The 56,702-nt window shown below is 70.0% G+C and carries 47 protein-coding genes and 1 pseudogene (1 of these 48 running past the window's edge); 26 read left to right on the forward strand and 22 right to left on the reverse strand.

The window, feature by feature from the left end; translation table 11 throughout:
- The 3 genes from PLC66_RS12280 to PLC66_RS12290 all read left to right on the forward strand — a co-directional run.
- Window positions 1-447: LysR substrate-binding domain-containing protein (locus tag PLC66_RS12280; RefSeq protein ID WP_324540781.1), on the forward strand; the 447-nt coding region annotated here is incomplete at its 5' end.
- Between the two features lie 357 nt (window positions 448-804).
- On the forward strand, window positions 805-2,019 hold the full coding sequence (locus PLC66_RS12285) for an FAD-dependent monooxygenase (protein ID WP_324540783.1): 1,215 nt from the start codon (window positions 805-807) through the stop codon (window positions 2,017-2,019).
- A gap of 129 nt (window positions 2,020-2,148) precedes the next feature.
- Entirely contained in the window at window positions 2,149-2,820 is a 672-nt protein-coding gene (locus PLC66_RS12290; RefSeq protein ID WP_324540785.1) for an MFS transporter, read from the forward strand.
- Window positions 2,821-2,896: 76 nt separating this feature from the next.
- Here PLC66_RS12290 and PLC66_RS12295 read toward each other — a convergent pair whose 3' ends face one another.
- From PLC66_RS12295 to PLC66_RS12320, 6 genes are all read right to left on the reverse strand, one after another.
- Window positions 2,897-3,307, reverse strand: coding sequence for an acyl-CoA thioesterase (locus PLC66_RS12295; protein WP_324540787.1), 411 nt, complete (start codon window positions 3,305-3,307; stop codon window positions 2,897-2,899).
- A gap of 82 nt (window positions 3,308-3,389) precedes the next feature.
- Complete coding sequence (locus PLC66_RS12300; protein WP_324540789.1) at window positions 3,390-6,092, reverse strand: CoA-binding protein; 2,703 nt, start codon at window positions 6,090-6,092, stop codon at window positions 3,390-3,392.
- 32 nt (window positions 6,093-6,124) lie between these two features.
- Window positions 6,125-7,414 carry an ATP citrate lyase citrate-binding domain-containing protein gene (locus tag PLC66_RS12305; protein WP_324540791.1) on the reverse strand — a complete coding sequence of 430 codons (1,290 nt, stop codon included), beginning with the start codon at window positions 7,412-7,414 and terminating at the stop codon, window positions 6,125-6,127.
- Between the two features lie 31 nt (window positions 7,415-7,445).
- A complete protein-coding gene (locus tag PLC66_RS12310; RefSeq protein WP_324540793.1) occupies window positions 7,446-8,489 on the reverse strand; it encodes a porin in 1,044 nt (347 codons plus the stop codon).
- A 152-nt stretch (window positions 8,490-8,641) separates the two neighbouring features.
- Window positions 8,642-10,168 carry a sensor histidine kinase gene (locus tag PLC66_RS12315; protein ID WP_324540795.1) on the reverse strand — a complete coding sequence of 509 codons (1,527 nt, stop codon included), beginning with the start codon at window positions 10,166-10,168 and terminating at the stop codon, window positions 8,642-8,644.
- A gap of 1 nt (window position 10,169) precedes the next feature.
- Window positions 10,170-10,859, reverse strand: coding sequence for a response regulator (locus PLC66_RS12320; RefSeq protein WP_324540797.1), 690 nt, complete (start codon window positions 10,857-10,859; stop codon window positions 10,170-10,172).
- Window positions 10,860-10,960: 101 nt separating this feature from the next.
- Between PLC66_RS12320 and PLC66_RS12325 the strand changes: the two genes are divergently transcribed.
- Together PLC66_RS12325 and PLC66_RS12330 are read left to right on the forward strand one after the other, a co-directional pair.
- Entirely contained in the window at window positions 10,961-12,118 is a 1,158-nt protein-coding gene (locus tag PLC66_RS12325) for an ABC transporter substrate-binding protein (protein WP_324540799.1), read from the forward strand.
- Window positions 12,119-12,130: 12 nt separating this feature from the next.
- Window positions 12,131-13,177 carry an AbrB family transcriptional regulator gene (locus PLC66_RS12330; protein ID WP_324540801.1) on the forward strand — a complete coding sequence of 349 codons (1,047 nt, stop codon included), beginning with the start codon at window positions 12,131-12,133 and terminating at the stop codon, window positions 13,175-13,177.
- A gap of 51 nt (window positions 13,178-13,228) precedes the next feature.
- On the opposite strand, the gene PLC66_RS12335 is transcribed toward PLC66_RS12330, so the two are convergent.
- From PLC66_RS12335 to PLC66_RS12350, 4 genes are all read right to left on the reverse strand, one after another.
- On the reverse strand, window positions 13,229-14,305 hold the full coding sequence (locus tag PLC66_RS12335; RefSeq protein ID WP_324540803.1) for an alkene reductase: 1,077 nt from the start codon (window positions 14,303-14,305) through the stop codon (window positions 13,229-13,231).
- 164 nt (window positions 14,306-14,469) lie between these two features.
- Window positions 14,470-15,738 carry a polysaccharide pyruvyl transferase family protein gene (locus tag PLC66_RS12340; RefSeq protein WP_324540806.1) on the reverse strand — a complete coding sequence of 423 codons (1,269 nt, stop codon included), beginning with the start codon at window positions 15,736-15,738 and terminating at the stop codon, window positions 14,470-14,472.
- 20 nt (window positions 15,739-15,758) lie between these two features.
- Window positions 15,759-16,559, reverse strand: a complete 801-nt coding sequence (locus tag PLC66_RS12345; RefSeq protein WP_324540807.1) for an ABC transporter permease — start codon at window positions 16,557-16,559, stop codon at window positions 15,759-15,761.
- Window positions 16,553-17,179, reverse strand: coding sequence for an ABC transporter ATP-binding protein (locus PLC66_RS12350; protein ID WP_324540809.1), 627 nt, complete (start codon window positions 17,177-17,179; stop codon window positions 16,553-16,555). Before PLC66_RS12350 ends, PLC66_RS12345 begins: the two co-directional genes overlap by 7 nt.
- Before the next feature lie 216 nt (window positions 17,180-17,395).
- Here PLC66_RS12350 and PLC66_RS12355 point away from each other — a divergent pair, with 216 nt between their 5' ends.
- A complete protein-coding gene (locus PLC66_RS12355; protein WP_324540811.1) occupies window positions 17,396-17,767 on the forward strand; it encodes a hypothetical protein in 372 nt (123 codons plus the stop codon).
- 24 nt (window positions 17,768-17,791) lie between these two features.
- Here the strand turns inward: PLC66_RS12355 and mscK are convergent, their stop codons facing one another.
- Complete coding sequence (gene mscK / locus PLC66_RS12360) at window positions 17,792-21,163, reverse strand: mechanosensitive channel MscK (RefSeq protein ID WP_324540813.1); 3,372 nt, start codon at window positions 21,161-21,163, stop codon at window positions 17,792-17,794.
- Between the two features lie 104 nt (window positions 21,164-21,267).
- Here mscK and PLC66_RS12365 point away from each other — a divergent pair, with 104 nt between their 5' ends.
- Window positions 21,268-22,131, forward strand: coding sequence for a hypothetical protein (locus PLC66_RS12365; RefSeq protein ID WP_324540815.1), 864 nt, complete (start codon window positions 21,268-21,270; stop codon window positions 22,129-22,131).
- A gap of 36 nt (window positions 22,132-22,167) precedes the next feature.
- On the opposite strand, the gene PLC66_RS12370 is transcribed toward PLC66_RS12365, so the two are convergent.
- The 3 genes from PLC66_RS12370 to PLC66_RS12380 are packed head-to-tail and all read right to left on the reverse strand — an operon-like array spanning window position 22,168 to window position 26,161.
- Entirely contained in the window at window positions 22,168-23,520 is a 1,353-nt protein-coding gene (locus PLC66_RS12370) for a tetratricopeptide repeat-containing protein (RefSeq protein ID WP_324540817.1), read from the reverse strand.
- Between the two features lie 51 nt (window positions 23,521-23,571).
- Window positions 23,572-25,191, reverse strand: a complete 1,620-nt coding sequence (locus PLC66_RS12375) for a trypsin-like peptidase domain-containing protein (RefSeq protein WP_324540819.1) — start codon at window positions 25,189-25,191, stop codon at window positions 23,572-23,574.
- A 10-nt stretch (window positions 25,192-25,201) separates the two neighbouring features.
- Window positions 25,202-26,161 carry an esterase/lipase family protein gene (locus PLC66_RS12380; protein WP_324540821.1) on the reverse strand — a complete coding sequence of 320 codons (960 nt, stop codon included), beginning with the start codon at window positions 26,159-26,161 and terminating at the stop codon, window positions 25,202-25,204.
- A 192-nt stretch (window positions 26,162-26,353) separates the two neighbouring features.
- Here PLC66_RS12380 and PLC66_RS12385 point away from each other — a divergent pair, with 192 nt between their 5' ends.
- Complete coding sequence (locus PLC66_RS12385; RefSeq protein ID WP_324540822.1) at window positions 26,354-27,559, forward strand: YbfB/YjiJ family MFS transporter; 1,206 nt, start codon at window positions 26,354-26,356, stop codon at window positions 27,557-27,559.
- 10 nt (window positions 27,560-27,569) lie between these two features.
- Here PLC66_RS12385 and nudC read toward each other — a convergent pair whose 3' ends face one another.
- Both nudC and PLC66_RS12395 read right to left on the reverse strand, forming a co-directional pair.
- Window positions 27,570-28,421: an NAD(+) diphosphatase gene (gene nudC / locus PLC66_RS12390; protein WP_324540824.1), complete on the reverse strand. Its 852-nt coding sequence runs from the start codon at window positions 28,419-28,421 to the stop codon at window positions 27,570-27,572.
- Entirely contained in the window at window positions 28,421-29,533 is a 1,113-nt protein-coding gene (locus PLC66_RS12395) for an NADH:flavin oxidoreductase/NADH oxidase (protein WP_324540826.1), read from the reverse strand. The genes nudC and PLC66_RS12395 overlap by 1 nt, the downstream gene beginning before the upstream one ends.
- 183 nt (window positions 29,534-29,716) lie before the next feature.
- Between PLC66_RS12395 and PLC66_RS12400 the strand changes: the two genes are divergently transcribed.
- The 12 genes and pseudogenes from PLC66_RS12400 (at window position 29,717) to PLC66_RS12450 (ending at window position 43,875) form a co-directional block, all read left to right on the forward strand.
- Window positions 29,717-32,287 (forward strand): TRAP transporter fused permease subunit, encoded by a 2,571-nt coding sequence (locus PLC66_RS12400; RefSeq protein WP_324540828.1) that lies wholly within the window; start codon window positions 29,717-29,719, stop codon window positions 32,285-32,287.
- Between the two features lie 181 nt (window positions 32,288-32,468).
- Window positions 32,469-34,706 carry an NADP-dependent isocitrate dehydrogenase gene (locus PLC66_RS12405; protein WP_324540830.1) on the forward strand — a complete coding sequence of 746 codons (2,238 nt, stop codon included), beginning with the start codon at window positions 32,469-32,471 and terminating at the stop codon, window positions 34,704-34,706.
- Window positions 34,707-34,810: 104 nt separating this feature from the next.
- Entirely contained in the window at window positions 34,811-36,106 is a 1,296-nt protein-coding gene (locus PLC66_RS12410; RefSeq protein WP_324540832.1) for a spore maturation protein, read from the forward strand.
- Between the two features lie 161 nt (window positions 36,107-36,267).
- The gene (locus tag PLC66_RS12415; RefSeq protein WP_324540833.1) at window positions 36,268-37,251 is read left to right on the forward strand and encodes a sensor domain-containing diguanylate cyclase; all 984 of its coding nucleotides are present in this window, start codon (window positions 36,268-36,270) and stop codon (window positions 37,249-37,251) included.
- A 157-nt stretch (window positions 37,252-37,408) separates the two neighbouring features.
- Window positions 37,409-38,512 (forward strand): annotated as a pseudogene (locus tag PLC66_RS22895) (PAS domain-containing protein); the annotation flags it as partial.
- A 381-nt stretch (window positions 38,513-38,893) separates the two neighbouring features.
- The gene (locus PLC66_RS22900; protein ID WP_503012201.1) at window positions 38,894-39,172 is read left to right on the forward strand and encodes a methyl-accepting chemotaxis protein; all 279 of its coding nucleotides are present in this window, start codon (window positions 38,894-38,896) and stop codon (window positions 39,170-39,172) included.
- A 93-nt stretch (window positions 39,173-39,265) separates the two neighbouring features.
- Complete coding sequence (locus PLC66_RS12425) at window positions 39,266-39,844, forward strand: NnrU family protein (protein WP_324540837.1); 579 nt, start codon at window positions 39,266-39,268, stop codon at window positions 39,842-39,844.
- Between the two features lie 88 nt (window positions 39,845-39,932).
- Complete coding sequence (locus PLC66_RS12430) at window positions 39,933-40,316, forward strand: DUF6152 family protein (RefSeq protein WP_324540839.1); 384 nt, start codon at window positions 39,933-39,935, stop codon at window positions 40,314-40,316.
- Between the two features lie 27 nt (window positions 40,317-40,343).
- Window positions 40,344-40,814: a hypothetical protein gene (locus tag PLC66_RS12435; RefSeq protein ID WP_324540841.1), complete on the forward strand. Its 471-nt coding sequence runs from the start codon at window positions 40,344-40,346 to the stop codon at window positions 40,812-40,814.
- Window positions 40,815-40,901: 87 nt separating this feature from the next.
- The gene (locus tag PLC66_RS12440; protein WP_324540843.1) at window positions 40,902-42,092 is read left to right on the forward strand and encodes a hypothetical protein; all 1,191 of its coding nucleotides are present in this window, start codon (window positions 40,902-40,904) and stop codon (window positions 42,090-42,092) included.
- A gap of 82 nt (window positions 42,093-42,174) precedes the next feature.
- The gene (locus tag PLC66_RS12445; protein ID WP_324540845.1) at window positions 42,175-42,405 is read left to right on the forward strand and encodes a hypothetical protein; all 231 of its coding nucleotides are present in this window, start codon (window positions 42,175-42,177) and stop codon (window positions 42,403-42,405) included.
- A 144-nt stretch (window positions 42,406-42,549) separates the two neighbouring features.
- Window positions 42,550-43,875 (forward strand): SIR2 family NAD-dependent protein deacylase, encoded by a 1,326-nt coding sequence (locus PLC66_RS12450; protein ID WP_324540847.1) that lies wholly within the window; start codon window positions 42,550-42,552, stop codon window positions 43,873-43,875.
- Window positions 43,876-43,908: 33 nt separating this feature from the next.
- Here PLC66_RS12450 and PLC66_RS12455 read toward each other — a convergent pair whose 3' ends face one another.
- The 4 genes from PLC66_RS12455 to PLC66_RS12470 all read right to left on the reverse strand — a co-directional run bounded on the left by PLC66_RS12455 (window position 43,909) and on the right by PLC66_RS12470 (window position 47,105).
- The gene (locus PLC66_RS12455) at window positions 43,909-44,328 is read right to left on the reverse strand and encodes a hypothetical protein (protein WP_324540849.1); all 420 of its coding nucleotides are present in this window, start codon (window positions 44,326-44,328) and stop codon (window positions 43,909-43,911) included.
- Between the two features lie 101 nt (window positions 44,329-44,429).
- On the reverse strand, window positions 44,430-45,446 hold the full coding sequence (locus PLC66_RS12460; protein ID WP_324540851.1) for a class I SAM-dependent rRNA methyltransferase: 1,017 nt from the start codon (window positions 45,444-45,446) through the stop codon (window positions 44,430-44,432).
- Window positions 45,447-45,491: 45 nt separating this feature from the next.
- Window positions 45,492-45,983, reverse strand: coding sequence for an AAA family ATPase (locus PLC66_RS12465; protein WP_324540853.1), 492 nt, complete (start codon window positions 45,981-45,983; stop codon window positions 45,492-45,494).
- Between the two features lie 21 nt (window positions 45,984-46,004).
- Entirely contained in the window at window positions 46,005-47,105 is a 1,101-nt protein-coding gene (locus PLC66_RS12470; RefSeq protein WP_324540854.1) for an extracellular catalytic domain type 2 short-chain-length polyhydroxyalkanoate depolymerase, read from the reverse strand.
- A 180-nt stretch (window positions 47,106-47,285) separates the two neighbouring features.
- Between PLC66_RS12470 and PLC66_RS12475 the strand changes: the two genes are divergently transcribed.
- The 3 genes from PLC66_RS12475 to PLC66_RS12485 all read left to right on the forward strand — a co-directional run bounded on the left by PLC66_RS12475 (window position 47,286) and on the right by PLC66_RS12485 (window position 51,662).
- Window positions 47,286-48,680, forward strand: coding sequence for a CHASE3 domain-containing protein (locus PLC66_RS12475; RefSeq protein ID WP_324540879.1), 1,395 nt, complete (start codon window positions 47,286-47,288; stop codon window positions 48,678-48,680).
- Window positions 48,658-49,296 carry a response regulator gene (locus PLC66_RS12480; protein WP_324540856.1) on the forward strand — a complete coding sequence of 213 codons (639 nt, stop codon included), beginning with the start codon at window positions 48,658-48,660 and terminating at the stop codon, window positions 49,294-49,296. The genes PLC66_RS12475 and PLC66_RS12480 overlap by 23 nt, the downstream gene beginning before the upstream one ends.
- A gap of 143 nt (window positions 49,297-49,439) precedes the next feature.
- Window positions 49,440-51,662, forward strand: coding sequence for an EAL domain-containing protein (locus PLC66_RS12485; protein WP_324540858.1), 2,223 nt, complete (start codon window positions 49,440-49,442; stop codon window positions 51,660-51,662).
- Window positions 51,663-51,692: 30 nt separating this feature from the next.
- Here PLC66_RS12485 and PLC66_RS12490 read toward each other — a convergent pair whose 3' ends face one another.
- Together PLC66_RS12490 and PLC66_RS12495 are read right to left on the reverse strand one after the other, a co-directional pair.
- The gene (locus PLC66_RS12490) at window positions 51,693-52,337 is read right to left on the reverse strand and encodes a potassium channel family protein (protein ID WP_324540860.1); all 645 of its coding nucleotides are present in this window, start codon (window positions 52,335-52,337) and stop codon (window positions 51,693-51,695) included.
- The gene (locus PLC66_RS12495; RefSeq protein ID WP_324540862.1) at window positions 52,334-53,821 is read right to left on the reverse strand and encodes a TrkH family potassium uptake protein; all 1,488 of its coding nucleotides are present in this window, start codon (window positions 53,819-53,821) and stop codon (window positions 52,334-52,336) included. Before PLC66_RS12495 ends, PLC66_RS12490 begins: the two co-directional genes overlap by 4 nt.
- 267 nt (window positions 53,822-54,088) lie before the next feature.
- Between PLC66_RS12495 and PLC66_RS12500 the strand changes: the two genes are divergently transcribed.
- From PLC66_RS12500 to PLC66_RS12510, 3 genes are all read left to right on the forward strand, one after another.
- On the forward strand, window positions 54,089-55,453 hold the full coding sequence (locus PLC66_RS12500) for an NTP/NDP exchange transporter (RefSeq protein ID WP_324540864.1): 1,365 nt from the start codon (window positions 54,089-54,091) through the stop codon (window positions 55,451-55,453).
- Complete coding sequence (locus tag PLC66_RS12505; RefSeq protein ID WP_324540866.1) at window positions 55,450-56,394, forward strand: aldo/keto reductase; 945 nt, start codon at window positions 55,450-55,452, stop codon at window positions 56,392-56,394. Before PLC66_RS12500 ends, PLC66_RS12505 begins: the two co-directional genes overlap by 4 nt.
- A gap of 190 nt (window positions 56,395-56,584) precedes the next feature.
- Window positions 56,585-56,702: the 5' portion of a hypothetical protein gene (locus tag PLC66_RS12510; protein WP_324540868.1), read on the forward strand. Its footprint extends 71 nt past the window's final position; 118 of the gene's 189 nt are visible here — the first part of the coding sequence; its start codon is at window positions 56,585-56,587; its stop codon lies beyond the right edge, outside the window.

Raw genomic sequence — 56,702 nt, forward strand, 5'->3', positions numbered from 1 at the left:
GGCTTCTTCCGGCGCCAACTCCTCAAGCAGGGCTATGTCTGCGTTTTCCGCTTAGGTCACCGGCTGGCCGGGCGGCCGATGTCGCTTGAGGACTACCTCGAGGCGGAGCATGCCGTCGTCAGCGCCGAGGGGACGGGGCACGCGCGTATCGACGAGATCATCGAGAAGCGGGGCTTGAAGCGGAAAGTGAGGCTCAGGGTACCCAGCTATGCGAGCCTGGAGCACCTGCTGCAGAGCACCGATCTGGTCGCGACCGTCCCTGAAGTGCTCGTCCACCCCAAGGTTTATCCCTTGGCCCGCGCATATTCGAAGCATCCGGTCGAGCTACCGCGGCTGTCGATCAACCAGTTCTGGCATGCACGCTTTCATCGTGATCCGGCGAACAAGTGGTTGCGCAACCTGATCGCCGACCAGTGTGAGCTGCCCGAGATCGACAGCATCGCCTGAGCACTCCGCCCGGCCATTGACAGGCCGAGCTGGCCCGCGCAGACGGCGCGGGCGGAGCGTCACGTGCGCCGCGGCCCGGCCGGGCGCAAACGCCGTGTCGCGGGCCCTACTATTACTTCCAGTCATACCCAGTATCTCAATCAGTCCATTGAGTCATGTTTGTCGGCTCACTAAGCTGCGTTTGTCGGTTTTGTGCGCGAATCTCGAGAGTTTATCTGCCTTAAGGCTCCAGGAACTGGGCGGTGAAGGCGTCGAGTTCGACTCAATTCTTGCGATGACGAACTGCTGCGCGCAACGGGCCGCCGAATTCCGGATGCCCGTTGCGCACGGTGACCCACCACAGGAAGGAGAACTGGAATGACTACAAGAGACTGGAAGATTGCGATCGTCGGTGCAGGTATCGGTGGCCTGACCCTCGCCCTTGCCCTGCGCCAGCATGGCATCGACGTTGAACTCCATGAACAGGCGCCGGAGTTGAGGGAGGTCGGTGCGGCCGTGGCGCTGTCGGCAAATGCGACACGCTTCTATGACCGGATCGGCCTGCGCAGCCAGTTCGACGAGGTGTGCTTCTCCATCTCGACCCTGATCTACCGCGATGGACGCGACGGCCGTGTCATCGGCCGCCACAGTGGCGAGCCGGACTACGAGGGCCAGTTCGGCGCCTGCTACTGGGGCATTCATCGTGCCGACCTGCAGGCCATCCTATCGCGCGCCGTCGGCATGGAGCACATTCACCTCGGCAAGCGCGTCAGCGACCTCAAGGACAACGGCAACGAGGTCGTGCTCGAGTTCGATGACGGCAGCACCGCGCGCGCCGACCTGGTGATCGGCGGCGACGGTGCGCGTTCCGTCGTGCGCCGCTGGATGCTCGGTTATGACGATGCGCTCTACTCGGGCTGCTCGGGCTTCCGTGGCATCGTCCCGCCCGAGATGCTCGACCTGCTGCCCGACCCCGAAGCCATCCAGTTCTGGATCGGCCCGGGCGCCCACCTGCTGCATTACCCGATCGGCAACGGCGACCAGAACTTCCTGCTGGTCGAGCGCAGTCCCTCGCCGTGGCCGGTGCGCGAGTGGGTGACCGGTGCCGAGCAGGGCGAACAGCTGCAGCGCTTCGCCGACTGGCATCCGGCGGTAGTACAGATGATCAGCGCCGTGCCCACCAGCCAGCGCTGGGCGCTGTTCCATCGGCCGCCGCTGGGGCGCTGGACGCGCGGCCGGGTGACCCTGCTCGGCGACGCCGCGCACGCGCTGGTGCCGCACCATGGCCAGGGCGCCAACCAGTCCATCGAGGACGCGGTGGTGCTGGCGGCGCAACTCGCCGAAAAGGGCCCGGCACGCTTCGCGCAGGCGCTGGAGGATTACGAGCACCTGCGCCGCGGCCGTACCCGCAAGGTCCAGTTCGCCTCGATCTCGACCGCCGATGTCCTGCACCTGCCCGACGGCCCCGCCGCCGACCTGCGCAATGCCCGCTTCGCGGATCGCGAGGAGATGATGAACCACCTCGGCTGGATCCACGACTTCGATCCGGCCACCCAGATTCCGAGCGAGCGCCAGGGCGGTACCTGGCTCTAAGCGATAGGTCGCGTTCGCGCGCCCGCCAGGGGCCGGCGCGTGGACGCGATGCATGCGCGACCACGGGCGTCGTCCACCGTGACGTCGCGCCCGGCCCGACAGACGAGTGGCCCACGAGGGATCGACAAAATGCGTCAGTTAGATGTTCACAAGATCGCCGACGAGGCGAAGTTCAATGGTTTTCATGGCGTCATCCTGGCGTGGTGCGCCCTGATCATCATCTTTGACGGCTACGACCTTGCCGTCGCAGGCATTGCGATGCCGGCAATCATGCAGGAGATGGGCGTCAGCGCCACCCAGGCCGGATTCATGGCGAGCTCGGCGTTGTTCGGCATGATGTTCGGCGCCATCTTCCTGGGCACGCTTGCCGACCGCATCAGGATCAAGCGGGTGCTGATCGGCATGTACCTGCTCGCCGCAGCCTCGATCAGCCTGCTCGGCCAGCCGATGCCGACCCCACTGCTGTTCATCGTCGTCGGCCTGGCAGGGGCCAGCACCATCGGCACCCAGATCGTGACCAATGCCTATGCGGCGCAGTTCTACCCGCTGGCGATCCGCTCCACCGGCCTGGGCTGGGCGCTCGGCATCGGTCGCACCGGTGCCATCCTCGCGCCGATCCTGATTGGCGTCCTCGTCGGCATGTCCCTGCCTCTGGAGCTGAACTTCGTGGCGATCGCGCTGCCTGCGCTGTTTGCGGCACTGGCTATCGCACTGGTCGATAACAGGGTGTCCGCCTACGAGCACCGCGAAGACGTCTCTGCCATTCTTCCGGATAACCAGGAAGCGCTCAGGAAGGCCTGACGGCGATCGAGCGGGGTGCGTCAGGCCCGCGTCCCGCGCGCAGGCCGCGGGGTCGAGCGATCGTGCCCTTGCTTGCTCAGGCGTCTGCCGCGGACGGGGATCCAGGATTGATCACCCGCGGCCGCCCGCCCTGGTCGAGGGCGACGAAGACGAAGCTGGCGTCGGTGACCTTGACCTGTTCCTCGCCGTCGCGCGAGCGGCGCCAGGCCTCGACCTCGATCGTCATCGAGCTGCGGCCGACGCGCACGATCTCGGCGTGGAGGCTGACCTCGTCGCCGATGAACACCGGGCGCAGGAAGGTGATGCGGTCCACCGAGACGGTGGCGCAGCGGCTGCGCGCGCGGCGCGCGGCGACGTTGCCGGCGGCGAGGTCCATCTGCGCCATCAGCCAGCCGCCGAAGATGTCGCCGGCGGGGTTGGCGTCGGCGGGCATGGCGATGGTGCGGATCGCGGGTTCGCCGCGCGGCGTGGCGGTCGAATCGTTCATGGTGAGGTTCCGGTGGGGGTGGGGGAAGCGCTGCCCGCGGCCCGCCGGGGGCGGCGACCTGCCCGCCCCCGGGTGAACCGCGTCAGCTGACGTGACGGCATTTCGACGCCGGCGTGCGCGTATCCATGTTGCGCCCGCGGTTCAGGTGGTCGTCGATCTCGGCCGCGCAGCCCAGCATGCGGGCGTGCAGGAACAAGGTGAACGCGGCGTCTTCCAGGCGCGCTTCGTCGATGCGGCCCTCGCGCCACGGCTGCCAGGTCAGGCGCAGCAGCAGGGCGGCGATCACCGCGTCGATGTTCACGCAATACACCGTGCGCGACACCCCGGCCTCGTGCAGCGCCTGCACCAGGGCGTGGTAGAAGTCGTGGAACACGTTGGCCTCGCCGCGCGTGGCCATCAGCTCGCGGATAAAGGCTTCGCGCGGGTCGATGTTCACGGGCCGGTCCTTGAACACCGGGTGGTTCACGCCCGGGATCTTGCGGATGTCCTCGCTGCCGGTCTGCTTGCGTTCGGCCTTGTAGCGCGCGTAGTCCTCGGCGCAGCGGCGCGCCAGCGCGGCGACGTCGAGGCCGTGGGCAGCCGCCGGGTCGTCGAGGCCGCTGTCGCGGAACTGCTCGATGAGGAATTGCACGCCCTCGAAACCGTTGCCGCCGTGGGCGTAGCCGGTGTGGGTGAGGAAGCCGATGACCGCCTTGTTGAGCTGCACGCGCTGCGGCGTTTCCGGGCCGTCGGCCGAGACCGCGCCCTTGGCGCCCTGGGCGGAGATGGTGCCGGGGCCGTTGGTGAGCAGGATGCCGACCAGGGTCTGGTAGGCGAACAGGTCGGCCGGCTGCGGCGCGCGGCCGAGCAGGGCCTGGCAGGCGAGCGCGGTGAGCGAACCGCCACCGAGCATCTCGGCCTCGTCGATGCCGCAGAAGCGGCCGGCCTCGTGCTGCGCGGCCGGGGCCGAGGCGCCGATCAGGGTGCCGACCAGCTGCATCCACCATGGCAGGCTTTCGGCGGTCAGGCGCGACACGCGCTTGCGCATCAGCGGCCCCCAGGCGAGTGTGGTGGTGATCGCGGCGAGCACCGCATCGGCACTCAGGGGCACGCCGGTGTGCTGCAGCAGGCGCACCGCTACCGAGCGCGCATTGCGCGCCGCCAGGCCGGCGAGCATCGCCTCGGCGCGGGCGTCGGGCGCCGGCGCGCGCACCAGCGCGACCAGCTCGGCGTCGTCGGCCAGGGTGCGGCAGTCGAAGTCCTCGTCGAGCGCGTCGCGCAGGCCGGCGGCGTGCAGGCGCTCGATCAGTGCGGCGGCGATCGTGCGTGCGCGCTCGGCGCGGCGCGGGCCGACGATTGCCATGGCGGCGGCGAGCACTGCGTTGGGCGCATTGCCGGCGGCGCGCGCGGCCTCGGCCGCAGCGAGCGCGGGGTCGCCATGCAGGTTGAGGTGGGCGCCGACCGCCACCGCGATCAGCTTGCGGTCGTTGTCGCCACCGGCCTCACGCAGCAGGGCCAGGCCGAGGTTGGCCTCGAGCGGGCGGCGCGCGGCCTCGAGCACGCTCACGCCGTGCAGGCTGGAGACCTGGGTCGCGGGGTCCATCTGCGAGGCGCCCGAGGCGTCCTTCATGGACTCGCGTGGGAATACCGCGCCGACCTGTTCGGCCAGCCGCGCGATCTGGCTGCGATAGGGCTCGATCGCCGGCACCACCGGCAGGTCGAGCTGCGGCGGCAGGGCAATGCCGAGGTTGGCGCCGAACCAGGGCTTGAGCTCCATCGTGCCTTCGGGCTCGAAGTCGGGCAGGGTGGCGTTGGCGCGCATCACCGCAGTGAGGGCGGCGGGGATATGGGCGATGTTGGTGACCACCGCGCCCTTCGCCGAGAACACCGGCTTGTCCGGCGTGTACAGGCCGTCAACGCCGAACTTGTCCATGAACCAGCGTTCCTTGGCGGCGGCATCGTCCTCGCCACCGGCCATCGCACCGGCATGGCCCACGGCGCGCGTCAGTCGCGACTTCCAGCGTCCGACCACGCAGGCCACCACCGGCTTGGTGAACTCGGCGTCGCGCTCGTAGTAGCCACCGGGCTCGCAATACAGCACTGCGGCCTTGCTGCGCGCGTCGTTGGCCAGCGCGAAGGCGAACTCTGGCGCGGCGTAGTGGATGTAGACGTCCTTGCCGCTGGAGACCAGCGTGGTCGTACCCCAGCCCGCCATGCGCAGGTACTGGGCGATGGTGGTGGTGAAGCCGCCCGAGTTCGACAGCACCGCGATCGAGCCACGGCGCAGCGTGTCCGACGGGTTGTCACCGCCCAGCGCGCCGCCGATGCGCACCTGGTTCCACGAATCGGCCACCCCCAGGCAGTTGGCGCCGAAGATGTCGATGCCGTGCTGCTGGCCCATGGCGCGGATCTCGCGCGCGTCATGCACCGAGATCTTCTCGGTGATGATGAAGACCTTCTTCAGCTCCGGATTGACCCGGATCAGCTCGGCCACGCCGTCGCGTGCCGCCGACGGCGGTAGATAGACCACGCCGCAGTTGAAGCGATGGCCATCGTCGAGGCCCTCGCGCACGCTGTTGTACACCGGGATGTTGCCGAGTGCGGTCTCCAGCACCTGGCCGCGGCGGCCGGGCGAGGTGCCGAACACCACGTTGCCGCCCGACCAGGCGTGGCCGACCGGGGTGACCTCGCTCGACTCGCCGCCGAGGATGTTGAGCACGCACACCCGGTCGTGCCGGGTCGCGATCTGGGCCAGCGAACTGATGCCCACGTAATACTTGAAATCACCAACGCCTTGTTGGTACATGGCTGTCTCCTTGGAATCGGGGGTGTCGGGGCTCAGGCTGCGGTGGCTGCGGGGGCGAGCCCGAGGCGCGTGGCGACGGCGTCGCGGCCGCCGGCCTTCATCCATTCATTGGCCTCGCGGGCGTAGTCCACCACCTCGCTCATCGCCGAATCGAAGCCGAACAGGCGGTAGGGCAGGCCGAGCGCCTCGCAGGTGTCGCGCAGCACGCCCATGCCGCGCACCAGGTTCGGCCCGCCACGGCCGGCGACGACATAGAGCGGCGTCGGCCCATGGCTGCCGAAGTGCTCGCGCAAGGCGTCGGCCATGGCGCGGAAGGTCTCGTGGATGTCGGTGTTGTTGGACTTGCCGCCGATGATGAAGAGCACGTTGGACTGGCGCAGCCAGTGCTTGAAGCAGATCGAGGCGACCGACTTCATCTTCTCGTAGGGTGGGTTGCCGCCGAAGTCGGACGAGATGATGGCGTCGTCGCCGAGCATCTCGGTGACCAGCGAGTTGGCGCCGCCGCCGAAGGTGGGGGCGAGGATGGTGCCGCCGGCGTTGATCACGTAGACGTCGCTCTGGCCCTGGTGGGTGCGCAGCTGGTTGATCTCCTGCTCGAAGTCCGAGTAATCCACCGCGAACAGGTGGGCGGGCAGGTTCAGCCGGTGCCAGCGCGGGTCGTCGCGGTCGAAGCCGCACTTGAAGTCGCAGGCCACCGGCGTGAGCCGCCCGCGGCGGTCGGGGCGCATGCGGATCGGGTTGAGCTCGAGGGTGGTCATGCCGAAGTCGTGGTACAGCTCCCACAGTCGCGGCAGGTGCTGCACCAGCGGCGAGATGATCTGCTTGGGCGCGCCGATGTCGGCGAGGGCGTTGGCAACGACGAAGGCCTTCAGGCCGGTGAGCGGGTCGAAGGGCACGCGTGCGACCTGCGACTTGTCCAGTTCCTCGATGTCGACACCGCCGCGGTGGGTCAGGGTCATGGTCGGGGCGCGGAACTCGGTCGAGTCGGTGATCGAGAAATAGACCTCGTGCTCGGCCGGCACCGCGCCCTCGAAGGTGACGCCGTTGGCTTTCGCCACCTGGTGGCCGTGGCGGTGCTCGACAAAGTACAGGCGCTCCTTCTCGGCCAGCGCGGTGCGCAGGTCCTTGGCGCGGCCGATGAGGCCGGCCTTGCCCTTCTTGCCGACGCCGCCCTTGAACAGCGGCTTGACGAAGACCGAGCCGTGACGCTCGATCAGCGTCTTGATCTGCTCCTCGCTGGCGTCCGGGCCCAGGACTTCCGCGGTGGGGAAGTCGGCGAACTGCAGCAGGCGGGCGCCGTACAGCATTCCCGTGATGTTCATGTGGGGTTCTCCCGTGTGCGGTGGTTGAAGGTCAGAAGCGGTGGCGCATGCCGGCCATCATCACCCGGTGCTTGTCGCCGGCAGCCGGCGTGATGTTGCCGATCGAATAGTTGGCGCCGTCCTCGTTGGAGAGCTGCGAGTAGCCGGCGTACAGCGTGGTGCGCTTGGACAGCGCATGCAGGTAGTAGGCCGACCAGCCGCTGGCGTCCTCGCCGGCGACGCCGTCCGATTCGTCGCGATCGGCGTAGCTGAGCGCGACCGTGTTCGCAGGGTTCACGCGGATCGCGGCGCTCACCGACCAGGTGCGGGCCTTGCCATTGCCGACGGTGCCGCTTTCCTTGTCCTGCGACCAGGCGAAATAGGGCTTCACGATGCCGAAGTCGTAGGCCAGGCCGACGCCGCTGGTGCGCACCTTGCCGCCGCTGGCGTCGCGCTGCACGCTCTGCGTGGTGAGCGCGCCGGAGAAGGCGCCGTTGCCGTAGAGCAGGCTGAGGCCGTGGCCGTCGCCCTCCTTGCGCGCGGTGGACGTGGTGGCGACCTTCTCGCCGAACCAGTAGCCGGCATCGAGTTCGAAGCCGGCGAGCTTGGGCGAGCGGTACTTCACCATGTTGTCGAAGCGCACCTCGTAGGCCGGCCTCACGGCGCCGGTCTTGCGCAGCAGCAGGCCGGCGCTGCGGTCGGCGTTGCCGGTGGCGTCGAAGGGGTCGAGGGCGACGAAGGCGGGCGAATACTGGCGGCCCAGGGTCAGGCGGCCGAGGCTGCTCTCGAGGCCGACGAAGGACTGGCGGCCGAACAGGCGCCCGCCCTGCTCGGCGAGGCCGGTCGAGGGGTCGAAGCCGCTCTCGAGCACGAACAAGGCTTTTATGCCGTGGCCGAGTTCTTCGGTGCCACGAAAGCCGAGGCGCGAGCCGTTGAGCTCGCCGTGGTGGACGCCCTGGTAGCGCTGGTCGCCCGAGCGCTCATAGCTGAGGTTGAGGTCGATGAGGCCGTAGATGGTAACGTTGGACTGGGCGAGCGCGAGCGACGGGGCGGCGACGGCGGCGGCCAGCAGGACCGACTTGGAAAGGCGTTGCATGGAAGTCTCCTCGATCTTGTGGATGGGCGCGCCAAACACGTCGGCGCGGCCTGCATTGCAGCGCCGTCGCCTTTCGATCGCCTTTCAGTGCTGTCGGTCCGCGAGGAGGAGGGACCGATGAAGGTGCCGGTGGCGGGGTGCCCGCCTCCGCCTCAGGGTGCCGGGGTGCCGCCCAGCGGCAGCTCGACTTCCACGCACAGGCCGCGTCCGCGTTCGCCGTCGCGCAGCGTGACGCGGCCATCGTGCGCGAGCGCGATCTCGCGCACGATGGCCAGCCCGAGGCCGCTGCCATCGCTGTCGCCGTGGCCGAGGATGCGGTAGAAGCGCTGGAACACGCGTTCGCGCTCGGCCTCGGGAATGCCCGGCCCCTGGTCGCACACGCTGACCACCGCCTCGCCGTCGAAGGCGGCGACGGCGACGGTGACCGCGGAGTCGGGCGGGCTGTAGCGGATCGCGTTGTCGACCAGGTTGGAGACCATCTCGCGCAGCATCGGCGCGTTGCCCTCGATCATCAGCGCGTGGCCGATGCCTTCGTAGGCGAGGTCGATGTTGCGCTTGAGGGCGAGCGGAGCAAGCTCCATCGCCACGTCCTTGACCAGGCCGGCGAGGTCGAGCGGCGCGCGCTCGTCGATGAGGCCGTTCACCGCCTCGGCGCGCGACAGGGTGAGCATCTGGTTGGCCAGCCGGCGTGCAGCGCGGGTGCTGCGCAGCAGGCTGGCGAAAGTGTTGAGCATCTCTTCCGGGTCGGTCTGGCGCAGGCCGTACTCGGCCTGGGTGGTGAGGACCGCGAGCGGGGTGCGGATCTGGTGCGCGGCGTCGGCGAGGAAGCGCCGGCGCGCGGCCAGCATGGCCGACAGGCGCTGCATGTGGTGGTTGATGGCGTCGATCAGTGGCGCGACTTCGCTCGGCACGTGGTCGGCCCGCACCGGGGTGAGGTCTTCCTCGTCGCGGTCGCGGATGTGGTCGCGCAGCGCCACCAGCGGACGGAAGGCGGTGCCCAGTGCGAGCAGCAGCAGCACCGCGCCGACGGCGACCAGGGCCGACTGCCGTTGCAGGCTGGCGAGGAAGAGCTCGCGGGCGAGCGTCTCGCGCGCGCCGGTGGTCTCGGCGAACACGATCAGCACGGCGTCGCCGCCTTCCAGTGCGGGGTCGTACAGGCGCTTGTACATGGCGGCCATGCGCACCGTCTCGCCGCGATAGGCGAGATCAAAGATCCTCACCATGCCCTCGCCGGCGGGCAACGTGGGCGGGCGCAGGTCGGCATAGCCGGTGACGAGCACGCCCGCGGGGTCGAACACGGCATGGAAGATGCGCTCGGCGGCGCTGTCCTCGAAGCCTTCGAAGGCGGCGTAGGGAATGTCGACCTGGATCTCGCCCTCGAGCGAGTGGGTGCGCTCGCCGATCGCCCGCACCGAGGCGGTCAGCGTGCGGTCGTAGGCCTGGTTCACCGCGTCCAGTGCGCCGCGGTAGCTGAACCAGGCATTGACGACCAGCATGATCGCGAGCGGTGGCAGCAGCCAGCCGAGGACGCGACGGCGCAGGCTGCCACCGTGGCGGCGCAGCGCGGCGGGTTCGACGTCCGCGGCCGGTGCCGCGGCGGCTGCCCCAGCCTCGCCGTCGCCTTGGGCGGCGGCGCCATCCGCGCGTCCGCCCTGCTCGGCCCCGGGGGCTGCGCGCATGTCAGGGCGCCGGCCGTTCGGCGAGCAGGTAGCCGAGCCCGCGCAGGGTGTTGATGACGACGTCGGCACCTTCGAGCTTCTTGCGCAGGCGCGAGACGTAGATCTCGATGGCCTCCACGCGGGCGTCGGCGTCGAACTCGAACACTTTCTGGAACAGGGCCTCGCGCGCCACCGGGCGGCCGACGCGCGACAGCAGCACCTCGAGCACCGCCAGCTCGCGCGGGGTCAGCGCCAGCACCTGGCCGTCCACCGTCGCCATGCGGCTGGTGGTGTCGAACTCGAGCCGGCCCAGCCGCACCCGCGGCACCTGGTTGCCGGCGCGGCGCAGCAAGGCCTTGATGCGGGCCTCGAGTTCGGCGAGCTCGAAGGGTTTCGTCAGATAATCGTCGGCGCCGAGGTTGAGGCCCTCGACGCGTTCCCCGGTGCTGCCGCGTGCGGTCAGTACCAGTACGGGCGTGGGGGCGCCGTGGTCCGGGTTGCTCTCGCGCTTGCGCAGCCGGCGCAGCACTTCGAGGCCGTCCAGGCCGGGCAGCGACAGGTCGAGGATGACCACATCGTAGTGCTCGGTGCGCAGCGCCTGGTCGGCATGGTCGCCGCGGCCGAGCACGTCGAGCACGAAACCGGCCTGGCGCAGCGCGCGCGCGACCCACTCGGCGAGTTCGGCATGGTCTTCGACCAGCAACAGGCGCATGGGCAGTCCCGGTGAAAGTGAATCGAAAGGCTTGTGGGCGATTATCGGCGCAAAGCCGGGTGGCGTCCAAGTGGCCGACCGGTGTGCAATGGGAGCGGAATGTGAGAACGGACGGGGCCAGGATCGACGACGACCGTGTGCCGGCGCACGGCGGGGGCGTGCGCCGGCCGCTGCGCGGGCTGCGGGCGCTGGCCACTGCGGCGGCGATGCTGTTCGCCGCAGTGGCTGGCGCCGAGCCCGCCGTGGACCGGTTCGAGCAGGCACGCCGCGAGGGTCGGGTGGTGGTGTATGCGGCGACCGACCAGGACGTCATCCAGCCCATCCTCGATGACTTCGAGGCCTTGCACCCGGGGATTCGTGTCGAGTATCGCGACATGAACTCGAGCGAGCTTTACGAGCTGGTTGTCAACGAGCGCGCCGCCGGCCGGCCGGGGCCGGACGTGGTGTGGAGTTCGGCAATGGACCTGCAGGTGAAGCTGGTCAACGACGGCTATGCCCAGCCTCACCGCTCGCCCGAGACGGCGGCACTGCCGCGCTGGGCGGTGTGGAAGGACGAGGCCTTCGGCACCACCTACGAGCCGGCCGCCATCGTCTACAACAAGCGCCTGCTCGCCGAGGCCGATGTGCCCGCCACCCACGCGGCGCTGATCCGCCTGCTCAATGAGCAGCCCGAGCGCCTGCGCGGGCGTATCGGCAGCTACGACCCGGCGCGCTCCGGCCTCGGGTTGCTGCTGCATACCCAGGATGCGCAGGCCAACCCGATCGTGTTCTGGCAGCTCGTCGAGCGCATGGGTGAGCTCGGCCTCGAGCAGCACGAAACCAGCGCCGCCATGCTCGACCGCGTCGCTGCCGACAAGCTGGTGCTGGCCTACAACGTGCTTGGCTCGTATGCGCACAAGCGCGCGCGCAGCGAAGCGGTGCTCGGCGTGGTGTGGCCGCAGGACTACACCCTGGTGCTGAGCCGCGTCGCCTTCATCGCGCGCGATGCGCGTCATCCGGCGGCGGCCCGTCTGTGGCTGGACCACCTGCTGTCGCCGCGCGGCCAGGCGCTGCTGGCCGAGCACCTCGGCCTGCTGCCGGTACGCAGCGATGCCGGCACCGCCGGCGCCGACAGCGCCGCCGTCCTGCTGCACCGGAACCTGCGTCATGCCTTCCGTCCGATCCGCATCGGCTCGGGGCTTCTGACCTATCAGGATCAGGCCAAGAAGCAGGCCTTCCTGCGTCAGTGGGACGCCAGCACCCGTCCGGTCACCGAGTAAGTGTCGTTTCCGATGAGCATCCTTGACGCGCCCTGGCGGCGCATTCTCCCCACGCTCGTGCTTGCGGCCGCAGCCGGCTGGCTCGCCGAGCGCCTGCATCTGCCCTTGCCGTGGATGATCGGCCCGCTGTTTGCGGTGGCCGGTGCGCGCATGACCGACATCGACCTGCGCCCGCTGCCCGGGGGGCGGCAGACCGGGCAATGGGCGATCGGCGCCGCGCTCGGCCTGTACTTCAGCCCCGAGGTGGTGGCGCAGCTGAGCCTGCATGCGCCGCTGGTGGTGGCGGCGGCGGTGGGGTCACTGCTGCTCGGCGTGCTGTGTGCGCTGATCATGCGCCGCCTGGGCGGGGTGGATGCGCCGACCGCCTTCTTTGCCGCTTTGCCGGGCGGGGCGTCGGAGATGGCCAACCTCGCCGACCGCCATGGCGGCGCGGTGGATCGGATCGCTGCCGCGCACGCGATCCGGGTGCTGTTGGTGGTGTCGCTGCTGCCCTTCGCCCTCACCTTCGCCGGGGTGCAGGGCAGCGACCTCTATGTGCCGCTGGTGCTGGAAGTGGACGCGCAGCACTTTCCGCTGCTGGTGGGCGCGAGCCTGCTCGGCGTGGCCACTTTCAAGCTGCTGCGCATCGCCAACGCCTGGGTGCTCGGTCCGCTGCTCGGCGTGGCGGCGGCGACGCTCGCCGGCGTGCCGCTGTCGGCGCTGCCGGTGTGGGTGGTCAACGGCGGCCAGCTGCTGATCGGCTGCGCGCTGGGCTGCCGCTTCTCGCGCGCCTTCTTTCGCGCCGCACCGCGCTTCATGGGCGCCGCCGCACTGACGGCGGTGCTGTCGATCGTTTTCTCCTTCGCGCTGGCGGCCCTGCTCGGGCTGGTGTCTGCGGTGCCGCTGCCGACCCTGTCGCTGGCGACCGCGCCCGGCGGCGTGTCGGAGATGTGCATCACCGCCAAGGTGCTGCAGTTGGGCGTGCCGCTGGTCACCGTGTGCCACGTGCTGCGCGTGGTGGTGCTGACGCTCGGTGCGCAGTGGAGCTTCGGGGTGTTCCGGCGCCTGGTGGCGGCCTGAGCGCGGCGGCCTGAACGCCCCGGGCGGGGCGCCGGCGCCGCGCGCCCGGGCTTACGCGCCCTCGGCCAGGGTCGGGTAGTCGGTATAGCCCTGCGGCCCCGGGCTGTAGAAGGTCGCCGGGTCGGGCGCGTTGAGCGCCGCCTTGCGGCGGATGCGCTCGGGCAGGTCGGGGTTGGCGAGGAAGGCGGTGCCGAAGGCGACCGCGTCGAGCTGGCCGGCGGCGATCGCCGCCTCCGCCTCGTCGGCGCTGTAGCCCATGTTGCCGATCAGCACGCCGCGATAGATGGCGCGCACCGGCGTCATCACGTCGCCGTGCTGCTGGCCGAAGAAATCGCCGCGCATCAGGTGCAGGTAGGCGAGGCGGTAGTCGTTGAGGCAGCCGGCCAGCCATTCGACGAGGCCGATCGGGTCGCTGTCGATCATGTCGTTGTAGCTGTTGAGTGGCGACAGGCGCACGCCGACGCGGCCGCTGCCCCACACCTTGCACACCGCCTCGAGCACCTCGAACAGCAGGCGGGCGCGGTGTTCGCGCGGGCCGCCGTAGGGGCCGCTGCGCCTGTTGCTGCCGTCGCGCAGGAACTCGTCGAGCAGGTAGCCGTTGGCACCATGCACCTCCACGCCGTCGAAGCCGGCGGCGCGCGCGTTCTCGGCCGCGCGTGCGAAGCCGGCAACGATGCCGGGTAGCTCGTCGTCGCGCAGCTCACGCGGCACCACGTAAGGCTGCTTGCCCTCGGGCGTATGGACCTCGTCGCCAGTGATCGCGAGCGCGCTGGGCGCCACCGGCTGGCGGCCGTCGTTGAGCAGCGGATGGCAGGCGCGGCCGCCGTGCCAGAGCTGCAGCACGATGCGTCCGCCGGCGGCGTGCACGGCGTCGGTGACCTTCTTCCAGCCGGCGACCTGGGCCTCGGAGTGGATGCCGGGCTCGTGCCAGAAGGCGGAATTGCCCTCCATCGCCATCGTCGCTTCGGCGATCAGCAGGCCGGCGCTGGCACGCTGGGCGTAGTGGGTGGCCATCAGCTCGCCCGGTACATGGCCGTCCTCGGCGCGGCAGCGGGTGAGCGGGGCCATCAGGATGCGGTTGGGCAGGGTGAGGTCGCCCGCTTGCAGCGGGGTGAACAGATCGGTCATGGGCTTCGTTTCCTCGGGGCTACGGGCTCGGGGTGGGTCTGCAGCGCGGTGCCTCGTCCTTGGGCGCACAGCGCTGCAATACCGGCCTTCGATCATGCGGGCGGGAGATCGTTTCCTGGATCGCGTTGCGCGGTGATCGAGGCGCGCGAGAACAGGCGAGGCGGTCAGCGACCGTCGAGCGCCGCGAAGTAGCGCCCGGCGGCGTCCGCGGCGAGGCCGGCGAGCCGCGCAGCGCGTGCGTCGCGCTTCGCCGCGCGCTCGGCCTGCGCCGCTTGCGCTGCACGGATTGGGCCGCCCGCCGTGATGTCGTGCAGGTGAAGCGCCTCCGCATGCCAGGTTTCGAGGTAGGCGCGCAGCTTGTCGCCCTGTGCGCCGGCCCGCACGAGGCTGGCCGCGGGGCGGGCGAAGGCTTCGGCGACGATGCGCGCATGCAGGCTGCTGGCGAGGCACAGCGTGCAGCCGGCGAGCAGCGCGCACAGCTCGAGCAGGTGGGTGGTGGTGGCGACGTGGCAGCGCGCAGGTTCGCGAAGCCTGTCGCGAAGGCGGTGCAGCACCGCGGGATCGTCGTGCCAGGGCGCAACCCCGGCGCAGAACAGCACCAGCCCGAGCCCGCTATCGCGCAGCAAGGGATCGAGCCCGGCGGCGAGGGCGTCGAGCGTGGCGTCGTCGCCGAACTCGGCGCTCAGCTGAGCGGCGATCCAGCCGCCGGGAAAGCGTGCGCGGATCCGGGCCGCTTCGCCCTGTCCGGCACGCCCGGCGATCTGCACACCCAGCACGCGCGCGACGAGGGTGGCGGGGTCGGGGGCGAGGCTTGTCGCGATGCCGGCGGTGGCGAGCCAGGCCTGCGTGCGCTGGTCGCGCACCTGCACCAGCGCGGCGTCGCGCAAGGCCGCGCAGGCCTCGGCCTGTACCACGCGCGGCAGCCCGGCCAGCCCGACGCCGCCGACGCCGGCGTGCACGATGCGGGTGGCGGGCGGCAGCATCGGCGCCGACGCCAGATAGGGCAGCTGGCGCGCGATGCCCAGCCACTGTTGTCCCCAGCGCTCGCGGCCGGCGAGGTCGCGGTCGTGGTGGGCGATGGCGCGCGCGGCCTCGTCCCGGCTCATCAGCATGATCGCCGCCTCGTAGGCTCGGCAATCGAGGATCTCGCCCCCGACCTGCAGCAGGCCGGGGGGCGCCGCCTGGGGGTCGGCCGCGGCGCGCTGGCGCAGGGCGCGGGCGATCGCGTCCACCGGCTCTACCAGCGGACCGCCGTCGGCGCGCAGGTCGCGCGCGGCCAGTCCGGCGAAGCGCAGCGGCCGGCCCGGGGTGAGGCAGGCGGCCTGCGCTGCGGCGATGCGGCCGAGCAGCAGGTCGCCGAAATTGTGGCGGTCGAAGGCGCCGAACAGGACCAGCGGCGCGGCCTGCGGCGGGCGGAGGGGATCAGCGCTCATCGCCGGCGCGCCGCCCGCTTTCAGTCCTGCGGCGTGCGCAGCCGGTCCAGGCGCAGGCGCTGGCGCTCGTCGAACAGACGGCGGGCGCCCAGACTGACCGCGACCACGGTGCCGAAGCCGGTGCCGCCGGCGATCAGGAACATCACCAGGATCTGGTATTTCACCGCCTCCACCGGTGGCGTGCCGGCGAGGATCTGGCCGGTCATCATGCCCGGCAGGCTGACGATGCCGGCGGCGGCCATGGCGTTGATGATGGGGATCATGCCGACCCGGATCGCCTCGCGCCGGGTATCGGCGATGGTCTCGTTCCAGTCCTGGCCGAGGGCGAGCCGGGCCTCGAGCACGCTGCGCCGGGCGGCGGCATCCTGGGTCAGGCGGTCGAGGCCCAGCGCGATGCCGTTCATGGTGTTGCCGAGCACCATGCCGAGCAGCGGAATGGCGTACTGCGGCGCATACCATGGGGTGTTGCCGATCACCGCCAGCAGCGCCATCACGGTGACGGTGAAGGAGGACACGAACATCGACAGCGTGCCGAGGCCGAAACCCCACCAGCCGGTAAAGCGGCGCTTCTGGCGCGCCATCACCTCGCGTCCGGCGGCAGTGATCATGATCGCCGCCATCGCCGCCACCCACAGGAAATGGACGTTGTCGAACAGCAGCTTGAGCACCAGGCCGATCAACAGCAGCTGGATCGTGGTGCGCGCGGCCGACACCACCAGGCGCTGCTCGATGCCCAGGCCCAGGCGCAGCGATAGCCCGGCCAGCGCCAGGATCAGCAGCGCGGCCAGCGACAGGTCGAGGACCGAGAGCGCGATCACCATCGGCCGCCCTCCGCGCCGGCATGCGTGTCCGCGTGAAGCTGGCCGTCCTCGAGCAAGAAGCGGCGCCGGGACACGCGCGCGGCCTGGCGCGGGTCGTGGCTGACCCACAGCAGCGCCGCCTGGTGCTCGCGGCGGTAGTCGTCCAGCAGGGCCTCGACGCGGGCGGTGCTGTCCTCGTCGAGGTTGCCGGTGGGCTCGTCGAGCAGCAGGGCCGCCGGGCGGCGCATCAGCGTGCGCAGCAGGGCGAGGCGCTGGCGCTCGCCGGTGGAGCAGCGCGCCACCTCCCACTCGAGCGCCGCCGCGGGCAGGCCCAGGCGTGCGAGCCAGCCCGGCTCGCAGCCCGCGCCAAAATGCGCGCCGACCGTCTCCGCCCACCACTGGCCCTCGGCCATCACCAGCGCGACCTGGCGGCGCCACTCGGGGGGCGGCGTTGCGGCGCAGCTGCGGGTGTCGAGGCGGGCCTCGCCCTGGTGCGGGTCGAGATCGGCAATGGCGCGCAGCAGCAGCGACTTGCCGCTGCCCGAGGCACCGCGCAGGCAGACGCATTCGCCGGCCGCGACCGTGAGCTCGATCGGGCCGACGTGGCGGGTGCGCAGCTGGTGCAGGACGAGGGCGGGCATGGCCTGCATCTTCGCGGTCGCCGGCAGCGATTTCAATGGCTGCGGTGCGTGGCGGCCCCGACTGCACGCAACCGCACTTGCAATTGGTGACGGCGGGCGCAGTGCATTTGCGCGAAAATGCCGCTTCCGCTGCTGTGCGGAATCTTTTCATCGCGCGGGGTTCTGACCTGTGCGATGCGGCGCAGGTGGTCTGCGCAGCTCATCCAGGACACGCTCATGCACAAGGATCCCCGTTTTTCCGGCATTTTCCTCAACCTCGACCGTGGCAGCGCGACGCCGCCCTCGCTGTGGCAGAAGATCGTCGGTGGGGTGGTGATGGTGGGCGTGTTCGTGCTCGCGCTGACCTTCTCGGTGGCGCTGTTCGCGGTGGTGCTGACCGTCGGCGCCGTCGCCTGGGGCTACCTGTGGTGGAAGACGCGCGCGGTGCGCAAGGCGATGCGCGAGCAGATGGAGGCCCGCATGGCCGAGCCCGGCAGGCGCGCAGGCGGTGCGGGGACGGCCCCCGGCGCGCGCGGCCTGATCATCGAAGGCGAGGTGATTCGCGAGGTGAAGGTCGAGGAGCCCCCGTCGGCGGACAGCCGGCACTGAGCGCCTGTCCTTGGCGCGTCCGTCTCACTTCGGATCGTCGCCGGGCGCGCTCGGGCGCTCGGGGCCGGGCGGTGGCGGCGCGATCGTCTGCAGCAGCGCCTCCTTGCCGTCGATGCTGCGGATGTGCACATCCACCTGGTTGAAGGCGATCTTGATGCCGTTTTCCTTGAAGCGGCGCTCGATCTCGCGGTTGATCTCGTCGATGGCGGCGTTGCGGTCGACGAGTTCGCGTACATGCACCCGCAGTTCGTGGTCCAGCGTGCTGGTGCCGAAGCTGAGGAAGAACACCAGCGGCGCCGGCTCCTTGAGCACGCGCGCGTTGTCGCTGGCGATCTGCAGCAGCAGCTTGCGCGTGAGCTCGAGGTCGGAGCCGTAGGCCACGCCCACCTTCACCGTGACGCGGGTGACGGTGTCGGTCAGCGACCAGTTGGTGAGCTGGCCGGTGATGAAGGCCTTGTTGGGCACGATCATCTCCTTGCGGTCGAAGTCGGTGATCGTGGTGGCGCGGATCTGGATGCGGCTCACCGTGCCCGACACGTTGCCGATGGTGACCGTGTCGCCGATGCGCACCGGTCGCTCGAACAGGATGATGAGGCCGGACACGAAGTTGGCGAAGATCTCCTGCAGGCCGAAACCCAGGCCGACCGACAGCGCCGCCACCAGCCACTGCAGCTTGTCCCAGCTCACCCCCAGCGTGCCGAGCGTGGCGACGATGCCGACGCCCATGATGACGTAGGACAGCAGGGTGGTGATGGCGTAGGCGCTGCCCTGTGCCAGCTTGATGCGTGACAGCACCAGCACCTCCAGCAGGCCGGGCAGGTTGCCGGCCAGCATGAAGGCGATGCCGCCGATCACGAGCGCGGCGAGCAGGTCGCGCAGGCTGATCGGGGTGCTGGTGGCGGTGTCGCCGCTGCCACTGACGTATTCGTACAAGGTGATGTTGTCGAGGTAGGCGAACACCGTGATGAGGTCGGCCCACACCCAGTACAGGCTGACGATGAGGCCGGCGAGCAGGCCCAGATGCACGAGCCGCAGCGATTGCTGGCTGATGCGATCGATGTCCAGCCGTGGCGTCTCGGCGCCATCGTCGCTGTCGCCACCGGCCAGGCCCTCGCGCTGGGCCGCCTCGCGGCGGGCGACCGCCTGCTGGTGGTCGAGACGGCGGGCGGCGACGCCGAGGGCGCGGATCACGGTCGCCTCGACCAGGCGCCAGATGATGAGCACGAACAAGGTGTCGATCAGGCGCCCGGTCAGCTTCAGCGCGGTGTAGTAGTAGCCCATCAGCACGGCGGCGATGAGGGCGATCGGCATCAGCCCGAGCGCGAGCCCGATGGCCACGCGCAATGGCGAGGGGCGGACTTCGTGCGAGCGGTGGATCAGCAGCCGCCCCATCAGCCAGGCCATGATCGCGTAGCCGGCGAGCAGGGTCAGGATGCCGAGCACGTCGTTGGCCAGCGCCTCGGGCTGGCGCTCGGCGAGGGTCACGATGGCGACCACGGCGAGCACGACGAGGCCGAGCTGGCGCATGCGCCGATGCAGTTCGCGCACGCGCTCCAGCGGCCAGCGGAAGTGGCGCTCGGCGACGCCGCCGGGCGCGAGCACGCGATAGGCGGTGTAGAACACCAGCCAGGCCTGGGCCATCTGCAGCAGGGCTGCGCCCAGGCTGGCGTTCTGGCCGCGGGCGTCCATCTGCAGGGCGAGGCCGGCGAGCGCCAGCAGCAGGCTGCCGGGCAGGGCCAGCAGCAGGTTGAACAGGATCGCCAGCGGCGTGTGCAACTGGCTGTCGCGGCGCACGTAGCCGATGTCGCCATGCAGGCTGCCGAGCTTGTCGCGCAGCCAGCGCCGGCGCGACAACAGCCCCAGCGTCAGCAGCAGCACCGGCAGAAACAGCAGCGGGCGCGCCTGCAGCCCCGACCACAGCTCGGACATGGCCGACCGCCAGGGGATGGTGGCGAGCTGGGCTTGCAGCGTGGCGGGAACGGCCTGCAGCCAGGCGAGATCGAGCGGGCGGTTGCTCGGGATCCAGAACATCTGCTCGTCGAGGGTGGTGCGCAGGCGGTCGGCGGTGGCCTGCAGCTGGCGCTCGTTGAGCTGCAGGGTGATCGACTCGTTGAGCACCGCGTTGAGCTCGCGGTTGAGGCGCTCGAGCAGTTCGGCACGTGTGCTCAGCAGCGCCAGCAACTGCGTGCGCATGGCCTCGTCGACCTGCTCGGCCGGCGTGTCGGCGAGCAGGCGTTCGGCGTAGGCCGCGGGGCGACCGAGCTGCTCGCGCTGCTTGTTGACCTCGAACTGGTACAGCCGGATGTCGGCAATCTGCTCGGCAAGCTGCTTGTCCACCTGCGGCTGTGGCAGGGCGCGCTTCTGCTCGAGCAGGATGCGCGACAGCAGCAGGCTGCCCTGCAGCACGTTGATCTGCTCGTCGATGATGCTGCCGGCGCGGTTGAGGCTGTCGAGTTGCTGGCGCGTGGCGAGGTTGCGCTGGGTCAGCGTGTTGAGGTGCTCGGTCGCGCGCAGCAGGTAGGACGAGAGCTCCTGGTTGGTGGCGAGCTCGCGGGCGAGCAGGCTGTCGCCGCTGCTCGAGACGTCCTGCGCGCGCGCGACGGCCTCGACGGTCTCTGCCGCCTGCGCGCTGCGCTGGGCGTTGATCGCCGTCTGCAGGGCCTGGACCTGGGCGCCGAGCGACTGCAACTGCAGGGTGGCGAGGTCGCGCCGGGCCTGGCCGAGGTCCTGCAGCACGCTGCCGGCGGCGAGCTCGCGCTGGCGCAGCTTGCTCTGGGCGTCGAGCGCATGCCACTCCGCGGCCAGCGCATCGCGCCGCTCGACCGTGAGTGCGCGGCCGTCGCGCCCGGGCTCGCGATTGGCGGCGAGGGCGGCCTCGATGGTGGCCATGCGGGTCTGGTTGGCGCTGATCTCGGTCTGGGCGCGCTCGGGCCCGGTGCGCGCGCCCAGCAGCAGCGCGTTGGCCTCGTCCAGGCTGCGCTGCCATTCGACGAGGGTGGCATTGCGCTCGACGAGGGCTTGCTCGAGTTCGGCGGCGGACAGGGAAGGGTCGATCGTTGCTGGGGCGTCCGCGCCGGCATCGCCGTCGGCCTGCAGGGCGGCCAGTTGCGCGCGCGCCTCTGCGGTGCGGTTCGGTGCCGCCTCCAGGCGCGCGTTGAGGGTGGCGAGTTGCTGGCGGTAGTCCTCGGCCGCCGCCAGGCTCGACAAGGCCTGTTCCAGCGCCTGCCTGGCCGCTTGCTGCTCGGCCTCGGGCAACTGGCGATCGGCGAGGGCGGCAACGCGCGCGCGCAGATCCTCGGCCGAGGGCGGTAGCGGCGGCTCGGCGCTGACCGGCAGCGCCAGCAGCACAATGAGCAGGAGGGCGAGGAGGCGGGGCAGATGCAGGAACGAGGCCATGCGGGCGAGGGTGTGCAAGGGGAGCAAAGGGGGAGGGGATGGCGGCGCAAGGCCGGAGTGTACCCTGCCCGCGGTCGTGCGCAGCGGGCGCGGATCGTAAGCAAGTGTCGGCCACCGCCGCCGCTCCGGAACTCTTCGTGCGCGCCGGCGCACTCATTCACACCCCCTGCCCTGCCTGGGATGCCCTTGTCGCCATGCCGCCCGTCGTTCGCCTGATCCTTCCCCTGCTGGTCCTGCTGCTTGCCGCGCTGGCATGGCTCAAACCCCTCGATCAGCTCGCCGAGACCCATGCCGAGGCCGGCCTCAAGCGCGCGGTGGCGAGCTTTGCCGCGGCGCGCGCGCTCAACGCCGTGATCTCGGTCGTGCAGGGCACCGAGGTGACGGGCGGCGTGGTGGTGGGCGTCAAGCTCGCGCCCGGCCAGGTGCTGGATCCGGTGAATGATCTGATCGAGCAGTTCTCCACCCTGATGCTGGCGGCGAGCATCGCCTTCGGCACCCAGCTGCTGCTGATGAAGATCGGCGCCGGCTGGCTGGTGGCCGCCGCCCTCACCCTGGTCGCGCTCGCCTGGGCCGGTTGCTGGCTGCGCGGGCCGCCGCCGCCCTGGCTGTCGCGGGTGCTGGTCGCCCTGCTGCTGGTGCGCTTCATCGTGCCGGTGGCGGCGCTCACCAGCGAGTACGCCTTCCAGGCCTTCATGGCCGACGAGTACCAGGTGCACCAGCAGGGCATCGAGCAGGCGGCGGATTCCTTCGGCGCGCTGCCGGTGGCCGAGGAGGCGGCGAAGGCGCGCTGGTGGGAGCTGCGCGAGCGCATCGAGGAGCTCAAGGCCGCGGCCGAGCGCATCGTCGATCACACCATCCGCATCGCCGTGGTGTTCCTGCTGCAGACCCTGGTGCTTCCCTTCCTGGTGATGTGGGGGATGCTGCAGGCGGGGCGCTTGCTGCTGACGTCCGCCGCTGCCCGATCATAGCGCCGGGCGCGACGGCGGCCGTTCCGGCAGCGATCCTCAGTCGCCCTGCGCCGCCTCCAGGCGCGTGATCAGCGCGCCGAAATCCGCCTGCATGGCGGCGTCCGTCATCTGCGCGAGGTGGCGGCGCAGGTCGGCCAGGGTGGTGCCGAGCTTCCAGGCGGCGGCGCCCTCGCGTTCCACCTCGCGGGTGAGCTGGCGGGCAAGGGGCAGGTTGTGTTCGGCGAAGGCGAGGCCGAGCAGGGTGGGCTTGAGCCATTCGTCGGGGTTGCCGCGCTGGCGGGCGCGCTCGCAGGCGAGGCGGGCGGCGCAGGCGGCGGCTTCGGCCTGAGCCTCGTCGCCGTCGTCACCGCGTTCGCGCAGCAGCGCCGGCAGGTTGCAGCTGCAGTAGTAGTCGTTGAGGTCGAGCAGCATGCCGCGCTGGTAGGCCTCGATGGCGCGGTCGAGCATGCGCGCATCGGGCTTGCCGGCGGCCACCGAGGCGTTGTAGAGCTTCTTGTAGCGGCCGCCGATGAGGCCGCTGCGCTCGGGGCTGTCGCCGAAGCTGCCGATCATCGTCTCGAGCGCCGCGATCGCGTCGGTGGGCGAGCCCTGGTAGCTGAGCGCCAGCGCACGCTGCTCCTTCAGGTAGGGGCTGTTGTGGATCGCCGGCGGCAGGGCGTCGATGAACTGCAGGGTGCGGGCCCAGTCGCCGACGACGTCGCGCACGAAGCGGAAGATCTCGATCGCGGTGGCGTCGAGCTGGATGTCGGCGGGCGGATTGTCGGCGAGGAAGGCCTCGGCGGCGGCCGCGCGCCCTTCCCTGGGCATGTGGCGGATCGCCAGCATGCGCCCGCGCAGGGCCTCGAAGGCCTCGAGCTGGTCGGCCAGCTCCTGCGCGCGGCGATTGTCGGCGGGAATGTCGGGGTATCCGCTGATCAGCGCATGGACCGGCGAGCGTCCGGCGCGCACCTCGGGAATCGCCTTCGTCAGCACCGCCTGGATGGCCTGCGCCTCGTCGGCGTCGGGCTTCTCGTGCGCCAGCTGATAGGTGATGCGGCGGATCTGCTGCAGATCGAACACCGGCTGTGCCCAGTTGGCGGCGATCAGCACGCAGTTGTCCTCGCGCGCAGCGTGGCGTACGCCGATTTCGTAGTAGGCGTTGGCATTGGCGATGCTGATGTCGGCGACCACCAGGTGCGAGAAGAACAGGCGCTCGAGCATCTCCTTGACGATCACCGCGCCGGTGTCCTGATCGGCGCGCACGGCGCGGTAGCCGAGGGATTCGAGCGCAGGTGCGATGGCATCCTTCCACAGGGCGTCGAAGTCGACGCGCGGCGGGTGCGGCGGCGCGGCACCGGTGTCCTTGGTGCCGAAGGGCATCACCATGAAACAGATCGGACGCAGGCTCATGAGGGGCTCCGGTCGTGAACGGTTGAGCGGGTAGGAGGTGGCACGCGGCATCTACCCGCCACGCAGCGCGGCGATGATGGAGAGCATCGCGATGCCCTCGTTGGCCGGGTAGGTGCCGGGCTTGCCATTGAGCTTGGACAGCACGCCGCCGGCGTGGTGCAGGCCGATGACGCGCCAGTCGGCGGCGTTGAACACCGGGCTGCCCGAGTTGCCCTTCTCGGTCGGCGCGCGGTAGTGCAGGCGGCAGGGCGTGCCGTCGAAGCGGTTGTCGGCGGGGCCTTCGTGGTCGAGCAGTTCGTTGTCCTGGAAGGAAAACTCCAGGCCGCCGCCGCCGGTGTGGCCGATCACATAGACCTGGCTGCGGCCCTGCTCGGGCTGCAGCGGCAGGCGTCTGGCGAAGGGCAGCGGGGCGACACCGGCGGGCGGCGGGGCGTCGAGCTCGAGCAGCGTGGCGTCGTGCCGGTCGACCGGCGAGCTCCATACGATGCGCGCGACGCTGTAGCTGCGCTCGGCATCCGCGGCCTCGAACACGACGCTGGCATCCTCGGCGCGCAGTGCGCCGCTGCTGGCCTCGGCATTGACGACATGGAAGTTGGTCAGCACCAGCGCGCGCGCCACCGGCGGCAGGCCGAGGTCTTCGGCCGCGACCAGGAAGCCGGTGCCGATGCGGGCGTCGAGCCCGGCGCGGATGGAGGCCACCGAGGACGCGCTGCGTAGCCCGGTCTGCCACCAGCGGTAGGACTTGGTGCCATCGGCGCCGAGGATGGCCTCGAGCTGGGCGGCGGGCGGTTCTGGCGCCTGCTGCAGGCGCTGCAGGTCGTCGCGGTCGAGCTGCAGGCGCGCGCCGGATAGTTGCATGAGGCGCGTGCGCAGCGCCTCGAGCAGGCCGCGCTCGCGCTCGCCGGCGCTGCCCAGGTCCCATACCTGCTCGAACTGGCGCAGCGTGCTGGCGACAGCGAAGGCTTCGAGATCCTTGGGCTCCTGGCGCAGGAAGAGACCGAGGTGGTGCTCCGCGCGGTCGAGCTCGCCGAGCGCGAGAAAGGCTTCGGCGAGCGTGGCGTGATGCCAGCAATCGGCGGCGGGGGCGTCGCGCAGGTGGCTGACGATCTGGCGGGCGAGCGCGCGGTGGTCGAGGCGGGGCGCGCGGCGCAACTGCATGCGCTCGGCGCAGGCGGCGACGGCGACCAGGTTGATGGCGTGCCAGGTGTTGCCGGGGTCGGCCTCGTAGGGCTTGCGATAGGCGCGCACCGCGTTGCCGAGCGCATCGAGGTCGCCGGGCGCGAGCGCGCGGCGGGCGTCGATGAAGATCTGCTTCCAGGCGCGGCCGAGCAGGCCGTGCAGCTCCGCCCATTCGGCCTCGCCGGCGTCCACCCGGCGCAGGGCGGCCTGGGCGACGTCGATCGCCGCGCTCGGCTGGCCGCATTCGATCAGCGCCTGCACCTGCAGCCGGCGCACGCGGGCGTCGGCCGGGGCGTGACGGGCGAGGCGGTCGGCGAGCAGGGCGAGCAGGGCGAACTGGCGGTCCTTGCGCAAGCGCTCGAGCTGGTCAAGAAGCGATGGCCGGCGGGCGTCCACATCGCGCCAGGGATAGTCGGCGAGCAGCGCCTGCGCCTGGCTGAGCGGCACTTCTGCGGCAGGCGCTTCGCCGAGGCGGTCGGGTGCGGACGCCATCGCCGTGGCCTCAAAGATCGAGCAGGCGGCGCAGGTTGTCGCGCAGCGCGGGCTGGCCGAAGTACTTGACCAGCGAATGGCGCCACCAGCCGCTGTTGTTGACCTCGGTGTCGGTGATGCGCTTGAGGCCGGCCGACAGGAAGTCGTTGGCGATCTTCGGGTCGGCGCCGCACACCACGTCCAGGCGGTCGAAGAGGTTCACCCAGGCGTCGCGGAGGTGGCTGGCGGGGTAGCCGTCGATGCGCGTCCATTCGGGCTTGAAGCAGTCCTGCAGCTCGTCGATGCCGAGCGGACTGCCGAGGGTGATCAGTGCGTCGATGGGCGGGCAGCCGGGCACGCGCTTGAGGCAGTCGTAGGCGATGAAGGTGCCCATGCTGTGGGCGACGACCACGTGGCGGTCGCTGTCGACCGCCTTCAGCGCGTCGATGAAGCGGCACCGGATCTCGGTCTGGACGCGATAGGTGGTGCCGGGACGCGGCGAGTGCTCGACATTGAACAGGTAGTGATGGGCGTCGCGCAGTTGCGCGGCCATGATGCGCTTCTTCAGCCACCAGGGCAGCGGGATGCGCTCGAGCGGCGTGGCGCCGGGCGCGGTGACGGGTTGGGGGGCACCGGCAGCGGCCTCGGCGGCTTCGGCGGCGGCGATCTCGGTGTCGCTCAGGCGTGTGAAGTTGGCGCGCATGGCATCGAGAAAGGCCTGCTCCTGCGCGTTGGCGGCGACCGGCGGCGGCGGGTTGCCGCTGGCGTCGACCTCCTCGGCGCTGCGCTCCGCGGTGCTTTCGTAGGCGGCGACGTCCGGGTCGGGTTGCGCATACAGCACGTCGGCCCAATACACCAGGCGGCTGCTGACGCCCTCGGCGGCGAGGTCGAGTCCGCCATCGCCCCTGGCCAATGCGCGCAGCCAGATCTCGTAGAGCTTCTGCGCCTCGGGCTTGTTGGCAAGGCCATGGATGAACGTGACGTGTGGCATGGTGGGGCTCCCCAATCGAATCGCGGCGAGGCCGGTGTCGGATGTCGTGTGCGCGATACCGCCGCCCATCATTGTCAAGATAGGCTGACGCATCCGGCAAGGCAACGCACAGGCGGCGCAGGTGCAGGCGTCGCCCTGCGCCAGTATGCTACGCCGCCGATGGTCCCCGACCCACCCACAAGAATCCCGCCCATGAACGACCAGATCCAACGCATGAAGGTGCTCGGCGCCGGCATTTTCAGCCTCCTCCTGGCGATGGGCGTGGCGCGCTTCGCCTATACGCCGCTGCTGCCGGTGATGCAGGCGCAGGCGGGGCTGGGCCTGGCCGAAGGCGGCTGGCTGGCGGCGATCAACTACGGCGGCTACCTCTGCGGCGCGCTCATCGCCTCGCTGATCAGCGACCTCGTGCTGAAGGACCGCCTCTATCGTATCGGCATGGTGGTGGCGGTGCTCAGTACGCTGATGATGGGCCTGAGCACCGACTTCACGGTGTGGGCGGTGTCGCGCTTCGTCGCCGGACTGAGCACATCGGCAGCGATGCTGCTCGGCACCGGGCTGATCCTGAACTGGCTGATCCGGCATAACCACCGCAGCGAGCTCGGCATCCACTTCAGCGGCATCGGCCTGGGCATCGCCGGCTGCTCGCTGGCGGTGGCGTTGATGAGCACCTGGCTGGACTGGCGCGGCCAGTGGTTCGCCTTCACCGCGATCGCCTGCGTGCTGCTGGTGCCGGCGCTGGCCTGGCTGCCCGCGCCGGATCGCAGCACGACGACCAAGACGGGGCAGGCAATGGAGGACCGGCCGCCGAGCGCCCTCTTCCTGCGCCTGTTCATGGCGGCCTACTTCTGCGCCGGGGTCGGCTACGTGATCAGCGCGACCTTCATCGTCGCCATCGTCGATCGCCTGCCCGGGCTGGCTGGCCACGGCACGCTGAGCTTCCTCGTCATCGGTCTGGGCGCGGCGCCGGCCTGCATCGTGTGGGACCTCATCGCCCGCCGCACGGGCGAGCTCAATGCGCTGATCCTGGCGGCGGTGCTGCAGATCGGCGGCATCCTGCTGCCGCTCACGGTCGGTGGCCTGGTGGGGGCGATCGGCGGCGCGCTGCTGTTCGGTGGCACCTTCATCGGCATGGTGAGCCTGGTGCTGACGATGGCCGGGCGCTACTTCCCGACGCGGCCGGCGAAGATGATGGGCAAGATGACGCTCTCCTACGGCGCGGCGCAGATCATCGGCCCGGCCGTCACCGGCTGGCTGGGCGGCGTGTCCGGCACCTATGCCGGCGGGCTGTACCTGGCGGCGGCGGCGATGGTGCTGGGGACGGCCCTGTTGCTGGTGCTGAAGGCGGTCGAGCGCCGCGATCTGCGCGCGCTGGCGGCATCCGGGTCGGCGCCGGCCTGATCGTCCGCCTTCAGCCGGCGGGCGGCCACGGCCGGCCGTGACGGCGGCAGAAATCGCGCAGCAGCTGGTTGGCCATCGCATAGCGCATCGGAAACACCGGCGGCAGGGCGTCGACGTGGAAGAAGCGGGCGTCCTCGATCTCGTCGGGCGCGCACACGATGTCGCCCCCGGCGTACTCGGCCTGGTAGCCGAGCATCAGCGAATGCGGGAAGGGCCAGGGCTGGCTGGCGAAGTAGCGCAGATTGCGCACCTGCAGCTGGGTTTCCTCGTGGATCTCGCGGTGCACCGCCTGCTCGGCCGATTCGCCGGCATCGACGAAGCCGGCCAGGGTGCTGTACAGGCCGGGCGGGAAGTGCGGTGAGCGGCCGAGCAGGATCTCGTCGCCGCGCTCGACGGCGACGATCACCACCGGCGACACGCGCGGATAGTGCTCGCGGCCGCAGTCCGGGTTGGTGCAGCGGCGCGCGATCGGCTGGGTCGCGAGCGCGGTGGGCGCACCGCAACTGCCGCAGAAGCGGTGCGTGCGGTCGAACTCGAGCAGCTCGAGGGCGCGTGCGGCGGCGCTGCGGGTGGCGGCGGGCAGCGTATCGAGCAGGGCCTTCAGGTGTTCGAAACGATGGCCGGGCGGCGGCTCGCGCTCGCGCTCGAACTCGGCGACCAGGCAGGGCTCGCCAGCGGGGCCGAGGAACTCGAGCATGCGCAGCGGTGGCAGGGCGCCGAGCTGCTGGCGGGCGGCGGCCGGCAGGCCGCCGGCGGCGCTCACCAGCAGTTGATGGCCGCGAAAGATGAAGCACGACGCCTCGCCGGCGCCGCGGCCGAAGACGCTGGCGGCGAGCGCGACCGGGTCGGGGCCGTGCGTCATCAGCGCTGTCCGATGCGGATGTCGCCGAACAGCGTCTTGTGCGTCGCCGGTTGCGAGCGCCAGTACTGGCGCGGCGCCTTCACCGTGGCGCCGAGCACCGCCGCGGCGTGCCACGGCCAGCGCGGGTTGTAGAGCATGGCGCGGGCGATGCCGACGCAGTCGGCCTGGCCGCTGGCGACGATCTGTTCGGCCTGCTCGGCTTCGGTGACCAGACCGACGGCGATCACCGGCATGTCGACCTGGCGGCGGATCTCGGCGGCGAGCGGCACCTGATAGCCGGGCCCGAGGGGAATCTTCTGCAGCGGCGACACGCCGCCGCTCGACACGTGGATGAAATCGCAGCCGCGCGCCTGCAGCGCCTTGCCGAAGGCGATGCTCTGGGCGACGTCCCAGCCGCCGTCGACCCAGTCGGTGGCGGAGATGCGCACGCCCAGCGGCAGCGCACCCGGCACCACGGCGCGCACCGCGTCGAACACCTCGAGCGGGAAGCGCATGCGGTTTTCCAGGCTGCCGCCGTAGTCGTCGCCGCGCTGGTTGGCGAGCGGCGACAGGAACTGGTGCAGCAGGTAGCCGTGGGCGGCGTGCAGTTCGATGAGGTCGAGGCCCAGGCGCACGCTGCGCTGCGCGGCGGCGACGAAGCTGTCGCGCACATGGGCCAGGCCGGCCGCGTCGAGTGCCAGCGGCGGGGCTTCGGCGGGGGCGTGCGGAATCGCCGAGGGGCCGACCGGACGCCAGCCGCCGGCCTCGGGCGCAATGAGCTGGCCGCCGTCCCACGGCGTGTGGCTCGAGGCCTTGCGTCCGGCATGGGCGAGCTGGATGCCGAGCGGCATGTCGGAGTACTTGCGCACGCTGGCGAGCACGCCGGCGAGCGCGGCTTCGGTGTCGTCCGACCACAGGCCGAGGTCGGCGGGCGTGATGCGGCCCTCGGGGGTGACGGCGGTGGCCTCCAGGATCAGCAGGCCGGCGCCCGACAGCGCGAGCTGGCCGAGGTGGATCAGGTGCCAGTCGGTGGCGCGGCCGTCCTCGGCCGAGTACTGGCACATCGGGGCGATGACGATGCGGTTGGGCAGCGTCAGCTGGCCCAGTTCGATCGGCGTGAAGAGCTGGCTCATCGGTTACATCCTGCGCGAAGAAGGGAACTCGGATGCGCAGACTGCCACCACCCGGGCCGGAGCGGAAGAGGCGCAGGGGCGGAGGCGGCGCTGACGTGGCGTCGGTCGTGGCGGGCCGGAAGGACGACCGCGCCGGCGCGCTGTGCGATCATGCCGGCTCGGGACGACGACAGCCGGCGAACCATGACGCACGGAGTACTCCCCAGCGACAACAGGGCCCTGGCGCATGCCGCCGGGGCCGACAGCAGGGTCGGCAGGCATGTGACCGTGATCGCGCTTGCGTGGACCGGCGTGCAGCTGTGGGCGGCCTCGCCGCTGCCGCTCGCGGTCGGCGTGTTCGTGCTCGGCGATGCCGGCCTGCGCTCGCTGCATCTGGCCTTCGCGCTGTTGCTCACCTTCCTGATCCTGCCGGCTTGGGGTCGCCCGGGTGGCTACCGCCTGCGACCGGTCGACCTCGCCCTGGCCATCCTGGCCGCGCTGTGCGCGGGCTATCTGCAGCTGTTCTACGCCCGCATCAGCGCCCATCCGGGTGATCCGGGCACGCTCGACCTGGCGGTGGCGCTGACCGGCCTGGTGCTGCTGCTGGAGGCGGCGCGTCGCCTGCTCGGCCTGCCGATGGTGCTGCTGGCGCTGGCGATGCTCGTCTACCTGTTCCTCGGCCCGCATGCACCCGAGCTGATCGCGCACAAGGGCGCCTCGGTGGCGAAGGCGATGGAGCACCTGTGGCTCGGCACCGAAGGGGTGTTCGGCGTCGCGCTGGGGGTGTCGGCGGGCTTCATCTTCCTGTTCGTGTTCTTCGGCGCCCTGCTCGAGAGCGCGGGCGGCGGCAGCTACTTCGTGCGCAGTGCGCTGGCCCTGGTGGGGCACCTGCGCGGCGGGCCGGCGAAGGCGGCGGTGGGTGTGTCGGCGGCCAGCGGGCTGTTCTCGGGCTCGTCGATCACCAATGTGGTGACCACCGGGCCGCTCACCATCCCGCTCATCAAGCGCATCGGCTATCCGCCGGAGAAGGCGGCGGCAATCGAGGTCGTGTCCTCGGTCAATGGCCAGGTGATGCCGCCGGTGATGGGGGCGGCCGCCTTCCTCATGGTCGAGTACGTCGGCATTCCCTACCTGGACGTCCTCAAGCACGCGCTGATCTCGGCGCTGGTGGCCTACCTGGGCCTGCTCTACATCGTCCACCTTGAGGCGGTGAAGGCCGGCTTGCGCGGCCTGCCGCGGCTGCAGCGGCGGCGCTGGCAACGCAGCGTGTTGCGCTTTGTTGCCGGCTTTGCCGGCGTGGCGGCGGTGCTGCTCGGGGTGTCGGCCTTCGGTGCGCTGGGGCGCATGCTGCTGCCGTCGGCTGCGGCCTGGCTGACCGCGCTCGCGCTCGCATTGGCCTATGTGCTGCTGCTGCGCCTCGGTGCGCGCCAGCCCCTGCCCGACGAGGCGCCGAACGCGCCGCTCACGCGCATGCCCGCGGCGGGGCCGACATTGAAGTCGGGTCTGCATTTCCTGCTGCCGGTGGGCGTGCTGGCCTGGAATCTGGTCATCGCGCGCCTGTCGCCGACGGCGGCGGTGTTCTGGGCGATCGTGTTCCTGATCTTCATCGTGCTCACCCAGCGCCCCTTGCACGCGTGGTTCCGCGGCGAGCGCGAGGCCCTGGCGCTGGCCTTCGCGCGCGGGCTGCAGGACCTGGTGGACGGCGCGGTCAGCGGCGCGCGCGGCATGCTGGTGGTATCGATTGCGACCGCGACCGCCGGCATCGTGTTCGGCACCGTCACGCTGACCGGCATCGGCCTGGTGATGACCGAGCTGGTCGAGGTGCTGTCGGGCGGCAACGTGATCCTGATGCTGGTGCTGGTGGCGCTGATCTGCCTGGTGCTCGGCCTGGGCCTGCCGACCACCGCCAACTACATCGTGGTGTCCTCGCTGATGGCGCCGGTGATCGTCACCGTCGGCGCGCAGAGCGGGCTCGCGGTGCCGCTGATCGCGGCCCACCTGTTCGTGTTCTATTTCGGCCTGCTCGCCGACGTGCTGCCGCCGGGCGGGCTGGCGAGCTATGCGGCGGCCAGCATCGCCGGCGCCAACCCCTTCCGCACCGGCTACATCGCCTTCCGCTATTCGATGCGCATGGCACTGCTGCCGCTGATGTTCGTGCTCAACCCGAAGCTGCTGATGATCGGGGTGGAGGGGGTGGCGCACACGGTGCTGATCATCGCCAGCGCGGCGCTTGCGGGCTTCGTCTTCATCTCCTTCAACCAGGCCTGGCTGCTGGTGCGCACCACGCGCTGGGAGCGCCTGGCCTTGCTCGGCGCCGCGCTGATCCTGTTCCACCCGGGGCTGCTGCTCGACCCCATCCTGCCGCCCTTCCGCGCGCTGCCAGGCGCGGCGGCCCAGGCAGCGATCGTCGCGGCGCCGCCCGATGCGCACCTGCGGGTGGTGGTGGAAGGCCGCCGGCTCGAAGGGCAGGTGGTCGAGCGCGTGGTGCTGCTGCCCCTCGGCCAGCCACGGCCCGATGCGGTGTCGCGGCTGGCCGCGAGCGGTATCGACGCCCTCGCCGACGAGGCCGGAATCGCGCTGCGCGCGGTCGCCTTCGGCAGCCCGGCGGCGAAGCTCGGGGTCGAGGCCGGCTTCAGGCTGAAGGCGGTCGAGGTGGCGGCCGACCGCATCGCCACGGAATGGATGTTCCTGCCGGCCCTCGGCCTGATCGGCTGGGTGCTGCGCCGCCAGTTGCGCCGGCGCGAGGCGGGGGCGTCGGCCGGCGCGCAGGGCTGACGTGGGCGGCTGATCGAGCGCACAAATTTCCCTTCCGCGCCCCTGAAGTGCGAAAATGCGCGCGCACCGCATGTCGGGTTTCGACGAGCGCGGTCGTTGCGCGCATGGCCTCGGCTGCCACTGTGGCGAATCGAGGCCTGCCACTGTTCTTCACCAAAAGATCAAGGTCCAGGGGGAATCAATGTCTGCAGGGAAATCGAAGATCATCTACACGCTCACGGACGAGGCGCCGCTGCTGGCGACGTGCGCATTCCTTCCGATCATCCGCACCTTCACCGGCCCGGCAGGCGTCGACATCGAGAAGGCCGACATCTCGGTCTCCGCCCGCGTGCTCGCCGAGTTCCCCGACTACCTGACCGAAGCGCAGCGCGTGCCCGACACCCTGGGCGAACTGGGCCGCCTGACCCAGAATCCCGACACCAACATCATCAAGCTGCCCAACATCAGTGCTTCGGTCGCGCAGCTCAAGGCCTGCGTCAAGGAACTGCAGGCCAAGGGCTACGCGATCCCCGACGTGCCGGAAGACCCGAAAACCGACGAGGAAAAGGCGATCGCGGCGCGCTACTCGAAGTGCCTGGGCTCGGCCGTCAATCCGGTGCTGCGCGAGGGCAACTCCGACCGCCGCGCCCCCGCCGCGGTCAAGAACTACGCCAAGAAGAACCCGCATTCGATGGGCGAGTGGAAGCAGTGGTCGCAGACCCACGTCTCGCACATGCACCGCGGCGACTTCTACCACGGCGAGAAGTCGATGACGCTCGACCGCGCGCGCGACGTCAAGATGGAGCTGATCACCAAGTCGGGCAAGACCCTCGTGCTCAAGCCCAAGGTCGCGCTGCAGGACGGCGAGATCATCGACTCGATGTTCATGAGCAAGAAGGCGCTGTGCGAGTTCTACGAGCGCGAGCTCGACGATTGCCGCGAGGCCGGCATCCTGTTCTCGCTGCACGTGAAGGCGACGATGATGAAGGTCTCGCACCCGATCGTGTTCGGCCACTGCGTCAAGATCTACTACAAGGAAGCCTTCGAGAAGCACGGCAAGCTGTTCGACGAGCTCGGCATCAACGTCAACAACGGCATGGTCGACCTCTACGACAAGATCAAGACCCTGCCCGAGTCCACGCGCGACGAGATCATCCGCGACCTGCACGCCTGCCAGGAGCACCGCCCGGCGCTGGCGATGGTCGATTCGGCCAAGGGCATCACCAACTTCCACTCGCCCAACGACATCATCGTCGACGCCTCGATGCCGGCGATGATCCGCCAGGGCGGCAAGATGTGGGGTGCCGACGGCAAGCCCTACGACGCCAAGGCGGTGATGCCGGAGTCGACCTTCGCCCGCATCTACCAGGAGATGATCAACTTCTGCAAATGGCACGGCAACTTCGACCCGCGCACGATGGGCACGGTGCCGAACGTCGGCCTGATGGCGCAGAAGGCCGAGGAGTACGGCTCGCACGACAAGACCTTCGAGATCCCCGAGGACGGCGTCGCCAACATCACCGATCTGGCCACCGGCGAAGTGCTGCTGACGCAGAACGTCGAGCAGGGCGACATCTGGCGCATGTGCCAGGTCAAGGACGCGCCGATCCGCGACTGGGTCAAGCTCGCCGTCACGCGCGCGCGCAACTCGGGCATGCCCGCGATCTTCTGGCTCGACCCCTATCGTCCGCACGAGAACGAGCTGATCAAGAAGGTCAAGACCTACCTCAAGGATCACGACACCAGCGGCCTCGACATCCAGATCATGAGCCAGGTGCGCGCGATGCGTTACACGCTCGAGCGCGTGGTGCGCGGCCTGGACACGATCTCGGTGACCGGCAACATCCTGCGCGACTACCTCACCGACCTGTTCCCGATCATGGAGCTGGGCACCAGCGCCAAGATGCTGTCGATCGTGCCGCTGATGGCCGGTGGCGGCATGTACGAGACCGGTGCCGGCGGTTCGGCGCCCAAGCATGTGCAGCAGCTCACCCAGGAGAACCACCTGCGCTGGGATTCGCTGGGCGAGTTCCTCGCCCTGGCGGTGTCGCTCGAGGACCTCGGCATCAAGACCGGCAACACGCGCGCCAAGCTGCTCGCCAAGACCCTGGACGAGGCCACCGGCAAGCTGCTCGACGAGAACAAGTCGCCCTCGCCCAAGACCGGCCAGCTCGACAACCGCGGCAGCCAGTACTACCTGGCCAAGTTCTGGGCCGAGCGCCTGGCCGAGCAGGGCGAGGATGCCGAGCTGGCGGCCAGGTTCGCGCCGCTCGCCAAGGCGCTGGCCGACAACGAGGCGAAGATCATCGCCGAGCTCACCGAGGTGCAGGGCAAGCCGGTCGACATCGGCGGCTACTACAAGGCCGACCCCGACAAGACCAAGGCCGTGATGCGTCCGAGCGCCACGCTCAACGCCATCCTGCAGGCGGCGCGGGGTTGATGTCCGCGCCGGGCTGACCGGCGCTGTCGCAACGAGACGCGTGGGCGAACCGGCAGGCGGTTCGCCCACGCGTTGCTTTTTCTGGATCGGACCTGCACGGGACCATGAACGGGATCTTCTTCGGCATCGTCCTGATTGCCTTTCTCTCCGCCGCCTGGCGCGAGTTCTTCCACGTGCCGGCCGAAGGCGTGCAGACGCCGATGGAGGCGCTGTCGGCGGGCATGATCGCGTCGGCCAGCGGCGCCGTGGAGCTCGCCCTCGGCCTGGTGGGGGTGATGACGCTGTTCCTCGGCCTGATGAAGGTCGCCGAGGCCGGCGGCCTGCTGGTGATCATCGCGCGCCTGATCCGGCCGCTGATGACGCGGCTGTTCCCCGAGGTGCCGCCCAACCACCCGGCGATGGGGGCGATGATCCTCAACCTGTCGGCCAATGCGCTCGGCCTCGGCAATGCCGCCACGCCTTTCGGCATCCGCGCCATGCAGGAGCTCGACAAGCTCAACACCCGGCCCGGCACGGCGACCAACTCGATGGCGCTGTTCCTGGCGATCAACACCTCCGGCATCACCTTGCTGCCCACCGGCGTCATCGCCATCCGCGCCGCCGCCGGCTCGGCCGACCCGGCCGCCATCCTGCCGACCACCCTGTTCGCCACCGTGTGCGCGACCATCGCCGCGATCACGGCGGCGCTGATCTACAAGCGCTTCTCGGCCCTCGGCCCGGTCGACCCTGCGGCGGCCGCCATGGAGCGGCCCTGGGTGGCCGACGACCCGGCGCGCGAGGCCTTGCCGGAAGACCCCGGCGGCTACCCGCTGTGGGTGTCCTTCCTGGCGCTGGGTGCCGTCATCGCACTGATCCCGGCCACCATCGTGTGGGGCAAGGCGATCTCGCCGTGGATCATTCCCGGGCTGATGATGGGCTTCCTGCTCTTCGGCGTGCTGCGCGGCGTGCGCATCTACGAGGTCTTCGTCGAGGGCGCCAAGGACGGCTTCCAGGTCGCGCTGCGCATCATCCCCTACCTGGTGGCGATCCTGGTCGCCGTCGGCATGTTCCGCGCCAGCGGCGCGATGGACGTAATGGTCAATCTGCTCGGCGGTCTGACGGCGAAAGTCGGCCTGCCCGCCGAGGCGCTGCCGATGGCGCTGCTGCGACCCTTGTCCGGCTCGGGCGCCTACGGCGTGATGGCCTCGATCATCAACGATCCGGCGATCGGTCCCGACAGCTATGTCGGCTACCTGGTGACGACGCTGCAGGGCTCGACCGAGACCACCTTCTACGTGCTGGCGGTGTATTTCGGTGCGGTGCAGATCCGCCGCATCCGCCACACCCTGGCGGCGGCGCTGACCGCGGACGTGGTGGCGGTGGCGGCCGCGGTGGCGATCTGCTCCTACCTGTTCCTGTAGTCGAGCAGCGCTGGACGATATTGCAGAAATCGTCAATTTCGTAAATATGTGACAAATGTGCTGGGTGCGGTGGAGCGCGTGCGGGACAATGAAACCCCGATTCTTCCACGGCCGCAGGTGGCGATTCTCCTTCGCCCGCGCGTGCGCCATGGAGCGCTGCCATGACCTTTTCGACACTCTCTGCGGGAATGCCGCCCACTGCCCCGGGCTCGACATGCGTCGACAGCGACCCGAGCGCGCTCGTCCAGAACCGGAACTCGCTGTGGCACGTGCTCTTCGAGCAGTCGCGCGACGGGGTGGTGGTGCTCGACGAGGATGGGAAGGTGTTCGAGGCCAACCGGCGCTTTGCCGACATGCTCGGCTACTCGCCGGATGAGATGGCGCAACTGCACGTCTGGGACTGGGACGCGCAGTTCTCGCGCGAAGAGCTCCTCGCCCTGCTCCGCGCGATCGACAGCGAGGGGGACCATTTCGAGACGCGGCAGCGGCGCAAGGACGGCACGCTGATCAGCGTCGAGCTCAGCAACAGCAGCAGCCTGTACCACGGCCGCAAGCTGATCTTCTGCATCTGCCGCGACATCACGGAGCGCAAGGCCGCCGAGGCACGAGTCCATCACCTGGCGACCACGGACGCGCTGACGGGTACGGCCAATCGCCGTGAGTTCACGCGCGCACTCAGTGCGGAGCTGGAGCGCGCCCGACGCTATGCAAGCGCGCTGTCGCTGATCATGTTCGACCTGGATCACTTCAAGTGCATCAACGACACCGCGGGGCACGATGCCGGAGACAAGGTGCTGAGCGAAGTGGCCCGTGCCGTGCGGGGCCATGTGCGCAGTGTGGACCTGGTGGGGCGATGGGGCGGCGAGGAGTTCATGGTGTTGATGCCCGAGTCCGGGCTGGCGGATGCGCAGGCCGCAGCGGAGAAGCTGCGCCAGCTCATCGAGCGCTGCTGTGCAGGGTGGATGGACGGCGTCAGTGCCAGTTTCGGGGTCGCCGAATACCGCGCAGGCGACGACGGCGACCGTCTGTGCAAGCGCGCGGATCTGGCGCTCTACAAGGCCAAGGCTTCAGGGCGCAACCGGGTGGAATGTGCGTCCGAGGGCTGGCGCGAGCCCTTGCCCGGGCACCCGCACCGGCTGGGCTAGGACAGTCCTGCTGCGCCGCTGTCGTGACGGGCGCGCAGGCGTCCGGTCTTGATTCCCGCCGGGCGGCGGAATCCCCCCGAGGCTAAAGGCCTGCGCTCAGATGCCGTTGGAGCCGTCACTCCAAGGCCAATGCCTATCTCCATTCAGGATCCCCGAAATGATCGCGCTCTTCAGCAGCAACAGGTTCAAGGATGTGATCGCCGCGATCGAACAGACACAGGCCGTCATCGAGTTCGATCTCGAGGGCCGGATCGTGCGCGCCAACCGCAAGTTTCTCGAGCTCATGGGCTACACGCTGGCGGAGGTGCAAGGTCGCCTGCACGGCATGTTCCTTGCGCCCGGTGATGCGGACAGCGAGGCCTACCGCAGCTTCTGGCGCGAGCTGCGCACGGGCAGGCCGCAGACAGGCGAGTTCTGCCGTGTCAACAAGGCGGGCGAGCCGGTCTGGATCCAGGCCACCTACACGCCCATCGTGCGCCGCGGCAAGGTGGAGCGCGTGATCAAGTTCGCCACCGACGTCAGTGAGCAGGTGATGGCGCGTGCCCGGGTCGAATCGCAGATCGCCGCGATCAATCGCGCCCAGGCGGTGATCGAGTTCGATACCGACGGCACCATCGTCGACGCCAACCGGAACTTCCTCAAGTTGATGGGTTACACGATCGACGAGATCCGCGGCCAGAAGCACCAGATCTTCGTCACCGCGGCGGAACGGGAGTCGAGCGCCTATGCCGAGTTCTGGCAGCGGCTGAGGGCGGGCGAGTTCCAGACTGCCGAGTACGAGCGCATCGCCAAGGGTGGGCGATCGGTGTGGATCCATGCCAACTACAACCCGATCCTCGGCCCCGATGGCAAGGTGGTGAAGGTCATCAAGTTCGCCAACGACATTACCGCCGAGGTGCTGCGCAACCGGGAGTTCAAGCTGCTGTCGCTGGTGGCGGACGAGACCGACAACTCGATCATCATCACCGACCCGAGCGGGCTGGTGCAGTACGTCAATCGCGGCTTCACCAGGCTCACCGGTTACACGCTGGATGAGATGCGCGGCAAGAAGCCCGGCCCCGTCCTGCAGGGGCCGGCGACCGATCCCGACACCAGTACGCTGATCAGGGAGGCCTTGCACGCGCGCCGGCCGATCTACACCGAGATTCTCAACTACGCGAAATCGGGCCAGCCCTACTGGATCTCGCTGGCGATCAATCCGGTGCTCGATGCGCGTGGCAAGCTCGAGCACTACATCTCGATCCAGGCCAACATCACCGCGACCAAGGAGCTGTCGCTGGAATCCGAGAAGCGCTTCGCCGCGGTCAGCGTCAGCAACGGCGTGGCGGAGTGGGACACCAGCGGCACCCTGGTCGAAGGCAACGAGTACATGGTGCGCCACCTCGGGTACAAGGGCGCGACCGAGCTGCTGGCGCGCCGGCACAACCTGCGTGAGATCATCGGCGAGGCGCAGTTCGCGCGCCTGCTGCAGGGCGAGCAGATCGCCTGCGAGTTTGCCGTGCCGGCCCGGGACGGCCAGCCGGTCCGCTTCAGCGGCACGCTGTGCCCGATCACCGACTCGGTCGGCAACATCAAGCGCATCGTGAGCTATGGTGTGGATGAGCAGGCGAAATTCGAGGCCGCCCAGGTGACGGATCGCGAGATGGGCCGGGTCCTCGAATCCAGCCGGCAGATTGCCAGCATCATCGGCAGCATCAACACCATCACCGAGAAGACCAACCTGCTCGCCCTCAATGCGGCGATCGAGGCGGCACGCGCGGGCGAGTCGGGCCGCGGCTTCGCGGTGGTCGCCGACGAGGTGCGCAAGCTCGCCCAGCAATCGGCGGCGTCGGCCACCGAGATCACCCGGCTCGTGAAGGAGAGCACCGAGCGCATCGACCGCCTCAGCACCTCGCTCAACGCCCTGCTGTCCTCATCCTGAGCGCGGCGCAGGGCGTGGTGGCGCCGCGGCCGGGATCGAATGCCGGGCGCTGCAGTCTCATCCGTTCGATTCGAAACGTTGGAGACTCCCCGCATGACCGCACTCATCATCGGCCTGGTGCTTTTTCTCAGCACGCATTCGGCGCGCATCTTCGCCGAGGACAACCGGGCCCAGTACATCGCCCACTACGGCATGGCGAAGTGGAAGCTGGCCTATTCGATCGTGTCCGTGATCGGCCTCGCGCTGATCGTGTGGGGCTACGCGCAGACGCGTTACGACCCGGTCTACCTGTGGTTTCCGCCGGTATGGACGCGCCATCTCGCCGCCCTGCTGCTGCTGCCCGCCTTCATCCTGCTGGTGGCGACCTACCTGCCCGGCACGCGCATCAAGGCGGCGCTCGGCCACCCGATGAGCGCGGGGGTGAAGCTGTGGGCGTTCGCGCACCTGATCTCGAACGGCACGCTCGCCGACCTGTTGCTGTTCGGTAGCTTCCTGGCGTGGTCGATCGCCGCCTTCACCAGCGCGCGTAAGCGCGATCGCGCGCACGGCGTGGTGCACGCCGGCGGCGCGCTGGGCCGCGATGCGCTGGCGGTGCTGATCGGCGCCGGTGCCTGGTTCCTGTTCGCGCGCTACCTGCACGCCTGGCTGTTCGGCGTGGCCCCCTTCGGCTGAGCGGCGCGGGTTGGGCGCCGTGGGCACTTCTGGCGCCAAGCGCAGTCCATCGGCCGTGGTGTTCCGACCAGACCGAGGAGGTGACACGATGAATCGAGCAATCGACCGCAGGGGCTGGCTGGCCCTGGTATTGTCCGTCCCGCTGCTGCTGTTTGCGTTCAATGCGCGCGCGCACCATGGCTGGGGCTGGGCGAGCGCCGAGGTGTCCGAGATCAGCGGCGTCATCACTGCGGTGCGCCTGGGCAATCCGCATGGCGAGATCACGCTCGACGTCAATGGCGAGCGCTGGGTGGTCGAGGTCGGCCAGCCATGGCGCAACGAGCGCGCCGGGCTGAGCGACGCGCTGCTCAGCGTCGGTCGCAGCGTGACGGCGCACGGCCATCGCTCGGCGCGTCCGGGCGAGCGCTTGCTGAAGGCCAACTGGCTGATGATCGACGGCCAGCGTCACGTGCTCTATCCCGAACGGCAGTAAGGGTGCGAGCCGGCACGGGCGCCGATCATGGACGGATGGCTCGTCGCGTTCGAGGCCCTGGCCCTGGCGCAGGCGCTGAGCGCCTCGTCCTGGCTCTATCCGCTGGTCAATGCCGGGCACATCCTCGGCATCGCCCTGCTGGTCGGGGCCATCGTTCCGCTCGATCTGCGCCTGCTGGGGCTGTGGCGGCGGCACGCGGTGCTGCCGCTGTGGGCCGTGCTGGGCAGCTGCGCGGCCTGGGGATTGGGCCTGGCGGCGGTGTGCGGCGGCCTGCTGTTCATCACGCGGGCGAGCGAGTACGCGGCCTCGCCGCTGTTCCTGGCAAAAATGGGCGTCGTCGCGCTGGGGCTGGTCAACGCCCTGGCGCTGCGCGTCCGCGCGGCTGACCCGGCGGCCTGGGCCGGGGCGGTGCCGCTGCATGCACGGCTGGCGGCGGCGGTGTCGTTGATCGCCTGGCTCACGGCCCTGCTGCTCGGGCGCTGGATCGGCTATCGCTGAGGCGGCAGGTGGCACCGCCGGCGGCGTGATCTTGCTGAGTGCGAGGTCGGCGTCTAGGCTGCAGCATGCCATCCGGAGTCCGCGCTCATGTACAAGCCCCTGCTGGCGATCGCTCTCGCCGCCTGTGCGTCTTCCACCGCCTTTGCCCAGGCGCGTCCGCCCATCCCCGCCGTGGTGCTCACCCACATGAACGAGCTGGACCGGCGCTGCATCGCCGCCGGCGGACGTGAGGGCCAGGGCCGCTACGTGGTCGCGCAGGACTTCACCGGCGATGGCCGCCTCGACTACCTGCTGTCCGAGGGCGACTACGACTGCGTCGGCCGCCCCGGCCTGTTCCGGCCGGGCGGCGTGGCGCGGGTGGACATCTTCGTCGTCGATGCGCGCAACAATGCGCGCCGGGTCTATTCCGATCAGCTCATCGGCTATCGCGTGCTCGCCGGCAAGCCGGCCAAGGTGCAGATCGCCCGCCGCGGTGCGGCTTGCGGGCCCGGCAGCAGCGCCAGCACGCAGTGCGCGGCGCAACTGGCGTGGAACGGGCACGGCTTTGGCGAGGGGGTGTCGGTGAGCGACGCCAGGGCGCCCGCTGCCCCCGCCAACCCGCCGGCGGCACCCGCTGCCGGCGCCACTGCCGCGGCGGCAGGCGCGGCCCCGGCGCCGCTCGTGGTCTCGCCCGAGGCACGGCCGCGCTTTCTCGCCGACTGTCGCCGGGCCTATGTGTCGCGCAGCGCGGATGCGGCACGCTGGGCTGACCAGCAGTGCGTGGCCGACTGGGACAAGATCACCGCGAGCGCGGCGGCGACCGATGCCCTGCTGGTGGCCCTGCCTGCCGCGCCGGGCCAGGCGGTGTCGCTGGCCAGCCTGCGCCAGCGCCTGGGTGGCGTGCGCTGGGCGGGGAAGGTGCGTTCGCGCGAACTGTCGGCGAGCGGCAGTCTGGGCAGGCTCGAGGTGTCGGTCACCGGCTCGCCCGCGGCGCGCACACTCGCTGTGAACTGGATGGAGGTCGGTGCCGAACCGCCCTACGACATCGTCGGCGCGATGCGCGCGCGCGGTGTGACGCTGACCGAGATTGCCTGCGAGGAGTTCGGCAGCGGCGAGTGGCAGCGCGTGTTTGCCGGGGTGGCGCCGGGTCGTGCGCCGTTCAGGCTCGAGGTGGCCCAGCGCGTTGCGCCGACTGCGAATGCCAATTCCTACTATGGCGCGACGATCGATCTTAGCGGCACGGCCCCCGCCGCGACCGGCGGCCGGCAGGTGTGCACGAACCCCAGTAACCTGCTCTAGGCGTGCGCATTTCCTCGCCATGCAGCGGTGGATATGCTCCCATCACGGCTCGAGTATCTCCCCATCACTGTGCGAGGTTTGAATGCAAGGACCGCAATTCCCCGAGGCGAGGCCAGGCGCCGGCATGTGGGGCGTACTGAAGCTGCTGGCGGGCGTTCTCGCGCTGGCCATCGCTGCGCTCGGCATGCTGCTCATTGCGGACGCGATCAATGGCGATGCGTTCTGGCAGCTGGCGGGCAAGGCGGTGGCGATTACCGGGCTGTTGGCGATCGTCAGCGTCTTCATCTCCGTCCTGACCGGACGGAGGGAGTGAGTCCCTGGACCCATGGCGCGAGTTGCGCTGGCCCGCCGCTCGTGCCAAGCGGCTGCGCCCGGAGCATTGACTGCCGAGGGGGCGACACGCGCTTGAGCCGGCGCGAACCGGGCGTGTGACGAAAGGCCTACGGGAGGCGGCGCCATGTACGTCGGACCATCGCAGCATGCGCCTGCCTGGCGGGCGTTCTTCACCGCGCGCAGCTGGGATCCGCAGGCGTTTGCCGATCTCGTCGAGCGCGACGAGCCCGGCGCGGCCTTCTTCGAGATCGAGACGCAGATCAACGGCCTGTATCGCTCGGTGCAGATGTCGCAGGCGCTGGCGCAGCGCTTCGGGCTGGCCCTGGACGAGGACCGGCTGGGCGAGGTCGAACTGAAGGCGCGCTGGCTGGCGGCCAATGCCGAGCCCTTTCGTGAGGCGCTCGGGCCCGCGCAGCGTGAGCTGGACCTCGGCCTGATGCAGTGGATGCGGCGCGCGGCCTGCCTGTCGGTGGTGATCGGCGCCGGCGTCACCATGGATGCGGGCGGGCCGTCGTGGGCGGAGCTGGTGCGGCGCCTGCTGCTGCGGGTGACTGAGCGCGGACGCGAGCAGGCGGAGATGCGGCCGCAGCCGGGTAACACGCGCGAGCACGCCGAGTTCGTGCGCGTGGTCACCGTGGTCGAGCATCTGCCGGCCGCGCAGGCGTTGCGCGCGCGGGCGGTGCTGGCGGCGATCGAGGCCGGCCAGGCGGACACCGAGGCGCTGATGGAAGGCGCGCAGATCTGCTACGACTTTCTCGGCCAGCACCTGTTTGCCGACCTCACCGACATTCTGTACGAGGGCGCACGCGCGCCGGGGTCGATTCACCGCGCGATCGCCGAGCTGGCGCCGCCGATCCACGTGGCGGACCGAGGCGGCCTGTTCCCAGGCTGGGACGCGATCATCACCTACAACTTCGACGACCTGATGGGCGAGGCCCTCGACGAAGCAGGAATCGCGCGCGCCGCCTACGCGATGCGCGGCGAGGAGCTGGCCGGCGACCCCAACATGCTCGCGCGCGAGCAAGGGCAGCAGGCCCTGCATCAGGGCATCTACCATCTGCACGGCTACACGCCGCGACGGCCCTTCCTGATCACCCAGGTGCGCTTCGTGTTCTCGACCAGCCAGTACGAGCGCACCTATGGCGGCAGCCGCGCCGGCATCGTCGGCGAGGTGTTCGCGCGCTGGCTCGCCAACCCGGTGCATCACGCCCTGTACGTCGGCTGCTCGTTTGCCGACGAGGAGATGAACAGGCTGTTGCGCGATGCCGCCAAGGCCCTGCCGGGCCGCTACCACTATGCGCTGCTGAAGTGGCCGGGGCCCGCGACCCATGCGGCGGCAAGCGCCGAGGAGGTCGCGCTGGCCTCGGCGCAGTACCACGAGATGGGCGTGCGGCCCATCTGGTTCGACCGCTTTGGCGAGATTGCCGGGCTGATCCGCCGGCTGGTCTGACTGTGCGACGCGCGCGCGCCGGCGCGCCGCGCCTCAGCTGCCGGTGGCCACGTGCACCGGCGTCTGCCGGCATTCGCTGGCGATCGGCTTGTGGGTGCGGCCATCGAGCAGCACGCTCTTCCACGGCAGGTCGATCCACACCAGGCCGCTGGCGGCGTCCTCGAAGCGCGGCAGGCCGGAGGACGACGGGTCGCGCTCGAGCTGATAGTGCTGACCGTTCCAGCCGAGCTGGATGCGGTTGTTGATCTGGGCCAGCAGCTCGCGCTGCACCTTCACCCGCACGCCGAATTCACAGTCGTAGTCGCCGCTGGCGAGGTCGAAGTCGAGCTGGCCGTTGCGATGGCCGGGGCCGGCCTCGGGCAGCTGGGCGACAGGGGGCGGGCGCAGCGAACCGAAGCAGGCGGACAACAGCAGCGGCAGCGAGGCAAGGGCGATCGTGCTCAGGCGGATCATGAGAAAGTCTCTGAGGAAAACGGCGCAAGTCATTGTAGGACAAGAAACAAGAATTGCGCTGTCTCGTTACAGATAGGCCGTCGCTCCCGCGCTGGTCTGGTCTATACGCGCAGCAGCAGGGTCTTCAGCGGGGGTCTGCCGTCGACGCTGGGGAAGTCGGCTTCGGGGCTGATCCACTCGGCCTCGCGCAGGGGCCGGCCGGCCTTGCGCGCACTGCGTTCGAGCTGGTCAAGCCAGGCTTCGCGCTCCACCTGGGCGACGTTGTTGCAGCAGATCAGGCTGCCGCCTTCTGCGGTGGCGAGCAGGGCGGGCTTGAACAGGGCCGCGTAGTCATTGATCAGGTCCACGACGCCGAAGGGACTCTTGGCATAGCGCGGCGGGTCGAGGAAGACGAGGTCGAAGCGATGCGGCTCGAGTGCCGGAAACGGTGGCAGGTGCTTGCCGCGCACGACCTTCGGCTGGCCGATGCCGGCGTACTGGCGCAGGGCGGCAAAGGCGTCGCACTTGATGAAGCGCGGGCGGGTCGCCAGGGTATTGAGGCGGGCATTGTCCTTGCCGACGGCAAGGCTGGATTCGGCGAAGTCCACGTTGACGACATGACGCGCGCCCGCCTTGGCGGCGGCGATGCCGACGCCGCAGGTGTAGGCGAAGACGTTGAGCAGCGACTTGCCCGGTGCTTCCTGCATCACGCGCCGGCGCGCGGCGCGCAGGTCGAGGAACAGCCAGGGGTCCTGGCCGCCATGGCGGGCCTGGAAGCGGTAGCGCACGCCGAGTTCGCTGAACTCGCAGGGGGTCTCGGCAAGGGCCTGCTGCTCGGGCGGCAACGGGTTGGCGATGCGCGAGTGCTTGCCGCTGCGGTCGTTCCAGATCAGGGGCAGGCCGGGTAGCGCCGCCGCATAGAAGGCCTGCACTTCGGCGAGGCCGTCGAGCGTGAGCGGGTGATGGAAGGTCTGCACCAGCAGCATCGGGCCGTAGCGGTCGACCGTGAGGCCGGGTTCGCCCTCGGCAGTGCCGTGGAACAGGCGGTAGGCGTCGGTGTGCTCGGCGGCGAGCTGTTCGATCAGCGGTGCGCGGGCAGCGAGTGCGGTGGCGAGCACGTCGGTCAGGGTCGAAGACATGGGGCATTCCGGCGCAGGGCGCGCCAGTATGCCCTAGGGCGCGGGCTAGCGATCGACTTCGAACTCGAACAGCCCGATGATCTCGGGCAATTGCAGGCGCAGGCGCCAGCGCCCGGGCTCGGGCAGCAGCGCGCTCGCGGCGTAGCCGCCGGGGCCGGTGAGGGTGTGCGGCAGCGGAATCGGCGCGCGGTCGCGATCGGGCATGTCGAGGCTGAGGGCGACTTCGAGCGCGGGTGGCGCCGGCTGGGCGGTGGGGCCGATCAGGTCGAAGCTGAAGCGCACCTGGCGTTGCTCATCCAGGGTCATGCGGCCGCGCACCTCCCAGATGTTGGCCGTGCCGTGGAACACCAGGCCGCCGCGCTCGGCCCCCGGCGCGGCGGCGATCGGGCCGACGGCGTTGAGGCGGGCCTCGTCGCGGACGGTGAACACCATGGCGATGAAGCCGAGGATCAGCAGCAGGAACAGCCCGCCGATAACGAGGGCGATGAGTCGTGCCTGGCGCGCGGCCGGTGGCCTGGAGGGGGTGGAGGGGCTCATGCGGGATTCCTTGCTCGCGGGTCAGGGCTGCAGGCCCGAACTCAGGCGCTCGATCATGGCGTGGATGGCGCGGATCTGGATGCCGTCCTTGTTGGCATAGTGCTCGTCGGTGTAGCCCCACCAGTCCCAGCAACCGTTGGGGTTCTTCCACGGGATGGAGACCGCCTGCGGGAACAGCACCACCAGGCGGTTGGTGTCGGCCCAGCGGTCGTAGCCGGTGTTCTTGACGAAGGTGGTGCCATTGTAGAGGCCGCCGCCCGGCGGCGGTTTGAGCGGCATGTAGCTCTGGCCCTGCTTGCAGCCGTGCAGCGCGACGTGCAGGCGGCAGCGCGCGCCCGCCTCGCACGCCTGCGGCACGTACAGCCAGCCGGTCTTGTCCATGCCCGAGCCCCACAGATAGCTGAACCAGCCGGCCTTCGGGATGTAGGCGCTCTGGTCGAACTCGATGTAGCGCCCCTGCGCCACGCTGCCCTGGCGCGGCGCGGCCGAGGTCTCGCCGTAGATCCAGCCGAGCATGGCGCTGGCGGTGTCGAAGGCACACTTGCCGATGTAGGGCTCGTCGGTCAGCGCGCAGGCGGCGCCGTAATCGACCGTGGGCATGGTGTGGCCGGCGTTGTCGAGTGCGATCGCCTTCAGGTTGTCGGGTGGCAGGCCGAAGGCGCCGTAGTAGGCATGCAGCTGGCGCGCCACCGGCGTGGGAACGAGCGGGTCCTTGCCGCCGACCACGGTCGCGACCCGATGGCGCGCGATGTTGGCCGGGTCGTCGATGCGGCCCGCGTCGAAGAAGGATTGCGTCGCCTTCACCAGGGTGGGCACGGCGGCGCTGGCGTCGCTGACCTTGCACGCGAGCAACGGCTCGCCGGTGCATGAGCACAGCGTGGTGGCGATGCGCACGTCATTCTGCGCGCAGTAGTAGGGGCCGCCGGCGACGATGCCCGCCCCCTTGATGATCGACGAGTGCGCGACCTGCAACTGCGCCGACATGAAGCCGCCCGAGGAAATGCCGGACACCGAGGTGTCGCGGATGTCGATGTTGAGCGCCGGCAAGGGCGGTGGCGCCGCCGACGCGGTGCAGGACAGCACGAGCAGCGCGAGGCCAAGGCTTGAGGACAGCGACTTCATGGCGGAATCTCCGTTTGGTGTGACGCCCTGCCCCGGGTGCGAGCGTGCGCCAGGGGGCCGTTTCCTATCCTGGGATAAGCATGTTGCGTATGATCGACCCCTGACCGCGTCCCAGCAAGCCGCGCGCTGCCGGCAGGTGGACAGGGGCGTGGTCCGTGCCCTCAGCCAAGCCTCGTGACGATGCGCCGATCCTTTTCCTTCAGACGCCGCTCGATCGCTGCCACCCTGCTCATGCTCGGCGGGCTGGCCTTGTTCGTGGTGCTGGCCTTTATCGGTCATCACAGCCTGCGCACGGTCGACGCGGCGACCGAACTGCGCAGCCGCGCGCGCGCGAACGAATTGCAGGCCGAGCGGGTGATGTCGGCGCTGAAGGACGTCGAGACCGGGCAGCGCGGTTTCGTGCTGACCGGGGACGAGGAGTATCTCGACCCCTTCGGCCGCGGGCTGACCGAGCTTGCCGAATCCCTGCGGCCGCTGCAGGCGGAGTTCGCCCTGCTGTTCGGTGAACTGCAGCGCGACACCCTCGCAACCCTGATCGACCGCCGTGTGGCGCTGGCCGAACGCAACGTCGCCGCACGCCGCCAGGGCGTGCTCGAGCCGGATTTGCTGAAGACCATGCTCGACGAGGGGCGGATGACGATGCAGCTGATTCGTGAGCGCTTCGACGAGGTCGAGGCGCATCTCGCGCGCGAGGTCGAACAGCGCGAGCACGAGGTTCTCCGCCTTAAGCGTCGCGCGCTGTGGTGGGCGGTGCTGTTGCCGGTGAGCGGGGTGCTGCTGATCGTGGCCGCCTATGTGCTGCTGCAGCGCGAGCAGGCGCGCCGGCTGCGCGCCGAGCACGCGCTGCGCGATGCCAACCTGCAGCTCGAGGATGCGGTGGCGCAGCGCACCACCGAGTTGCAGCAGGCGCTCGGCCAGATCGAGACCTTCGCCGCGCACCTCGACAGCAGCGTCGAGGCCGAGCGCAGGCGGCTGGCGCGCGAGGTGCACGACCAGCTCGGCCAGGTGTTCACCTCGCTCAAGATGACGGTGCACCAGGTCTTCAAGGACCGCCCGCAACATGCCGCCGAGTTCGAGCGCATCAACACGCTGCTCGGAGAAGGCATCGCCACGGCGCGGCGGATCGCCGGTGCGCTGCGCCCGCCGCTGCTCGACGACCTTGGTCTCGGCCCGGCGCTGGCGCACGCGGCGCGCCAGTTCGGCGAGCAGGCCGGGGTGCGCTGTGAGGTCAATGTGGCGCACGGCGACTGTCTGGGGCCTGAACAGGCGATCCAGCTCTACCGCATCGCGCAGGAAGCGATGACCAACGTCGCCCGCCATGCCGAGGCGAGCCGGGTGTGGATCGAGGACGAGGTGCGCGACGGGCGCTATCGCCTCGTGATCGAGGACGACGGCCGCGGCATGCAGGTAGCAAGCGGGGCGTCGCTGGGCACCCTGAGCATGCGCGAGCGCGCCTCGCTCGCCGGTGGCGAGCTCAGGTTCGAGCGCGGGCGGGACGGTGGCGTGCGGGTGCAGGTGAGCCTGCCGGTAAGCGAGGGGAGCCGGGAGCACGATGCGTGTCCTGATCGTCGATGACCATCCGCTGATGCGCTTCGGCGTGCGCCAGTTGATCGAGCGGCGCTGGCCGCATGCGGCGGTGGGCGAGGCCGATTGCCTGGCGCGGGCGCTGGAGCTGGCGCGTGCGCAGGCCTGGGAGGTGGCGGTGCTCGACCTGTCGCTGCCGGATGCGAGCGGCCTCGAAGGGCTGGCCCAGATGCGCCGTGCGGCGCCCCCCCTGGCGGTGCTGGTGCTGAGCATGCACGACGAGGCGGCCTATGCGTCGCGTGCGCTGCAGCTTGGCGCGGCGGGCTACCTGACCAAGGACCACGCCACGACCGAACTGGTCACCGCCATCGAGCGTGTGTGCAAGGGCGGCCGCTACATCAGCGCCGACCTCGCCGGACATCTCGCCGACCTGCTGTCCGGCCGCGGCGAAACGCGTGCGCCACACGAGACCTTGTCGGCGCAGGAGTACCGCGTGATGCTGCTGATCGCCGCGGGCAGGAGCGCGAGCGAGATCGCCGACACGATGCACCTGTCGGTGAAGACGGTCGGCACCTACCGTAGCCGCATCATCGACAAGACCGGCCTCGCCAACACCGCCGAGATCGCGCGTTATTGCGCCACTCATGGCCTGGTCGATCCGCGCTGAAGGGCAGCGCCGCGGGCTGTAGGGCATTGCCTTACACGACAATGCGCGACGCGCCTACATGCGCTTGAGGCGCCGACCGATGGTTCGACAGGGTGTCCGGGCGCAACATGAGTGCCATGTCATCGCCCCATGGAGCGCCCCTCATGCGAATCGTCATCGTCGAAGACTCCGCCCTCGTGCGCGACCACCTCCTGGCGCTGCTCGGGGCGCAGCCCGGGCTCGAGGTGGCGGGTTACGCTGCCGGCGAGGACGAGGCCTTGCGCCTGATCGCCGCGCAGCGCCCCGACGTCGTGCTGCTCGACCTTGCCCTGAGCCCGGGCAGCGGTCTCAGCCTGCTCAAGCGGGTGCGCGCCACCCCGGGGCTGGCGCCGCGCATGCTGATGCTGACGAACCAGCCGGCCGACCCCTACGAGGCGCTATGCATTGCAGCTGGTGCCGACGGCTATTTCGACAAGTGCGGCGACCTCAACCTGTTGCTGGCCAAGCTCGCCAGCTGGATGCCTCCCGTGCCGCTGAACGAGCCGGCACGCAGCGAGCGCCTGCACGGCCTGCAGATCCTCGATACGCCGGCCGACGAGTCCTTCGATGCGATCGCGCGCCTGGCGGCCGAGGTGGCCCATGCCCCGATCGGGCTCGTGAGCCTGGTCGACGAGCGCCGCCAGTGGTTCGAGGCCCGCGCCGGGCTGGAGGGCACGCAGACCTCGCGCACGGCCTCCTTTTGCGCTCACGCCCTGCTCGGCGACGGTCTGTTCGAGGTCGAGGACGCCTGGCTCGATGCGCGCTTTGCCGACAGCCCGCTGGTGCGTGGCGAGCCGGGCGTGCGCTTCTACGCCGGCATGCCGCTGGTGATGCCCAGCGGCGAGGTGCTGGGCACGCTGTGCGTGATCGACCATCAGCCGCGCCGGCTCGACGACAAGCAGCGCTTCGCGCTGGCCGTGCTGGCGCGCAGCGTGATCATCGAGCTGGAGCTGCGCCAGCGCGTGCAGGAGCTCGAGAGCGAGGTGCTGCGCCGCCATGAGGCCGAGGCGCGCATCATGCAATTGGCGACGCGCGATGCGCTCACCGGGCTGCCCAACCGTGCCGCGCTGATGGACCGCCTGCATCAGGGGATCAAGCAGGCGCAGCGCAAGGGCACGATGCTGGGCGTGCTGTTCCTCGATCTGGACCGCTTCAAGTGGATCAACGACACCCTCGGCCACGACGCCGGTGACGCCATGCTGCAGGCGATGGCCGCACGCCTGAGCGGCGTGATCCGCGAATCCGACACGGTCGCCCGTCTGGGCGGTGACGAGTTTGCCGTGATCCTGCCCGACCTGCACCGGGTCGAGGATGCCGAGAGCGTGGCCGCCAAGATCCTCGACAGCGTGCTCGCGCCGATGAACCTGCGCGGCCACAGCCTGCATGTCGGCGGCAGCATCGGCCTAGCAGTGTATCCGCAGCAGGGCACGAGCGAGGAGGCGCTGCTGCGCCACGCCGACCTGGCGATGTACCACGCCAAGGAGTCGGGCGGGAACCGCTATCAGGTCTTCGCCGAGCAGATGAACGCGCGCGCCGTCGAACGCATGATGATCGAGTCGGAGCTGCGTCAGGCAATCGACGCTGGCGAGCTCGAGCTGCACTACCAGCCGCAGATCGCGCTGGCCGGCCAGGGGCTGGGCGGCATCGAGGCGCTGGTGCGCTGGAACCATCCGCGCCTCGGCCAGCTCGCGCCGGCGCGCTTCATCCAGCTCGCCGAGGACACCGGGCTGATCTGGCCGCTCGGGCTGCGTGTGCTGGATCTGGCGGTGGCGCAGATGGCGGCCTGGCAGCGAGAAGGCCTGGCGGTGCCGCGCATCGCGGTCAATGTGTCGCCGGCGCAGTTGCGCCCGGAGCTGATCGGCGAGATCGAGAGCGTGCTACAGCGCCATGGCGTTGCCGCCGAGCGGCTCGAGATCGAGCTTACCGAGAGCGCGCTAACCGCCGACGGGCCGGCGGTCAACGGTTTGCTGCAGGCCTTGCGCCGGATGGGGGTGTCGATCGCCGTCGATGATTTCGGCGTCGGTTACTCGTCCCTGACCCTGCTGCGTCGGCTGCCGATCTCGGCCTTGAAGGTCGACCGCAGCTTCGTCACCGAGCTGGCGTGGAACCGCCAGGACGTGGCCATCGTCGAGGCCATTCTGGCGATGGCGCACAGCATCGGCCTGCGCACCATTGCCGAGGGTGTGGAGCAGGTGGAACAGAAGGTCGCGCTCAGCGTGCTCGGCTGCCAGGAGGCGCAGGGCTACCTGTATTCGAAGCCTCTCGATGCGGCCGCGACGACGGCGTGGCTGCGCACACCGGCCGGCTGCGCAGGCGACGATGGCCGCCTCGCGCGGGTGGCGGCCTGAGCCGCGAGCGGCAGGGCGTGCGGCGCCTGCTCAGGGGCGCCAGCGGGCGCGCAGGGCTTCGAGGTTGCGGCTGTGGGTGACGATCATGACCTCGTCGCCGCGTTTGAGCATGCTGTCGGGCTCGGGCAGCGTGAAGCGCTCGTCGCGGTAGAAGAACATCACCCGGCTGCCTTCGGGCAGGCCCAGCTCGGCAATCGGCTTCTCGTCCTCGGCACGGGCGACGAAGGAGAAGGCGCGCGCCTCGCCCTTGATGAGGGCGATGATCTCCATGTGGTCGCGGCCCTCGAACATGTCGAACAGGTAGCGGCCGATGGTGCGCGTCGGAATGATGATGTCCTCGAGGCCGAGCTCCAGGCAGAGGTGCTCGAATTCCGAATCCTCGATCTTGGTGACGACACGGCGAAAGCCGAGCGAGCGCCCGACCAGGCTGGACAGAATGTTGGTCTGGTCGTTGCCGGTGAGGCAGAACAGCCAGTCGGTGCTTTGCGGATCCGCTTCGCGCAGCAGCGCCGGCTTGCTGCCGTCGCCGTGCAGGAAGCCGCAGTCGAGCTCGGCCGACAGCGCATCGATGCGCTCGCGGTCGTTGTCGACGATGACGACCTCGTGGCCGCCGGCGAGCAGACGGCGGGCGGTGGTGACGGCGAGGGTGCTCGCCCCGACGAATACGGCTCTCATGCGACCTCCGTGCGTTTGCCGAACCAGGTGCCGGGATGCAGCAGCACCAGCAGGGCGAGGATTTCGAGGCGGCCGGCCAGCATGTCCAGGCACAGCACCAGCTTGAGCACTGGCTCCAGCTCGGGACGCGCGATGCCGGCCGACAGGCCTACCGTGGCTGTCGCGGAGACCACCTCGAACAGCGCGTCGAGCGCCGGGTAGCCATGGGTGACGAAGGCGAGCCACGAGACGAAGGCAAGGCCGACGAACAGCAGGACGACCAGCAGCACCCGCCACAGGTCCTCGTCCGCCACCTGGCGCGCCTGCAGATGGACGCCGAGCACCGCGTGGCGCGGCGTGGCGGCGCGCGCCAGCACGAGCTGCAGCAGGCGCAGCAGGATCAGCAGGCGCAGCAGCTTGAAGCCGCCGGCGGTGGAGCCGACGCTGCCGCCGACCAGCATCGAGGCGATGAGGGTGAGCTTGGAGGCATCATCGAGCGCGGCGACGTTGGTCGGCGCAAAGCCGGTCGTGCTCTGCGCGCTCATGGCCAGCAGCAGGGCGTCGGCCGCCCTGCCCTCGCCGGTCGGCGCCCACAGCCATAGCAGGCCGGCGATCGTCAGCGTGGCCATGAGCAGCAGGCGCAATTCGGGGTCGCGCCCCAGCTCGGCCAGCCCTCCTCGCCAGCCCTGTTTCCAGCCTTGCTGCCAGGCGCGGTGCCACAGCGGCAGCGAGACGGCACCTAGTAGCGAGAACAGCAACGCCGTGCCGGCGGCGAGCGGGCTCCAGCCGGCCACGCTGGCGTCGAAGGTGGAAAAGCCGCCGGTGGACACCGCGCTCAGGCCGTGGGTGAGCGCCACGAAGCCGTCGCCGGTGGCGAGCCACAGGCAGCCGACCGCGCCCACCGTAAGCACGACATACACGGCGAGCATCCGCCGTGCATAGGTCTTGGTGCTCGACACCAGGGTCTCGCCCACCGCCTCGGTCTCCATCAGCTGGCGGGCGAACATGCCGTTGTGCAGGAACAGGGCGAGCGACAGCACGACGATGCCGAGCCCGCCGTACCACTGCATCCAGGCACGCGCGAAGAGGAAGGAGGCCGGCTTGTCCTCGACCGTGGCGGCCGTGCTGAGCCCGGTGGTGGTGATCGCGGAGACGGCCTCGAACCAGCCGTCCAGCCAGCCGCCGCGCGGGCCGGCCATCGCCTGCGCGAGCGGGATGCTCATCACCAGCGAGCCGATCAGGAAGGCGAGCACCACCACGGCGAGCGCCTCGTTGAGCTGCAGACGCTCGGACGCGGTCAGCCGTGCCAGCGGCAGCGACACCGCCAGCAGCACGAGCAGCGGTAGCGCGTAGGCCGCGATCAGCCTGTGCTCGCCCCCGATCACGGTCGCGAGCAGGGGCACGCCGTTGAGCAGCGCGAGGACCACGCCGAGCATGCCGAGGTGCTTGAGCAGCACCGGCCAGCGCACCGCGTGGCGCAAGGTGTCGAGTCGTCTGTCCGCCATGGCGGGCTGGGTTGCGCAGGTTGGTGGATCGTGGCGCCCGCGTACGGCGGGCCGGCTTGGCTGCCATCTCAGCATAGCCTGCGTCCCGTGCGGCCGGAACTGCCGCGACGGATGCGGGTCGGTAAAGGTCAGCAGGGTCCGCTGCGAGCGCCGGACGATGCGCGACATCCGCATCGGCCGTGGCGTCGGCCGCGCGGCCCTGTTCCTGAACCGTGTCGCGACCGGCGAGCGTGCCGGCCGGCGGCGCCCGTGCGGAGGCCCCTGCCCGTGAAGGCCATGCTGCAGCGCCTGTTCAACGTCCGTCGCGACGAAGTCCTGCCGGTGTTTCTCGCCGTGGTGTTCTTCTTCTGCGTGCTGGTCGCGCTGATGATCCTGCGCCCGGCGCGCGAGGCGCTCGGCCTGCGCGGCGGCATCGATGCGGTGCGCTGGCTGTTCATGGGCACGGCGCTGATCACGCTGCTGGTCAATCCGGTGTTCGGCCTGCTGGTGAGCCGCCTGCCGCGGCTGCACTTCATCACCGCGACCTACGCCTTCTTCGCCTGCAGCCTGGTGGGCTTCTACCTGCTGCTGGTGCTGGCGCCGGAGGCGATCGGGGTGGTGAGCGGGCAGTTGTTCTACGTCTGGTTCAGTGTCTTCAACCTGTTCGCGACGATGGTGTTCTGGGCCTTGATGGCCGACCGCTTCTCGCTCGAGCAGGGCAAGCGCTTCTTCGGCCTGATTGCGGTCGGCGGCACGCTGGGGGCCATCGCCGGCCCCTGGCTGGCTTCGCGCCTGGCGGCCCCGCTCGGTACGCCGGCGCTGCTGCTGCTGTCGTCGGCCTTCCTGCTGGGCGCACTGGGCGCGGCCTGGGGCATCGCGCGCTGCCAGCGCGCGCCGGTCGCGGCCGGCCCGCGTGTCGAGGGCACGAGTGACGACGAGCTGGCGCCGGCGGTCGACGAGCGCGAGCTGATCGGCGGCAGCGCCTGGGAGGGGGTGCGCGCGGTGTGCCGCTCGCGCTACCTGCTCGGCATGGCGGCCTATGTGGTGATCCTGGCGATCATGGCCACCTTCCTGTACTTCATCCGGCTGCAGATGGTGGCGGAGCTGGGCGACGACCTTGACCTGCGCACCACGGTGTTCGCCCGCATCGACCTCATCACCCAGATCGCCACCCTGCTGCTGCAGGCGCTGGTGGCGGGCCGGCTGATGCAGCGGGTGGGGGTGTCGATCACGCTGGCGCTGTTGCCGCTGACCACCGCGCTCGGCTTCATCGGCCTCGCGCTGGTGGGCTCGCTGGCGGCGTTGATCGCCTTCGAGGCGCTGTTCCGCGCGGTGCAGCGGGCGCTGATGCGGCCGGCGCGCGAGACCCTGTACACGGTGACCAGCCGCGAGGACAAGTACAAGTCCAAGGCCTTCATCGACACCTTCGTGTATCGCGCCGGCGATGTCGTCGGCGCCCAGCTCGAAGGCCTGCTCGGCCGCCTCGGCATGGGCCTGGCGGCGCTGGCCAGCGTGGCGATCCCGCTCGCGCTGGCCTGGGCGGCGCTGGCGCTGTGGCTGGGGCGAACCCAGCAGCGCATCGCCGCGGCGGGCGGTGCGCCGGCCCGCGCTGTGCATCCGACAACGACCCGATTGAGGAGGAGTTCGACATGATTTCACGACGCGACTACCTGAAACTGTGCCTGGCCAGCGGCGCCGCGCTGAGCATCCGGCCCGGCCTGCTGTGGGCCGAGGACAAGGCCTTGCCGCTGATCACCCGCCCCATCCCCGCCTCCGGCGAGCGCCTGCCGGCGGTCGGGCTGGGCAGCTCGGCCACCTTTGCCCAGGTCGCCCGCAGCGCGGACGTCGCCGCCCTGCGCGAGGTGCTGCAGGCGCTGGTGAGCAACGGCGGCCGGCTGTTCGACACCGCACCCGCCTATGGTGCCTCCGAGGAGGTGGCCGGGCGCATCGCCGGCGAGCTCGGCATCAGTGACACGGTGTTCTGGGCGACCAAGCTCAACGTCGCCGGCCGTGGCGGCGGACGGGCCGACCCGACGGCGGCGCAGGTGCAGCTCGAGACCTCGTTCGAGCGCCTGCAAAAACCGGTGCTCGACCTCATCCAGGTGCACAACCTCGGCGACGTGCCGACCCAGCTCGGCCTGCTGAAGGCGCTGCGCGAGGACAAGCGCGTGCGCTACATCGGCGTCACCACCACCTTCCCTAGTCAATACGATGAACTCGAGCGCATCGTCGCCGCCGAGCCGATCGATTTCGTCGGCATCGACTACGCGATCGACAACCGGGTGATGGAGGCGCGCATCCTGCCGCTGGCGCAGGACCGCGGCATCGGCGTGCTGGTGTATGCGCCTTTCGGCCGCACGCGGCTGTGGGAGCGGGTGCGGGGCCAGACCCTGCCCGACTGGGCGGCGGAGTTCGATGCGCACTCGTGGGCGCAGTTCTTCCTCAAGTTCGTGCTGGCGCACCCGGCGGTGACGGTGGCGACGCCGGCGACCAGCCGCGCGCGCCACATGATCGACAACATGGGCGGGGCGCTCGGCGCGCTGCCGGATACAGCCATGCGCCAGCGCATGATTGCGCACATGGACAGCCTGTAGGCGCGCGGCTGCGGTCGGGGGGCACGAAGCGCTCGGGGCGAGGCCTGTCTTGTGTAAACGAAAACCTTACGTCAACGGCAAGGCCTGGCTTTCGGGTCGGGTCTGATGGTCATACCATTGCAACAACTCTGGAAGCACACACGAACGGCAACACGGTGCTTCCTCCCCGCAACATTGAAGGAATGACCTCATGCACGCTCCCAAGATCCTCCCCTGGATTGCCCGCAAGGCGGGCATCAGCGCTGATCAGGCCCTCAAGCTGTGGCAACGCGCCGCGGTCGAGGCCGCTGCCCTCACCGGCAAGCGCC

The sequence above is a fragment of the Thauera sp. genome, from assembly GCF_035444905.1.
Taxonomy (GTDB): Bacteria; Pseudomonadota; Gammaproteobacteria; order Burkholderiales; family Rhodocyclaceae; genus Thauera.

Coding starts and splice junctions, on each gene's coding strand:
- PLC66_RS12285 (WP_324540783.1), top strand. CDS start 805: ATGACTACAAGAGACTGGAAGATTGCGATCGTCGGTGCAGGTATCGGT.
- PLC66_RS12290 (WP_324540785.1), top strand. CDS start 2,149: ATGCGTCAGTTAGATGTTCACAAGATCGCCGACGAGGCGAAGTTCAAT.
- PLC66_RS12295 (WP_324540787.1), bottom strand. CDS start 3,307: ATGAACGATTCGACCGCCACGCCGCGCGGCGAACCCGCGATCCGCACC.
- PLC66_RS12300 (WP_324540789.1), bottom strand. CDS start 6,092: ATGTACCAACAAGGCGTTGGTGATTTCAAGTATTACGTGGGCATCAGT.
- PLC66_RS12305 (WP_324540791.1), bottom strand. CDS start 7,414: ATGAACATCACGGGAATGCTGTACGGCGCCCGCCTGCTGCAGTTCGCC.
- PLC66_RS12310 (WP_324540793.1), bottom strand. CDS start 8,489: ATGCAACGCCTTTCCAAGTCGGTCCTGCTGGCCGCCGCCGTCGCCGCC.
- PLC66_RS12315 (WP_324540795.1), bottom strand. CDS start 10,168: ATGCGCGCAGCCCCCGGGGCCGAGCAGGGCGGACGCGCGGATGGCGCC.
- PLC66_RS12320 (WP_324540797.1), bottom strand. CDS start 10,859: ATGCGCCTGTTGCTGGTCGAAGACCATGCCGAACTCGCCGAGTGGGTC.
- PLC66_RS12330 (WP_324540801.1), top strand. CDS start 12,131: ATGAGCATCCTTGACGCGCCCTGGCGGCGCATTCTCCCCACGCTCGTG.
- PLC66_RS12335 (WP_324540803.1), bottom strand. CDS start 14,305: ATGACCGATCTGTTCACCCCGCTGCAAGCGGGCGACCTCACCCTGCCC.
- PLC66_RS12340 (WP_324540806.1), bottom strand. CDS start 15,738: ATGAGCGCTGATCCCCTCCGCCCGCCGCAGGCCGCGCCGCTGGTCCTG.
- PLC66_RS12345 (WP_324540807.1), bottom strand. CDS start 16,559: ATGGTGATCGCGCTCTCGGTCCTCGACCTGTCGCTGGCCGCGCTGCTG.
- PLC66_RS12350 (WP_324540809.1), bottom strand. CDS start 17,179: ATGCCCGCCCTCGTCCTGCACCAGCTGCGCACCCGCCACGTCGGCCCG.
- PLC66_RS12355 (WP_324540811.1), top strand. CDS start 17,396: ATGCACAAGGATCCCCGTTTTTCCGGCATTTTCCTCAACCTCGACCGT.
- mscK (WP_324540813.1), bottom strand. CDS start 21,163: ATGGCCTCGTTCCTGCATCTGCCCCGCCTCCTCGCCCTCCTGCTCATT.
- PLC66_RS12370 (WP_324540817.1), bottom strand. CDS start 23,520: ATGAGCCTGCGTCCGATCTGTTTCATGGTGATGCCCTTCGGCACCAAG.
- PLC66_RS12375 (WP_324540819.1), bottom strand. CDS start 25,191: ATGGCGTCCGCACCCGACCGCCTCGGCGAAGCGCCTGCCGCAGAAGTG.
- PLC66_RS12380 (WP_324540821.1), bottom strand. CDS start 26,161: ATGCCACACGTCACGTTCATCCATGGCCTTGCCAACAAGCCCGAGGCG.
- PLC66_RS12385 (WP_324540822.1), top strand. CDS start 26,354: ATGAACGACCAGATCCAACGCATGAAGGTGCTCGGCGCCGGCATTTTC.
- nudC (WP_324540824.1), bottom strand. CDS start 28,421: ATGACGCACGGCCCCGACCCGGTCGCGCTCGCCGCCAGCGTCTTCGGC.
- PLC66_RS12395 (WP_324540826.1), bottom strand. CDS start 29,533: ATGAGCCAGCTCTTCACGCCGATCGAACTGGGCCAGCTGACGCTGCCC.
- PLC66_RS12400 (WP_324540828.1), top strand. CDS start 29,717: ATGACGCACGGAGTACTCCCCAGCGACAACAGGGCCCTGGCGCATGCC.
- PLC66_RS12405 (WP_324540830.1), top strand. CDS start 32,469: ATGTCTGCAGGGAAATCGAAGATCATCTACACGCTCACGGACGAGGCG.
- PLC66_RS12410 (WP_324540832.1), top strand. CDS start 34,811: ATGAACGGGATCTTCTTCGGCATCGTCCTGATTGCCTTTCTCTCCGCC.
- PLC66_RS12415 (WP_324540833.1), top strand. CDS start 36,268: ATGACCTTTTCGACACTCTCTGCGGGAATGCCGCCCACTGCCCCGGGC.
- PLC66_RS22900 (WP_503012201.1), top strand. CDS start 38,894: ATGGGCCGGGTCCTCGAATCCAGCCGGCAGATTGCCAGCATCATCGGC.
- PLC66_RS12425 (WP_324540837.1), top strand. CDS start 39,266: ATGACCGCACTCATCATCGGCCTGGTGCTTTTTCTCAGCACGCATTCG.
- PLC66_RS12430 (WP_324540839.1), top strand. CDS start 39,933: ATGAATCGAGCAATCGACCGCAGGGGCTGGCTGGCCCTGGTATTGTCC.
- PLC66_RS12435 (WP_324540841.1), top strand. CDS start 40,344: ATGGACGGATGGCTCGTCGCGTTCGAGGCCCTGGCCCTGGCGCAGGCG.
- PLC66_RS12440 (WP_324540843.1), top strand. CDS start 40,902: ATGTACAAGCCCCTGCTGGCGATCGCTCTCGCCGCCTGTGCGTCTTCC.
- PLC66_RS12445 (WP_324540845.1), top strand. CDS start 42,175: ATGCAAGGACCGCAATTCCCCGAGGCGAGGCCAGGCGCCGGCATGTGG.
- PLC66_RS12450 (WP_324540847.1), top strand. CDS start 42,550: ATGTACGTCGGACCATCGCAGCATGCGCCTGCCTGGCGGGCGTTCTTC.
- PLC66_RS12455 (WP_324540849.1), bottom strand. CDS start 44,328: ATGATCCGCCTGAGCACGATCGCCCTTGCCTCGCTGCCGCTGCTGTTG.
- PLC66_RS12460 (WP_324540851.1), bottom strand. CDS start 45,446: ATGTCTTCGACCCTGACCGACGTGCTCGCCACCGCACTCGCTGCCCGC.
- PLC66_RS12465 (WP_324540853.1), bottom strand. CDS start 45,983: ATGAGCCCCTCCACCCCCTCCAGGCCACCGGCCGCGCGCCAGGCACGA.
- PLC66_RS12470 (WP_324540854.1), bottom strand. CDS start 47,105: ATGAAGTCGCTGTCCTCAAGCCTTGGCCTCGCGCTGCTCGTGCTGTCC.
- PLC66_RS12475 (WP_324540879.1), top strand. CDS start 47,286: ATGCGCCGATCCTTTTCCTTCAGACGCCGCTCGATCGCTGCCACCCTG.
- PLC66_RS12480 (WP_324540856.1), top strand. CDS start 48,658: ATGCGTGTCCTGATCGTCGATGACCATCCGCTGATGCGCTTCGGCGTG.
- PLC66_RS12485 (WP_324540858.1), top strand. CDS start 49,440: ATGCGAATCGTCATCGTCGAAGACTCCGCCCTCGTGCGCGACCACCTC.
- PLC66_RS12490 (WP_324540860.1), bottom strand. CDS start 52,337: ATGAGAGCCGTATTCGTCGGGGCGAGCACCCTCGCCGTCACCACCGCC.
- PLC66_RS12495 (WP_324540862.1), bottom strand. CDS start 53,821: ATGGCGGACAGACGACTCGACACCTTGCGCCACGCGGTGCGCTGGCCG.
- PLC66_RS12505 (WP_324540866.1), top strand. CDS start 55,450: ATGATTTCACGACGCGACTACCTGAAACTGTGCCTGGCCAGCGGCGCC.